Origin of the sequence: Allobosea sp. (assembly GCF_036675845.1) — a bacterium.
Lineage (GTDB): Bacteria > Pseudomonadota > Alphaproteobacteria > Rhizobiales > Beijerinckiaceae > Allobosea.
In genome coordinates this window covers 1-55,605 of record NZ_JAKFED010000138.1, presented here as the reverse complement: position 1 = coordinate 55,605, position 55,605 = coordinate 1, and the positions used below count along the sequence as shown (strand labels likewise).

The window sequence follows — 55,605 nt, the reverse complement described above, 5'->3', positions numbered from 1 at the left end:
GCCCGCCCTTCGAGCTTCGCCCGGTTCTCGCGGAACAGCTTGCGCAGCGCCGCCAGCACGGCGAGCACCGCCGGGCGCTGGCGGGCGATCTCATGCGAGACGAGGAAGATCTCGTCGGCCGTCGCCTCCGGCGGTTCCTCGAGGCGGACGAGGCTTTCGTCGGCATCGGCGATGAAGCAGGGCGCCATCGAGACCGCACCGGAAGAGCGGATGCTCTCATAGCGCGCGGCGGAATCGGCGACCCGCGCCGCGATCGGTCGCCCTGCCGCCCAGGCCAGGATGTGCTGCTCGATCCGCGAGGAGACATCGCGGCTGACCGAGATGATCGGCGCGCTCGCGGGGTCGACGCCGCAGCGGGCATAGAGCGCCTGTACCAGCCGGCCGACCTTCTGGCCGAAATAGCCGGTCCCCTCCGGCGGCTTGCGCATGCGGATGGCGATCTCCGCCTCGCCGCGCGCCAGGTCGAGCCGTTCGCGCGTGCTGAGGATGACGATCTCGACGCCGCCGGCCGCCGCCGACAGCCTGGTCGCGTGCATGGTGAGGAGCAGGCTGATCGAGGTCGTCGCGGTGATCCGCACCGGTGCGTCGTCGGATGGCAAGGCCGCTTTCGCCCGGCTGGCGAAGCGGGCTGCGGCGGCAGCGACTCCAGCGGCGTCCTGGGCGAGCGCGGCGCCGATCTCGGTCGGGATCAGGCGGTTGGCACCGCGCCGGAACAGCGGGATGCCGAGCCGGGCTTCGAAGCCCCGCAACCGCCTTGCGACGGTCGTCTCGCTCAGCCCCAGCGCGGTCGCCGCCACGGCCAGTGCCCCGGCGGTGGCGACGGCGTGGAAGATCTCGATGTCCTCCCAGCGCAGGGCTGCCAACTCGCCATCGCGTCGAGATGGAGGGGAAGCAGGCTGCCCCATGCGATCAGCGGCCAGCGGCAAGGCGGGGAGGCGGGGCGTTCCGGGGCGTCATGACAGGCACAAGGCGAAGGGTTTTGCATGCGAACAACATGTCCGCATGCAGGCTTCGCGGCAGCCCGGCAGGATTGGGGGGCAGCCCGGCACGGCCGGCGCTGCCGTGCCCAGGCCTCACAGGTCGATCAGCTCGCCGGCGAAGGCGGCGCGCTCCTGGATGAAGATGAAGCGCGCTTCGGGCTTGTTGCCCATCAGGCGCTCGACCGTGTCCGAGGTCTCCTGCTTGTTCTCGTGGTCGACCATGACCTTGAGCAGCAGGCGCTTGGCCGGGTCCATGGTGGTCTCCTTGAGCTCGGCCGGCATCATCTCGCCGAGACCCTTGAAGCGGCCGATCTCCGGCTTCTTGCCCTTGAACACCGTCTCCAGCAGTTCGGCCTTGTGCGCGTCATTGCGGGCATAGACCGACTTGGTGCCATGGCGCAGCCGGTAGAGCGGAGGCACCGAAAGATACAGATGCCCCTTCTCGATCAAATGCGGCATCTGGCGCCAGAAGAAGGTCACCAGCAGCGAGGCGATATGGGCGCCGTCGACATCGGCGTCGGTCATGATGATGACCTTCTCGTAGCGCAGGTCGTCTTCGCGGAACTGGGTGCCGATGCCGCAGCCGAGCGCCAGGATCAGGTCGGCGAGCTGCTGGTTGGCATTGAGCTTGTCGCGCGTCGCATTGGCGACGTTGAGGATCTTGCCGCGCAGCGGCAGGATGGCCTGGGTCTTGCGGTTGCGCGCCTGCTTGGCCGAGCCGCCGGCCGAATCGCCCTCGACGATGAAGATCTCGGAGCCGGCGGCGCCGGCATTGCTGCAATCGGCGAGCTTGCCGGGCAGGCGCAGCTTGCGCGTCGCGGTCTTGCGCGAGACCTCCTTCTCGAGCCGACGGCGCAGGCGCTCCTCGGCCCGGTCGACCGACCAGTCGAGCAGGCGCAGCGCCTGCTGCGGCGAGGCGGCGAGCCAGTGGTCGAAGGCGTCGCGGATCGCGTTCTCGACGATGCGCGACGCTTCGAGCGTCGCCAGCTTGTCCTTGGTCTGGCCCTGGAATTCCGGCTCGCGGATGAAGACCGAGAGCATGGCGGCGCAGGTCGCCATGACGTCGTCGGAGGTGACCTGGGCCATGCGCTTGCTCTGGCCGATGCGCTCGGCATGGTCGCGCAGTCCGCGCAGCAGCGCGATGCGCAGGCCCTGTTCGTGGGTGCCGCCCTCGGACGTCGGGATGGTGTTGCAGTATGAGGAGGCGAAGCCGTCCTCGCCGGTGGCGAGCCAGGCGACCGCCCATTCGAGCGAGCCATGGCCGCCCTGCTTGCTGATCTTGCCGCCGAAGATCGGCTCGGCGACCAGGTCCTTGCCCTCGATCTCGCCGGCGAGGTAGTCGCGCAGGCCGCCGGGGAAGCGGAACACCGCCTCCGGGGCGACGTCGCCCTCGGGCTTCAGCAGCGATGGCGGGCAGGTCCAGCGGATTTCGACGCCGCCGAAGAGATAGGCCTTCGAGCGCGCCATCCGGAACAGGCGGGCGGGCACGAATTGCGCGCCTTCGCCGAAGATCTGCGCGTCGGGATGGAAGCGCACGCGGGTGCCGCGCCGGTTGGCGACGCGCCCGACCGTCTCCAGCGGTCCCTGCGGCAGGCCGCGCGAGAAGATCTGGCGGTACAGCACCTGGCCGCGCGCGACCTCGACCTCGAGCCGGTCGGAGAGCGCGTTGACGACGGAGACGCCGACGCCGTGCAGGCCGCCCGAGGTCTCATAGGCCTTCGAATCGAACTTTCCGCCGGCATGCAGGATCGTCATGATCACTTCGAGGGCCGACTTGCCCGGGAATTTCGGGTGCGGATCGACCGGGATGCCGCGGCCATTATCGGTGACCGCCAGCGAGCCGTCCTCGAACAGCTCGACATCGATGAAGGTGGCGTGGCCTGCCACCGCCTCGTCCATGGCATTGTCGATCACCTCGGCGAAGAGATGGTGCAAAGCGCGTTCGTCGGTGCCGCCGATATACATGCCCGGCCGACGGCGCACCGGCTCCAGCCCTTCCAGGACCTCGATCGCCGAGGCGTCGTAACCGGCTTCCGACAAGGTGCCGGAGCGGACCGGGGCAGGGGCTCGCGCCGGCTTCGGCGGCGCGGCGGCGGGCACGCGCGTTTCCACGCCTGCGAGCTTGCCGTCATCGTCGCCGAAAAGATCGTCTGCCATCGCTTTTGCGCCCAGGTGATTCGCAACATGGAAACATAGCGCATCCACGGCCCGACAGGGCCGGCAGGGCGCCGCCCGCCCGCAATAGACCGATATCGCGCCGGCCGGAAGGCGGGATGCGTCCGAGGCCGCTCAATGTCACCGCGCCGTCATCCCCCGATGTCAAGAGCTGCGGGAACGTCGAGCGGACCTGCGCGGTTCAGCCGGCGTTAACCATGCTGGTCGGATGATCGCTTCATCCGGCGCGGGCTTGGCTTGGACGGCGGTTTGGCTATGCTGTTCCTCAAGGGGAGGGTGCCGTGGCGTCGCGTACGATCGTGCCGAAGATCAGGCTTGCCAGGCTCGAGCGGGCCGCTCGCCATGCCGGCGAAGCCTTCGCCCATGAGGAGCTCTCCGGCTTTCCCAGCGCCCGCGAAGCCGAATCGGCGCAATTGCGCCGGCTGTGGTGGGGTGCGGCGGCGATCGCCCTGGTCGGGCTGGTGATCCTCGCCTTGCGCTGAAGCGCGTCAGCCCTTCCTCAATCTTTCATCGCTAGAACGGCCTCTGCGGAGGTCGCCATGCGTGCAGTCATCGTCAGTGATTTCGGTTCCGTCAACGGCGGCGCCGCCAAGGTCGCGATCGAGAGCGCACGGGGGTTGGCCGAGGCCGGCGTCGAGATCGTCTTCGCCTGCGCCATCGCGCCGGTCTCCGACCGGCTCGATCATCCGCTGATCGAGGTGGCGCGTTATCCGGGCGAGGAGGTCTGGCAGGTCGGCAGCAAGCTCGCCGCCGCTCGCCAGGGCATCTGGAACGCCGGCGCGCACGAATTCCTCAGCGCCCTGCTGGCCCGCCAGCCGCGTGGAAAGACCCTGGTGCATCTCCATCAATGGACCAAGGCCTTCAGCCCCGCTGCGATCGCCGCGGCGGGCGCCAGCGGTCTGCCGGTCGCCATCACCATGCACGACTATTTCTCGTTCTGCCCGGTCGGCGGCTATTTCGACTTCAAGGCCGGCGCGCCCTGTCAGCAGAGGCCGATGTCGGTCGGCTGCGTCACCGCCAATTGCGACCGCTCATCCTATGTCCACAAGCTGGTGCGGATCGCCCGGCAATGGCGTTCCGACGAGGCGATGCGCAGCCTCCACGCGCCGCTCTTCCTGCATGTCAGCGATTTCGCCCGGCGCTTCGCCGAGCCCTTCCTGCCGAAGGCGGCGCGTCATGTCGTGGTCGAGAACATGATGGAGGCGGAGCGGCGCGAACCGGTGGATGTCGCGCGCAACCGGCATGCGCTGTTTCTCGGGCGCTTCACCCAGGAGAAGGCTGGCGATGTGCTGGCGCGTGCCGCGCGCGCTGCCGGGATGCCGGTGCGCTTCGTCGGCGAGGGGCCGCTCGCCGCCGAGATCGCCCGGGTCAACCCGCAGGCGGAGGTGCGCGGCTGGGTGCCGGCCGAGCGCGTCTTCGACGAGATCGCGCAGGCGCGCTGCCTGGTGCTGCCTTCGCTCTGGTACGAGCCGGGGCCGCTGGTGATCGCCGAGGCTCGTTCGCTTGGCGTGCCGGTCGTGCTGGCGCGCACCACCGGCCCCGCGAGCTGGATCGAGGATGGGACCGACGGCATCCTGGTCGAAGGCGGCGATGTCGAGGGACTGAGCGCCGCGCTGGCGCGGATGCAGGACGACGAGGTCGCGGCGCGCATGGGCGCGGCCGCCTATCGCCGCTACTGGGCCGACCCGCTGACCATCGAACGCCATGTCGGCCGGACGATCGCGGCCTATCGCGGGCTGCTGCAGGTTACTGGCGATCAGGCCGCCAGCGCCTGATCCGCAATGATCGCAGGCCATTGCGAGGATCTGCTCATCGCGATCAGGTTGTAGCCCTTGGTGCGATCGCGCTTGTGCGCGTCGAGCTCGCCGGCATCCACGATCGCGACGATGCGGTCGTCGAGCAGGAGATGGGCCGCCAGGTCACGTTCCTCGAGAATATGCCGGGTCAGGCCGTGGGTCGCGTCGGCGCCGTGGTCTTCGTAGATCACCAGGGCGTCGTCGCGCAGGGCCTGCTCCATGCCGGCGAGCGCCTCGCGCTCGACGCCTTCGACATCGAGCTTGACGACCAGCCGGCGGGCCGTCCAGCCCTGCTGCACGAGCAGGTCGTCGATCGCAATCGAGGTCACGCTCTCGCCGTCAGCAGCTTCGCCGGCGGCCGCGATGCCGCGCGCTTCATGCGCTTCGGCGTTCAGGCTGACCTCGACGCCCGAGCGGTCGAGGATGGCGCGGTGGAAGGCCGCGACCTTGCCGGCATGCGGCGCGACGTTCTCAGCCAGCAGGGTGAAGGTCGGCGCCGAGGCCTCGATGGCGAGAACCGGCTTGCCACCGCCGGTGCGCGAGGCGACGAAGACCGACCAGTAGCCGATATTGGCGCCGCAATCGACGAAGCCGTAATCGACGTCGACCAGCAATCGCAGGAAGCGCGCCATTTCCGGCTCGTGATCGTAGGAGCGCAGCAGCATCCGGTTCCAGTAAGGATCGCTGGCGGGAAAGCTGACCTGCGCGTCCGGGCCGAGCCCGATCCGGGCCGTCCGCCCGGTCCAGGCGGCGTTGCCGACCAGCCGGCAGGCCTTGTAGAGGCCACGCTGCATCAATGGCCGCGAGAGCGCGCCATAGGCATCGAGCGCGCCGATAAGCGCGCGCTGGCGCCAGTCGCCGGCAATGAGGCGCCCGGTGCTGCGGTCGATGGCGATGTCGGCAGTGCTGGGGGCAGCCATGGCGGCACTCCGCTGAGGACGGGAGCACGTCGCTAGCTGAAAGACTTTTCCGGCCGGTAAAGGCGCTCGCAGAAAGTCGCTCCGTTCGAGCCCGGCGCTGGCGCGCAAAAAAACCAGGGCGTCGCCGCCCCGGCTCATTGGTGGACCGCTGAATTCGCAGCCGCGAGAACGTCGTCCGACCGAGCCTTGAGGCTCAGTAGGAGTAGTACATCGCGAACTCGACCGGGTGCGGGGTCATCTCGTAACGCGCCACATCCTGCATCTTCAGCTCGATATAGCTCTCGATGAAGTCGTCGTTGAAGACGCCGCCGGCCTTGAGATAGGCGTTGTCCTTCTTCAGCGCGTCGAGCGCCTCGCGCAGCGAGCCGCAAACGGTCGGGATCTTCTTCAGCTCGCGCGGCGGCAGGTCGTAGAGATCCTTGTCCATCGCCGGGCCGGGATCGATCTTGTTCACGATGCCGTCGAGGCCGGCCATCAGCAGGGCGGCGAAGGCGAGATAGGGGTTCGCCATCGGATCGGGGAAGCGGACCTCGACGCGCTTGGCCTTGGGCGAGGTCGTCCACGGGATACGGCAGGAGGCCGAGCGATTGCGCGCCGAATAGGCGAGCAGCACCGGAGCCTCATAGCCCGGGACGAGGCGCTTGTAGGAGTTGGTCGAGGGATTGGTGAAGGCGTTCAGCGACTTGGCGTGCTTGATGATGCCGCCGATGTACCAGAGGCACTCCTGCGAAAGGTCGGCGTATTTGTTGCCGGCCATGGTCGGCTTGCCGCCCTTCCAGATCGACTGATGGACATGCATGCCCGAGCCGTTGTCGCCATAGACCGGCTTCGGCATGAAGGTCGCCGTCTTGCCATAGCTCTGGGCGACGTTGTGGATGCAGTACTTGTAGACCTGCATCTGGTCGGCCATGTGGGTCAGCGTGTCGAACTTCAGGCCGAGCTCATGCTGGGCCGAGGCGACCTCGTGATGGTGCTTCTCGACCTTGGCGCCCATGGCGGCCATCGCGGCCAGCATCTCGCCGCGCATGTCCTGCGCCGAATCCTGCGGCGGGACGGGGAAATAGCCGCCCTTGGTGGCGATGCGGTGGCCGAGATTGCCGCCTTCGTATTCGGTCATGCCGTTGATCGGCAGCTCGACATTGTCGAGCTTGAAGCCGGTGTTGTACGGGTCGGCGGCGATCTTGACGTCGTCGAAGACGAAGAACTCGGCCTCGGGGCCGACATAGACGGTGTCGCCGATGCCGGTCGACTTCAGATAGGCCTCGGCCTTCTTGGCCATGCCGCGCGGGTCGCGGCCATAGGGCTCGCCGGTGGCCGGCTCGAGCACGTCACAGGTGATGACCATCGTCGAGGCCGAGAAGAACGGGTCGATGCAGGCCGTGGTCGGGTCCGGCATCAGCAGCATGTCGGACTCGTTGATCGCCTTCCAGCCGGCGATCGAGGAGCCGTCGAACATCGTGCCCTCGGCGAAGATCTCCTCGTCGATCATTGTGATGTCGAAGGTCACGTGCTGCCACTTGCCGCGCGGATCGGTAAAGCGGAAGTCGACGTATTTGACGTCATTCTCCTTGATGGCCTTCAGGACATCCTTGGCGTTCTTCATTTTCGACATTCCTCTCGACTGCAGTTCTCTCAACCGGCGTCGTCCGCGGCTTCCGGGCCGCCGGTGCACGCCTTGCCGGGTTTCGGGAAAATCTCAGATCGCGTCCGCGCCGGACTCGCCGGTGCGGATACGGATCGCCCCCTCGACCGACGATACAAATATCTTGCCATCGCCGATGCGCCCGGTCTGGGCGGCCTTCTTGATGGCCTCGATCGCGCGTTCGACCATGTCGTCGGCGAGCACGATCTCGATCTTCACCTTGGGCAGGAAGTCGACGACGTATTCGGCGCCGCGATAGAGCTCCGTATGCCCCTTCTGGCGGCCGAAACCCTTGGCTTCGAGCACGGTGATGCCCTGGAGGCCGACTTCCTGCAGCGCCTCCTTCACCTCGTCGAGCTTGAAGGGTTTGATGATCGCCTCGATCTTCTTCATGCGCCGACCAGCCTCCGTGGCGTAGGATTACCGAATACGCAGTACCAAGCCCCGTTCTCACCATGATGGCGAGGCGGGATCAACCGCGCTGCGCGAACAAAGCCTCGGCTGCTCTGCTCATAGCATCGGCGCGGCCCGCTCGCCATGTTGGCGCGGGCGCAAAAGCGCCCGTTCAAGCGGCAGAAAACCGGCTAAAATTTGTGCATGTGCCGCGTGATTAGACAATAGGGCCTGTGGGCCGGCGCTTGTCTGCCGGCACGGCTTCCCGGATGATCCGGCGATGACCGAAAGCGCGCCAGATTCACTCGTCCTGCTCAGCGTGGCCGAGATGGCGGCGGCGGATGCGGCGGCGATCGCCAGTGGCACGGCGGGCTTCACCCTGATGGAGCGGGCGGGCCGGGCGGTGGCCGATGCGGTGACGCGGTGCGGGCGCCCCGGCGTGCGCGTGCTGGTGCTGTGCGGGCCCGGCAAGAATGGCGGCGACGGCTTCGTCGCGGCCGGCCTGCTCGCGGGGCGCGGCTTCCAGGTCTCGCTGGCGCTGGCGGGGGAGCGTGCCGAGCTCGCCGGCGATGCCGCCAAAGCGGCTGCCGGCTGGCAGGGGCCGGTCCTCCCCATCGAGAGCGTCCGGCCGCAGGATTACGCCGTCATCATCGATGCGCTGTTCGGGGCGGGGCTCAACCGGCCGCTCGAGGGCGCGGTCGCCGCGCTGGTCGAGCGCGTCAATGCGAGCGAGAGCCCGGTCGTGGCCGTCGACGTGCCCAGCGGCGTGGCCGGCGACAGTGGCTTGGCTGCGGGCCCGGCCATCCGCGCCGACGAGACCGTCACCTTCTTCCGGCTGAAGCCCGGCCATCTGCTGCATCCCGGCAAGGCGCTGTGCGGCGCCGTCACGCTCGCCGATATCGGGATCAGCCCGGAAATGGTGTTCGGCCCGGGCAAGCTCGTGGCGACGACCTTCCGCAACGAGCCGCCGCTCTGGCGCTCGCACCTCCCCGAACACACGGCGCAGACCCATAAATACCGCCGCGGCGCGGTGGTCGTCGCGGCCGGCGGACTATCAGGCGTCGGCGCGCCGCGGCTGGCAGCGCGGGCGGCGCTGCGGATCGGGGCAGGGCTCGCCACCGTGATCTGCCGGCCGGAAGCGCTGGCGGCCCATGCGGCGCGCGGGCCGGATGCGCTGATGCAGGTCGCGGCTGCGGATGCCGTGGCCTTCGAGGCGGTGCTCGCGACCAAGAAGGCGGCGGCTCTGCTGGCCGGGCCGGCGCTCGGCCTCGACGCGACGGCGCGGGCAATCGTGATGGCGGCCCTGCGCTCGGATGCTCCGCTGGTGCTCGATGCCGATGCGCTGACGCATCTGGCCGGACGCTCGGTGCTGCTGGCGGATTTCGTCGGCCGGCGCGGCGCGCCCACCGTGCTGACACCGCATGAAGGCGAATTCCAGCGCCTGTTCGGCGCAGAAGCCGGCTTCGCGCCCGGCCTGTCGCGGCTTGCCCGCGCGCGGGCTGCGGCTTCGTCGACCGGTGCGGTGGTCGTGCTGAAAGGGGCCGACAGCGTGATCGCGGCGCCGGACGGACGCGCCGCGATCAACGCGACGGGGTCGGCCGCGCTGGCGACGGCGGGCTCGGGCGATGTCCTGGGGGGCGTCGTCGCCGGGCTGCTGGCACAGGGCATGCCGGCTTTCGAGGCGGCCTGCGCCGCCGTCTGGCTGCATGGCAAGGCTGGCGAGGAACTGGGCTTCGGCCTGATCGCGGACGACCTGCCGGAGGCGTTGCCCGGCGCGCGGGCGCAGATCCCGGCTTGAGAGCAACGAGAACGGCCCGCCTCCTTGCGGAAGCGGGCCGATCAGATTGTCGTCGCCGGCCTCAGCGGGCGGCGTAGGTCACGGCGGGAGCGCTGGTGAGCTGCTCCTTGCTCATGTTGATCTTGCCGTGATCCGGATACATCTCCGGTGCCCGCGGGGTGGTCGCCGGCTGGCTCATCGCGCCACCCGCCGTCCCGCCGGACGGGGCCGGAGCGGCCGCGGCCATCGGCTGGTCACTCCAGGTCACCTGGTCGAAGGGAATCGCGACATCCTTCGAGCCGATGCCGAGGAAGCCGCCGACGCCGACGGTGACAAGCTCGACCTTGCCGGTCTTGTCGAAGACGACCTCGGTAACGTCACCGACCTTCTTGTTGTCGGGGCCGTAGATATCGACACCCATCAACTTCGAGGCACGCCATTTGCCCTGGCCAGCCAGGTTGTTTTCAGGCGCCTTGGCGTCCTGCGCCGCAGGGGCCGGCGCGGCCGGAGCCGTTGTGGCCGGCGCCGTGGTGGCGGGCGCGCTCGGTTGCGGGCTCGGCGGGGTACTCGGGGACGTGGTCTGGGCGACAGCAGCCGCGGCAAGCATGACGCCGCCAATCGCCGTCAGTGCAACGTGACGCTTGTACATCATCTTTCTCCTATCCGGTCTCCGCACGGGGCGGGATATCCGAACAACGCCCGTAACGGCATTTTGTTCACGCCGCGTCGCGCAACTGCCCCTGAGGAATGGCAGGTGGGGGCGTCCTTTCAGGATTCCGTAAGGCCTCGCGCGGTTTGCTGGCAGGATTGGATGCGGCGCGCCGCAATCGGTCCCGAGGACGGTCGGATGAGCACGAAGGCCATGGTCATCATCCTCGCCGCCCTGGGGGGCCTCGCGGCGGCGCCCGCCGGGGCATTCTGGCCGCGCTCGCAACTGATGGCCTGTTCAGAGGTCGCGAACGAAGCGGATTATCGACGCTGGCGCTGCTGGGAACTCGACGGGTTCGCGGAGGCACCCGTGTTCTTCGGCCGGAGGGCGATCGATCTCGATCCAGGCGCGGCATGGCGGCACGCGCCGCGCCGGCGGCCGCAAGGCGGCGTCGTCAGGCGACTGGGCTGAAGCCGACCCGCCTGCCGGACGCTCCAGCGAGGATGAGCCTTCTATCGGGCACGGCCGGGCGATTCAGCGCATCGCCCGGTCCGGAAAAGGGCGCCGTGGCGCGGGCCTTGCGTCAGCCCCAGACCCAGTGGCAGCGGCGCACCCGGCGTCCGCGCCGGTCGATATGCACGCGGCAGACACGGCGGCGGTGAACGCGGCGGCGATGGTGGCGGTGCCGCCGATGGCGGTGATGCCAGTGCGTCGGATGGAGGTGCCGTGCAGCCTCGATCGGCGTTCCGTCGGGTGCCGCCATGTCTCCAGCCTCGGCCGCGGCGCCCGGAAGCAGGGGGACAATTCCCTGGGCGGCCGGCGCAGCCGCGGCCTCGAGCGCGGCCAACGTTCCAGTGCCGCCGGCGGCGACCGCCAAGAGCCCCATGATGAAAGATCGACGTTGCATTGCCTGCTCCTCGGTTTGGCCGTCCCGTTTCCCGCACCGATCATGCATGCGACCGGGAGTCCGTCCAGCGCATTACCCGCCGGGTGCTTCCGCGTTCGCCGATCTTCCTTCCTTCGGAACAACTTGCGCCTGGTGCCGTTGGAATGGGCAACCGCCTCGCGGTCCCATTCAAAGGAGAATACTCGATGAAACGTGCGCTTCTCACGTCGGCCTTCTGCGCCCTCATCTCCGTCGGCGCCATGGCCCAGACGTCGACGACTTCGCCCAAGCCGGCGCCGACTGCCCCGGCCGACGCCAATGCGCCGTTGCCGGGTGCCAACAGCTTCACCGAAGGGCAGGCCAAGAGCCGTCTTGAAGCCAATGGCTACAGCAATGTCGGTGCGCTCAAGAAGGACGACAACGGCGTCTGGAAGGGCAGCGCGACCCATGCCGGAGCGCAGGTCAATGTCTCGGTCGATTATCGCGGCAACATCACCCGCAACTGAGCCGGCATCGCCGCGTCACGACAGCTAGAGAGAGGACGATCATGACCCAGACCATCACCCGTTCCTATGAAACCTATGCCACGGCCCGCAGCGTCGTCGAGCAATTGGAGGCTTCCGGCGTCGCTAGCGCCGATATCAGCCTCGTCGGGCGCGACGAGGCCGTTGTCGATCCCGATCGGGACAGCAATGCCGGCGAGGGGGCCGGCATCGGGGCGGCCCTCGGCGGCGCTGCCGGGCTGCTCGCCGGTCTCGGAATGATCGCCATTCCGGGAGTTGGCCCCGTCGTCGCCGCAGGCTGGCTGGCTTCCACCGCGGCAGGTGCCGTTGCGGGCGGAGCGGCCGGCGGTATCGTCGGCGCGATGACCAGCGCTGGTGTCGACGAGCGCGACGCCCACTATTACGCCGAAACGGTGCGCCGCGGCGGCTCCGTCGTCTCGGTTCGCGCCAGCGACAGCCAGGTGGCGGCGGTCGAGGCCATCATGGACGGCGCCGTGCCGATCGACATGAGCGATCGCCGCTCGGCCTATGAGCAGGAAGGATGGTCGCGCTTCGACGAGCAGGCGCCGCCCTATCGCCCCGGCGTGTGACCCACGCCGCCAGCGGGCGCCGCTAGTCAGGCCCGCCAAGCCGACGACCTCTGCATCGGCCGGGTTCCCTCAGGGGGCCCGGCCTTTTCACGACGATGCGGGAAGCGCTGGTCCGCAGCTTTGGCGAAGGTCATCCGGCAGGGCTGACTATGCGCGGAAGGCGAATCCATGCCCTTCGATGGGTCCACCGAATCCTGCGGCGGACATCGCCCCGTAGGCCCTGTGGCCCGATTCCGACGCGAAAGTCAGGCCAAAGACCTGGCCGTGGTGAGCGGGGAGGGGATCGAACCCTCGACCACATGATTAAAAGTCACGTGCTCTACCACTGAGCTACCCGCCCTCACTGGCGCGCTGAATAGGCAGGCCCGGCGCCCCGGTCAACATTGTTCGCAGCGCTTCGTCATGGCAGAAGCGCCGCGGAGGTTCCCGATGTCGCCGCCCGCCATGTCTCGCCAGCCACGCCCGATGCCGAACAGGACCGTCGACGCAGTCTTCGGCGCGCCGTCGCGGCGGCTTCGGTCCGGGCTCGCCTGAACCGATGGCGAGCGAGACGATCCGCCGCTGGCGCGGCTGGACGAAGGCGTTCGGACTGACGGCGCTCGGGCTGGTCGCGGTCCTGTTCGGCTTCATCGCCCTGCTCGACCCCTATGGCGCACGCGTGCAGGCGGGGCAGTCGGCCCGGCCGCTGATGGATCTCAACCAGCGCTTCATGTACCCGCAGCTGGTGCGCTCCGGCGCTTTCGATTCCGCGATCTTGGGCACCTCGACCCTGCGGCTGCTCGATCCCGCGATCCTGTCGCAGGGCCTGCAGGCGCGCTTCGTCAATCTCGGCATGAACGCCGCGACGCCATGGGAGCAGGTGCAGGTGGCCGCGCTGTTCGCGCGCAAGGTCGCAGCGCCGAAGCTGGTGATCTGGGGCATCGACCTGCTCTGGTGCGAGGCCGACGCGACGCAGGAAGAGCGCCGGCTGACGCCGCGGCCGTTCCCGCCCTGGCTCTACGACGATGTCGGCTGGAACGATTGGGCAAAGCAGCTCAATTTCACCACCCTCGAGATCGCCGTCCGTCTCGCCGCGCATCGGCTCGGCCTGGTGCCGCCGCGAATCCGCGGTGACGGCTACGAGGTCTTCACGCCGCCCGAGGCGAGCTATGATCTCGCCCGCGCTCGCTTCCACCTCTACCGGAACCATGCCGGCAAGGCGCCCGAGCTTGCGCCGCTGACGCCGCCGGAAATGGTCACGCCGGAGCAGCGGGTCGCCTGGCGCTTTCCGGCGCTGGCCTGGCTCGACCAGGCGCTGTCGGCCTTTCCGGCCGATACGCGGCGCATCCTCGTCCTGCCGCCGGTCCATGCCGGCGCGATGCCGCGCGAGGGCACCGCGGCCTGGCAGCGCGAGCTGGCCTGCAAGGCGCAGATCCGCGCGATCGCGGCGCGGCATGGCGCCGTCGTCGCCGACTATGCCCATGCCTCGCCCCTGACCCGCGACGATGCGAATTACTGGGATCCGGCGCATTACCGCCTGCCGACCGCCAGGCGGATCGAGGCCGACCTGATCGCGCTCGGCAAGGGCGGTGCCGCGCCTTCCGACGCCGCACCTGCCGACGCCGCGCTGCATGTGACGAGACCCGCTCGTTAACGCGGCATTCACCAAGCCGTTCTAGCGTCCCGGCATGGTCATTCGTCGTGGCGTCCGCTCCATCCTGATCACGCTCGCGCTCTACCTCGTGTCGAGCGGCGTCGTCGGCTATTTCCTTTTTCACGCCCATCACGGCGCCAGGGGCCTCGAGACGCTGGGCGGCCTGCGCGAAAAGCTCGGCGAGCTGGAAACCGAAATCGCCGAGCTGAGCGGCGAGAGGCAGGGCTGGGAAAAGCGGCTCAGCCTGATGCGCGATCAGGCCGTCGACCGTGATCTTCTCGAGGAGCGCGCCCGCGCCAGCCTCGGCCGCGTCCACCGCAACGATGTCGTGGTGATGGGGCGCTGAGCCGGCTCAACCCCCTCCATTAGTCGCAAAAAGATTGATTAACTGACATTCAGTTAATTCAAGATAGCTGAGTAACCTCAGTATCTTGGGTCATGTTGCAGTGCGAGATATCCATCTCGCCAAGGCTTTTGCGTTCCTCTACAACCGAAGCAGTTGAGCTTTGGAGGATCGCATATGGCCATCGCCGCGCGTAAGACGAAGGCAGGCGCTCCTGCCAAGGCAGCCGGAAAGAATCCGGCGAAGACCGCGGCAAAGGGTTCGGCCAGGGGCGACGGCAAGGCGATCTCCAACATTCCGGTCTTCGACAAGGCCGAGGAGTTGCACGCTTATCGCGAGATGCTGCTGATCCGGCGTTTCGAGGAGAAGGCCGGCCAGATGTACGGCATGGGGCTGATCGGCGGCTTCTGCCATCTCTATATCGGCCAGGAAGCCGTGGTGATCGGCATGCAGATGGCCTCGAAGGAGGGCGACCAGGTCATCACCGGCTATCGCGACCACGGCCACATGCTCGCCTGCGGCATGGAATCGCGCGGCGTGATGGCGGAACTGACCGGGCGGCGCGGCGGCTATTCGCGCGGCAAGGGCGGCTCGATGCACATGTTCAGCCGCGAGAAGAACTTCTATGGCGGCCACGGCATCGTCGGCGCCCAGGTCTCCCTCGGCGCCGGGCTTGGCTTCGCCAACTGGTATCGCCAGGACGGGCGGGTATCGATGGCCTATTTCGGCGACGGCGCCGCCAATCAGGGCCAGGTCTATGAGAGCTTCAACATGGCCGAGCTGTGGAAGCTGCCGGTCGTGTTCGTGATCGAGAACAACCGCTACGCCATGGGCACCTCGGTCAACCGGGCCTCGGCGCAGACCGATTTCTCGCGCCGCGGCGTCTCCTTCGGCATTCCCGGCGAGCAGGTCGACGGCATGGATGTGCGCGCCGTGCGCGCCGCCGGCCAGCGCGCCATCGACCACGCCCGCTCCGGCAAGGGCCCCTATATCCTCGAGATGCAGACCTATCGCTATCGCGGCCATTCGATGTCCGATCCGGCGAAGTACCGCTCGAAGGACGAGGTCCAGCGCATGCGCGAGGAACACGACCCGATCGAGCAGGTGCGCGGCCGCCTGACGCGCGAGCACAAGATCGGCGAGGACGAGCTCAAGGCGATCGACGCCAAGGTCCGCGAGATCGTCAACGACGCGGCCGAGTTCGCGACGCATGATCCCGAGCCGGACGTCTCCGAGCTCTGGACCGACATCACCTTGGAGGCGGCGCGGGCCTGAGCCGGCGCTGCGCTCTCACATCGACCTTCAGCCCTCGCGGCTTTCCAGAAATCCGCCAGAAATCCGGGTGCGTTCATGCCGATCGACATTCTCATGCCTGCGCTGTCGCCGACCATGGAGCAGGGCAAGCTCGCCAAATGGCTGAAAGCCGAGGGCGACAAGGTCAAGGCCGGCGACATCATCGCCGAGATCGAGACCGACAAGGCGACCATGGAGGTCGAGGCGGTCGACGAGGGCATCCTCGCCAAGATCCTGATCGCCGACGGCACCGAGAACGTCGCGGTCAACACGCCGATCGGCGTGATCGCCGCCGATGGCGAGGATGTGAAGGCCGCTGCGAGCGGCGCCGGCAAGGCGGAGAAGCCGGCCGCTGCCAAGGCCGAGCCGGAGAAGGCCGGCGAGCCGGAAAAGCCCGCCGAGGCGCCGGCTGCGAGTGCTGCAGCACCCGCCGCCCCCCCGAGCGTGCCGGCCCAGGCGAAATCCTATGACGCTTCGTCGGAATTCCCGGCCGGGGCCGAGGTCGTCTCGATGACGGTGCGCGAGGCGCTGCGCGACGCGATGGCCGAGGAGATGCGCCGCGACGCCGACGTCTTCGTCATGGGCGAGGAGGTCGCCGAATACCAGGGCGCCTACAAGGTGACGCAGGGCCTGCTGCAGGAGTTCGGGGCGCGGCGCGTCATCGACACCCCGATCACCGAGCACGGCTTTGCCGGCATCGGCGTCGGCGCGGCGCTGACCGGCCTGAAGCCGATCGTCGAGTTCATGACGTTCAACTTCGCCATGCAGGCGATCGACCAGATCATCAACTCGGCCGCCAAGACGCTCTACATGTCCGGCGGCCAGATGGGCTGCCCGATCGTCTTCCGCGGCCCCAATGGCGCCGCCGCCCGCGTCGGCGCGCAGCACAGCCACGACTACGCCGCCTGGTATTCGAACGTGCCGGGCCTCAAGGTGGTGATGCCCTACAGCGCCTCCGACGCGAAAGGCCTGCTGAAGAGCGCGATCCGCGACCCCAACCCGATCATCTTCCTCGAGAACGAGATCCTCTACGGCCGCTCCTTCGAGGTGCCCAAGGGCGACGACTTCCTGATCCCGATCGGCAAGGCCAAGGTGGTCCGGCCCGGCACCGACGTCACCATCGTCTCCTTCGGCATCGGCATGACCTATGCGCTCGGCGCCGCCGAGGCCCTGGCCAAGGAGGGCATCGAGGCCGAGGTCATCGACCTGCGCACGATCCGGCCGATGGACATCGAGACGGTCATCGCCTCGGTGCAGAAGACCAATCGCTGCGTCGCGGTCGAGGAGGGCTTCCCGCAATCGGGCGTCACCGCCGAGATCGGCATGAGGATCATGGAGGCCGCCTTCGACTGGCTCGACGCGCCGGTCGCGCGCGTCACCGGCAAGGATGTGCCGATGCCCTACGCCGCCAATCTCGAGAAGCTGGCGCTCCCGAATATCGGCGAGGTCGTCGCGGCGGCAAAAGCCGTCTGCTATCGGGGCTGAGGCATGGCTCTGACGCTCCACGCCATGGCCGGCTCGGCGAGCCTCGCGGCGGTCGGGGCGTGGGGTGCGACTGCCTATTTCCGGCCGAAGGTTCGGCTGGCACCGCTTCCGCTCTCGCCGCGCGCCCTCGTGATCGCGCGGCTGCATCTCCATCGCGTCGATGTCGTCGCCTTCGTCTTCGCCGCAGGCGGGATCTTCTCGCTCCTGCCCGAAACCATCCAGGCCTTCGCTCCCGAACTGATGCGCGGGACGAATCTGGCGGGCGGCGCCCTGGAGCATCTCGACTACGTCGCCTTCGTCCTCGTCTCCCTCAGCTTCGGCATGGGCCTCGCCCGCCGCCTGCTGCTCATCGCATTGGAAAAAGCGAGCCTCCAGCCATGCCCGTGAACATCCTGATGCCCGCGCTGTCTCCGACCATGGAGAAGGGCAACCTCGCCAAATGGCTCAAGAAGGAGGGAGATGCGATCAAATCCGGCGACATCATCGCCGAGATCGAGACCGACAAGGCGACGATGGAGGTCGAAGCCGTCGACGAGGGTATCCTGGCGAAGATCGTCGTGCCGGAGGGCACGGCCGATGTCGCCGTCAACGAGATCATCGGGGTGATCGCGGCCGAGGGCGAGGACGCCAAGGCGGTGTCCGCCCCGGCCAAGGCCGAAGCCCCGAAGGCCGAGGCGCCCAAGACGGAAGCTCCCAAGGAGGCAGCGCCGGCGCCAGCCGCAAAGGCCGAAGCCGCGCCCGCCTCGACGCCGCAGATGACCGCCGAGGCCGGCTTCAACAGCGGTGGCCAGCCGGCGCCGGCCGGCGACCGGCCGTTCGCCTCGCCGCTGGCGCGGCGCCTCGCCAAGGAGGCCGGGATCGACCTCGCGAAGGTGCAGGGCTCCGGTCCGCATGGCCGCATCGTCGAGAAGGATATCGAGGCTGCGAAGCAGGGCGGGGCAGCGAAGGCCGCGCCGGCTGCTCCAGGCGCTGCTGCGCCGAAGCCGGCCGCCGCGCCGCTTGCCGCCGGTCCCTCCGACGAGGCGGTCAAGAAGCTGTTCGCGCCGGGTTCCTATGAGGAGATCCCGCATGACGGCATGCGCAAGACGATCGCGCGCCGCCTGACCGAGGCGAAGCAGACGATCCCGCATTTCTACGTCACGCTCGATTGCGAACTCGATGCGCTCCTGAAGCTGCGCGCCGAGCTCAACGCGGCGGCGCCCGAGAAGGACGGCAAGCTGGCCTACAAGCTCTCGGTCAACGACATGGTGATCAAGGCGCTTGCGCTGGCGTTGCGCGCCGTTCCGGACGCCAATGTCAGCTGGACCGACGGCGCCATGCTCAAGCACAAGCATGCCGATGTCGGCGTCGCGGTCTCGATCCCGGGCGGGCTGATCACGCCGATCATTCGCGATGCCTGCCACAAGACGCTGAGCCAGATCTCCAACGAGATGAAGGACATGGCGGCAAGGGCAAAGACGCGCAAGCTGAAGCCCGAGGAGTACCAGGGCGGCACCTCGGCGGTCAGCAATCTCGGCATGTTCGGCGTCAAGGACTTCGCCGCGGTGATCAACCCGCCGCATGCGACGATCCTCGCCGTCGGCGCCGGCGAGCCGCGCGCCGTGGTCAAGGGCGGCCAGCTCGCGGTCGCGACCGTGATGTCGGTGACGCTCTCGACCGACCACCGCGCCGTCGACGGCGCACTCGGCGCCGAGCTGCTGCAGGCCTTCAAGGGCTATATCGAGAAGCCGATGGCGATGCTGGTGTGAGAGACGTGAGCGGCGCCCGGCAATCAATGTCGAACGGATTGTCGGCGCTGCTGTTACTGGTATTAGCGGTCGCCGTCTGGGTCTTGGCGATGGCGCTCGCCCTTGGACACGGTTCTACTGGGTTTTTCTGGGCTTTAGTAATAGGGATCACGCGTGGTTTCGCGTTCGTTTTGTGGCTGGCGATTTCGGATTCGTTCTCTAGATCTTGGAATTCCCCCTCTGTTGCGCCGCTGATCTATCTTATCCTTGCACTCGGCGGATATGCGGTGCTTTGGCTTCTTGGTATAAAGCTTGGCGAAAGTGTGCCTTATATCTTGGTCGGCTTGATGTATCTCGGTCGCAATATCGCAAAGGCTGTTAAATGAGAACGGCGTTTGATGCGTAGAGCTTTTAGATCAGTTCAACGGGCAGTATGGAGCGGCGCGCCAATGTCGACCTTCCAAGAGTTTGGCGGCAATATTGGCTATTCTCTTGCCTTGGGAACTATAGCCAATGAAGGCGTGTCACGCTCTGAGCGTGTGGGAGCATCACGATGACCCGCCCGGCCCGCATCCTCGCCTTCGGCGATTCCCTGACCTGGGGGCGCATCGCCAACCGGCCGGACCGGCATGGCGATGATGTGCGCTGGCCGCGCGTGCTGGAAAAGGCGCTCGGCGGCTATGCGACCGTGATCGAGGAAGGGCTGAACGGGCGGCGGATCGCGCTGGAGGACCCGCTGCGGCCCTATCGCTCGGGCATCGCGCTGCTGCCGCTGTTCATCGAGTGCCACGCGCCGCTCGACCTCGTCATCCTGATGCTCGGCACCAATGACTGCCAGCGCCAGCATTCGCTCAGCGCCTATGACGTCGCCCGCTCGATGCGGATGCTGGCGCAGGTGGCGCAGCGTCCACCGGTCGAGCCCGGCATGCCGGTGCCGGAGGTGCTGATCGTCGCTCCGCCGCTCGTGCGCCCGCCGGACGATGCCGATCACGAGGCGCATTTCTTCATGGAGGGCGCGCCCGAGAAGATGGCGCTGCTCGCGCAGTACTATCGGCGCATCGCCGACGAGATCGGCGTGGCCTTCTTCGATGCGGCGACGGTCGCGACGGTGACTGGCGAGGACGGCATCCATCTCGACGTTGAGAACACCCGCGCGATCGGCCTGGCGCTGGCCCCCGTCGTCGACGGCTTGCTCGGCCTGCCGCTCCCGGCACGCGGCCCGGCTCTGCGGATCTCCGGCCCATGAACCCGATTTCGACAGGGGCTTCTCCCGTTATCCTCAATGCCTCCCGATCAGCGGGAGTAAAAAGCCGAGGTGCCTTCCATGGCTGATTACGACATCATCATCATCGGCTCCGGCCCCGGCGGCTATGTCGCGGCGATCCGGGCGGCGCAGCTCGGCTTCAAGACCGCGATCGTCGAGCGCGAGCACCTCGCCGGCATCTGCTCGAACTGGGGCTGCATCCCGACCAAGGCGCTGCTGCGCTCGGCCGAGATCCTGCATTACGGCCAGCACGCCAAGGATTACGGGCTGGTGCTCGAAGGCACGTTCAAGGCCGATCTCGAGGCGGTGGTGAAGCGCGCGCGCGGCATCGCGGCAAGGATGAACAACGGCGTCCAGTTCCTGATGAAGAAGAACAAGGTCGACGTGATCTGGGGCGAGGCCAAGCTGACCAAGCCGGGCACCATCACTGTGGCGCCGACCAAGAAGCCGGCCATGCAGCCGCAGGTGCCGCCGCCGAAGAACGCCAAGGGCGAGGGCAGCTATACCGCCGACCACATCATCGTCGCGACTGGCGCGCGGCCGCGCGCGCTGCCCGGCATCGAGCCGGACGGCAAGCTGATCTGGACCTATTTCGAGGCGATGGTGCCGCCGAAGATGCCGAAATCGCTGCTGGTGATGGGCTCCGGCGCCATCGGCATCGAGTTCGCCTCGTTCTACCGGACGATGGGCGCCGAGGTGACCGTGGTCGAGGTGATGCCGCAGGTCGTGCCCATCGAGGATGCCGAGATCGGCGCCTTCGCGCGAAAGGCCTTCGAGAAGCAGGGCATGAAGATCCTGACCGGCGCCAAGGTGACCAAGGTCGAGAAGAGCGCCGATTCCGTCACCGCTCATGTCGAGGACGAGAAGGGCGGCAAGCAGACGATCACCGCCGAGCGGATGATCTCGGCGGTCGGCGTCGTCGGCAATGTCGAGAATCTCGGGCTGGAAGCGCTCGGCGTGAAAATCGAGCGCGGCACCGTCGTCATCGACGATTTCTGCCGGACCAATGTGAAGGGCGTCTACGCCATCGGCGACGTCGCCGGCGCGCCGATGCTGGCCCACAAGGCCGAGCACGAGGCGGTGATCTGCGTCGAGGCGATCAAGGGCCTGCACCCGCACCCGATGGACAAGGCGATGATCCCGGGCTGCACCTATTGCCAGCCGCAGATCGCCAGCGTCGGGCTGACCGAGGCCAAGGCGAAGGAGGCCGGCCATCAGCTCAAGGTCGGCCGTTTCAACTTCGTCGCCAACGGCAAGGCGGTGGCGCTGGGTGAAGATAGCGGCATGGTCAAGACCATCTTCGACGCCAAGACCGGCAAGCTGCTCGGCGCTCATATGGTCGGTCCGGAAGTCACCGAGCTGATCCAGGGCTTCGTCGTCGCGATGAACCTCGAGACCACCGAAGAAGAGCTGATGCACACCATCTTCCCGCATCCGACCCTGTCGGAGACGATGAAGGAGAGCGTGCTCGACGCCTATGGCAAGGTGCTCAACGCCTGAGCGGGCGACTTGCTCAGGATCGTCCAGGAATTTTGGCCCTGGAAACGGCGCAGCCTCATGGGCATATCGCTGCGATGACGACACGCCAGCGCAAGGCCCGCAGCTCCGGCCGGACCATCGAGGACGACAAGGTCGAGATCCTGCCGCCGGGGCGTGGCTTGCCGCTCGACTGGCGCCGGCTCGCGCCGACGATCCTGCTCGGCACCGCGACCGGCTTCGTCGCCAGCCTCGTCGTGGGTGGCGGCGGCATCCTGCGCCATGCCGTGGTCGGCCTGCTCGGCATGCTGGTCGGGCAGGGGATCGTGCGTGCCACCGGCTGGCGGATCCGCACCGGCCGGGCCTTTCTCGACGAAGCGGCGATGGCGGTGATCGGGGCCATCCTGGTCGTGCTGCTGGCGCGCTTCATCGCTTGACGGGAACCGCTCGCCGGCGCGAGCGTTGTGGCGGGGCGACCTGACGGCCGCGCCTGGTAGCTGGCTGGGGGATTTGCCATGAACAACGAGATCGTCGCCGCGCTCGGCACGCCGGGCTACGGCTTCTTCATGACGCTGCTGATCGGCATCATCGCCGGCTGGATTGCCGAGCGCGTCACCTCGTCCAACCATGGGCTGTTCACCAACATGATCGTCGGTGTCGCCGGCTCCTTCATCGGCAGCCGGCTGGCGGAGCTGCTGGAGATCCCGGTCTTCGGCTTTTGGCGCACGCTGACCGCGGCGATCGCCGGTGCCTGCATCCTGATCGTGATCTGGCGCGCCATGCGCAACTGAGCCGCGCGGCGCGGCGGGTTGCCCGCGAGGCTCTTCGGCATTAGCTAGACGGGCGAGGCCGCCTTCGTCCGCGGCCGCAGGAACTGGACCCGTCCATGGCCGTCGTTCTCGATCTTCTGAACCGCGATCCGCGCCCCAATCTCGGCAATCCGAAGGCCGAGGCGAAGCCGGGCGTCGAGCTGCGCCATCCCGAGAAGCAGAAGCGCGCCGAGAACCCGATCCTGCGTAAGCCGGACTGGATCCGGGTCAAGGCGCCGGGCTCGCCGAAATGGGCCGAGACCCAGAAGATCGTCAAGGAGAACAAGCTCGTCACCGTCTGCGAGGAGGCGGGCTGCCCCAACATTGGCGAGTGCTGGGAAAAGAAGCACGCCACCTTCATGATCATGGGCGACACCTGCACGCGGGCCTGCGCCTTCTGCAACGTCAAGACCGGCGTGCCCGAAGCGCTCGACCATGAGGAGCCGCGCAAGGTCGCCGAGGCCGTCGCCAAGCTCGGGCTCGAGCATGTCGTGATCACCTCGGTCGACCGCGACGACCTGAAGGATGGTGGCGCCGAGCACTTCGCCCGCGTGATCCGCGCCATCCGCGAGGCTTCGCCCGGCACCACGATCGAGATCCTGACGCCGGACTTCCTGCGCAAGCCGGGCGCGCTCGAAGTCGTGGTCGCGGCCAAGCCCGACGTCTTCAACCACAATCTCGAGACGGTGCCCGGCAAGTACCTGACGGTGCGGCCCGGCGCCCGCTATTTCCATTCGCTCCGGCTGCTGCAGCGGGTGAAGGAACTCGATCCGACGATCTTCACCAAATCCGGCATCATGGTCGGCCTCGGGGAGGAGCGGAACGAGGTGCTGCAGCTGATGGACGACCTGCGCTCGGCCGAGGTCGATTTCATCACCATCGGCCAGTACCTCGCGCCCTCGCGCAAGCATCATGCGGTGATCCGCTTCGTCACGCCCGACGAGTTCAAGAGCTTCGAGACCATCGCCTATGTGAAGGGCTTCCTGATGGTGTCCTCGACGCCGCTGACGCGCTCCTCGCATCATGCGGGTGAGGATTTCGCCCGGCTGCGGGCGGCGCGTGCCGCGAAGGCCGGTGCCTAGATCACGTTGTATTCGGGTGATTAAACCCGAATACAAAAAACGTGATCGATAACTTGGAGTTAGAGCATGGCTTTCGCGAAAAACCGGTGCCCACTTTTCCGCGCCATGCTCTGAGAGCCGACTTCCCATGCCGATGTTCAACAGCACCCGCCGGGTCAGGCACTCGGCCGACCAGATGTTCTCACTCGTCGCCGATGTCGAGAAATACCCGCTATTCCTGCCCCTCTGCGAGGGCCTTACCGTGCGCCGGCGGACGCCGCGCGAGGGCGGCGGCGAGGTGCTGCTCGCCGACATGACCGTCGGCTACAAGGCGATCCGCGAGACCTTCACCAGCCGGGTGACGCTCGATCCGGCCAATCTGAAGATCCTGGTCGAATATGTCGACGGGCCGTTCCGCTATCTCGAGAACCGCTGGAGCTTCAAGCCGAGCGAGACCGGCTCCGAGGTGGTGTTCTTCATTTCCTACGAATTCGCCAGCCGCATGCTCGGCCTGCTGATGGGCGCGATGTTCGACAAGGCCTTCCGCAAATTCGCCGAGGCCTTCGAGCGCCGGGCCGACGTGGTCTATGGCCCGGGTACCCGCGCCGCCGGGGTGCGGCTCACTTCAGGCTGAGCGAGGCTTCGCGCAACAGATCGAGTGCCTCGAGCACGCTGAGGCGGCGAATCTCGTCGCGGCTCAGGGCGCCGAAACGCTTCTCGCGGTGCAGGGTCTGCTCGCGTCCGGCGCAGGCGAAATGCACCAGCCCCACCGGCTTCGCCTCGCTGCCGCCATCGGGGCCGGCGACGCCGGTGATCGAGACGGCGAGCCGCGCCGACAGCCTCTCCCTGCCGCCTTCGGCCATCGCCCGGGCCACCGGCTCGCTGACGGCGCCGTGCTGGAGGATCAACTCGGCCGGTACGCCGGCGAGCGCCGTCTTGGCTTCATTGGAATAGGTCACGAGGCCGCCGGCGACCATGCTCGAAGAGCCCGAGATCGCCGTCAGCGCGCCGCAGACGAGCCCGCCGGTACAGGATTCCACCGTCGCGACGGTGATGCCGCGCTCGCGCGAGATGCTCAGAAGCTCGGCGGCCAGCGAACGGATGTCGAGGTCGAACATGGTCTCACTCCGGTTCCGGCAGGCGGATCGTCGCGGTGGCGAGGGCGGCCAGCCCCTCGCCACGTCCGGTGAAGCCCAGGCGCTCCGAGGTCGTCGCCTTAACCCCGACCTGGTCGAGCCGCAGGCCGGCAATCGCGGCGATGCGGGCGCGGATCGCGTCGCGATGCGGGCCGACCTTGGGCGCCTCGCAGATGATCGTCAGGTCGAGATGGTCGATCCGGCCGCCGCGCGCCGCCACTCGCTCGACTGCGAAGGCGAGGAAACGGTCGGAGGAGGCGCCGCGCCATTGCGGGTCGCTCGGCGGGAAATGGCTGCCGATGTCACCGTCGGCGAGGGCGCCGAGCAGCGCGTCGGTCAAGGCGTGCAGGCCGACATCGCCATCGGAATGCGCGGCGACGCCGCGGCCATGCGGGAGGCTGACGCCGCCGAGCCAGACATGGTCGCCCTCGGCGAAGGCATGGACGTCATAGCCCGTTCCAACCCGGGTCACGAGGTCACGACCCAGACGCCGTTCGGCGGCGGCGAAATCGTCGGGATGGGTCAGCTTCAGGTTCATCGGGTCTCCCGCGAAGGTCGCGACCTCATGACCGGCCCATTCCATGAGGGCCGAATCGTCGGTGAAGCCGCGGGCGCCCGCGGCAAAGGCGGCCTCATGCGCCGCGAGCAGGGTCTCGAAGGCAAAGGCCTGCGGCGTCTGCACCGAGACGAGCCGGTCGCGCGGCGGCGTTTCGACGATCCGGCCGTCCGAACCGAGGCGCTTCACCGTATCGGTCAGGGCCAAGGCGGGGACGGCGGCGCGCGTGTCGTGACAGGCGGCAAGCGCCCGGGCGATCAGGGCGGACGAGACGAGCGCGCGGGCGGCGTCATGGACCAGCACCGCGCCCGCAAAGCCGGCCTGCGACAGTGCCCTCAGGCCGGCCCTGACCGAATCCTGCCGGCTTTCGCCGCCATAGCTCGGCGGCAGCAGGCGCGCCTGGACGCTTTCGCCGAGCTCGCCGATCGCGTTGCGATAGCGAGCGTCGTCGTCGGAACCGATGACCACCAGCACGGGGCCGATGCCGGGCTCCGCCAGGAAGGGCGCGAGCGCGCGGCAGAGCACCGGCTGCCCGCCAAGGCGGCGGTATTGCTTGGGCGCCTCGGCACCGGCGCGCAGGCCACGTCCAGCGGCGACGATGAGGGCGGCGACTGCCATGGTCATGGAAGCGTAGGGGCTCCGGAAACGGATGGTGGTGGGTGATAGGCCGGGCGGCGGCGATAGCCAAGGGCGCTGCTGCTGTTGGCCTCGCGAAGCGGGATCGGGCTGCCGGTCGGCAGGCGGCTGCGCGACATCTTCGACCATGGTGCAACGCAGCATTGCTCAGAAACCTCTTGCGCAGCGCAATAGATGTCCAATAAATCATCATAATGGAATCTGCCTCAAATTCAGGCGAAGCGATTGCCGCGATTGGCGGCCTGCGCCCGGTTGCGCGCGCCTTCCTGGCGCCGATGTCGGGGGTGACCGATGTGGTGATGCGCCGGATCGCCGCGCGCTTCGGCGCCGGTCTGGTCGTCTCGGAAATGGTCGCGTCCGACGAGCTGGTCCGCGGCAGCGAGGAGGCGCGCCTGCGGGCCGAGGGCTCGGGTGTCTCGCCGCATGTGGTGCAACTCGCCGGCTGCGAGCCGCGCTGGCTCGGCGAGGCGGCCCGGGTCGCCGAGGCTTCGGGCGCCGACATTGTCGACATCAATATGGGGTGCCCGGCGAAGAAGGTCGTCGGAGGCTGGGCCGGCTCGGCCCTGATGCGCGATCTCGACCATGCCATCGGCCTGGTCGAGGCGGTGGTCGCTGCCGTGAAGGTGCCGGTCACGGTCAAGATGCGGCTCGGCTGGGACGATGGCTCGCGCAATGCGCCGGAGCTCGCCCGGCGCGCCGTCTCTGCCGGGGCCGCCGCCATCACCGTGCATGGGCGCACGCGCCAGCAGTTCTACAAGGGCGTCGCGGACTGGGCGGCCATCGCCCCCGTGCGGGCGGCCGGTGCCTTTCCGCTTGTCGCCAATGGCGACATCGCGACGGTGGCGCAGGCGCGGGCCTGCCTGGCGCAATCGGGCGCCGATTTCGTCATGGTCGGCCGTGCCGCGCTGGGGCGCCCCTGGCTGCCCGGACAGGTCGGCGCCGCGCTGGCGGGGCGCCAGCCGGCCGAGATCGCGCTCGAGACCAAGGCCGAGCTGGCACGCGAACATTACGAGGGGCTGCTGTCGCTGATGGGCCGCGAGGTCGGCGTTCGCCATGCCCGCAAGCACCTCGCCGCCTATGCCGACGAGGCGCTGGCCTGCGGGCTCGCGCCGGATGAAAGCGCGCGGCGCGACCTGCTGACCACCGACGATCCGGCCCGCGCGCTGGCCGCGCTCGCCCGGCTGTTCTCGACCGAGCGCCTTGGCGCCGCCGCCTGAAGCACGAGGAAAATCGCGTATGACCATGGCGATATTCGGCGAAGGCGGGGAGAGGCCGGGCGCGACCTTGTTCGACTCCCTCGAGATCCAGGCGCTGAACGTCCTGCCCATGCCGGTGGTCGTGGTCGGGGACGGGCATGCCGTGCTCTACGCCAACACGGCGGCCGAGGACTTCTTCCAGGCCAGTGCCGTCGTGCTGAAGCGCCAGCGGCTGGAGGATCTGATCGCCTTCGGTTCGCCGGTGCTGTCGCTGGTCGAAGAGGTCCAGCGCCGTGGCGCCAGCGTCAGCGAGTACCGGCTCGAGCTCGGTTCGCCGCGGCTCGGGCTCGACCGGATCGTCGACGTCTTCGCCTCGCCGCTGCCGGCGCAGCCCGAGGCGGTGGTGCTTTTGCTGCAAGAACGGACAATTGCCGAAAAAATGGACAGGCAGTTGACGCATCGCGGGGCAGCGCGCTCGATCACCGCGCTCGGCGCGATGCTGGCGCATGAGATCAAGAACCCGCTTTCGGGCATCCGCGGCGCGGCCCAGCTCCTCGAATCCTCGGTGCCGGACGACGACCGCCTGCTGACCCAGCTGATCTGCGACGAGGCCGACCGGATCGTGAAGCTGGTCGAGCGTGTCGAACTGTTCGGCGACGAGCGACCGAGCGAGCGCGGCCCGGTCAACGTCCATGACGTGCTCGACCATGTGAAAAGGCTGGCCCAGTCCGGGTTCGCCCGGCACATCCGCTTCAGCGAGGCCTATGACCCGTCGCTGCCGCCGGTCGCCGGCAATCGCGACCAGCTCGTCCAGGTGCTGCTCAACCTGGTCAAGAACGCGGCCGAGGCGATCGGCGCCGACGCCATCGATGGCGAGATCACGCTCACCACCGCCTATCGCCCCGGCATCCGCATGCAGGCGCCAGGGGCCCCCGGCCGGCTTGCCCTGCCGCTGGAAATCGGGATCCGCGACAATGGGCCCGGCGTGCCGGCGGACCTGCACGCCAATCTGTTCGATCCCTTCGTCACTACCAAGGCGCAGGGCAGTGGCCTTGGACTTGCACTCGTCGCCAAGGTGATCGGCGATCACGGCGGGATCGTCGAGTGCGAGTCCGTGCCGCGGCGCACGACATTCCGGATCCGACTGCCGCTGCACGAGGCGCGCGAGCGCAAGGCAGGGTGAACATCACCAGGAAGCAGAGCTGAATGCCGACGGGTAACATCCTCATCGCCGACGACGACGCGGCCATCCGCACAGTCCTCAACCAGGCGCTCGCCCGCGCCGGCTACGAGGTCCGGACCACCGGGCAGGCGGCGACGCTGTGGACCTGGGCGGCCCAGGGCCTCGGCGACCTGATCATCACCGACGTGGTGATGCCGGATGGCAACGCCTTCGACCTGCTGCCGCGGATCAAGCGCGTGCGGCCCGAGCTGCCGATCATCGTGATGAGCGCGCAGAACACCTTCATGACCGCGATCAAGGCCTCGGAGCGCGGTGCCTATGAATACCTGCCCAAGCCCTTCGACCTGAAGGAGCTGGTCGCGATCGTCGGCCGGGCCCTGTCGCGGCCGCGCGGGGAGGTCGGGCGCGGGCATCCGGCCGAGCCGGACGACATTCCGCTGATCGGGCGCTCGCCGGCGATGCAGGACGTCTATCGCGCCCTGGCGCGGCTGATGCCGATCGACCTGACCGTGATGATCAATGGCGAATCGGGCACCGGCAAGGAGCTGGTGGCGCGGGCGCTGCATGACTACGGCAAGCGCCGCAACGGCCCTTTCGTCGCGATCAACATGGCGGCGATCCCGAAGGACCTGATCGAATCGGAGCTGTTCGGCCATGAGAAGGGCGCCTTCACCGGCGCGCTGACGCGCTCGTCCGGCCGCTTCGAGCAGGCCGAGGGCGGCACGCTCTTCCTCGACGAGATCGGCGACATGCCGATGGAGGCGCAGACGCGCCTGCTGCGCGTGCTGCAGCAGGGCGAATACACCACGGTCGGCGGGCGGACGCCGATCAAGACCAATGTCCGCATCGTCGCGGCGACCAACAAGGACCTGCGCATCTCGATCGCGCATGGGCTGTTCCGCGAGGATCTGTTCTTCCGCCTGAACGTGGTGCCGATTCGCCTGCCGCCGCTGCGCGAGCGGGTCGAGGACGTGCCGGATCTCGCCCGCCATTTCTTCGGGCTGGTCGAGAAGGAAGGCCTGCCGCGCAAGCAGATCGACTCCGAGGCGATGGACGTGATGCGGCGCTATCGCTGGCCCGGCAATGTCCGTGAGTTGGAGAACCTGGTCCGGCGGCTGGCGGCGCTCTATCCACAGGAGACGATCACGGCCCCGATCGTCGAGGCGGAGCTGCAGCCGGCCACGGCGACGCCGAGCTATGGCGGTTCCAGCGGCGGGCAGGAGCGCGCGGAGACGCTTTCAGGCTCGGTCGAGCGCCATCTCACCCAGTATTTCTCCGGTTTCGGCGACCATGTCCCGCCACCGGGGCTGTATCATCGCATCCTGCGTGAGATCGAGCCGCCGCTGATCGCGGCGGCGCTGGCAGCGACACGCGGCAACCAGATTCGTGCCGCCGAACTGCTCGGCCTCAATCGCAACACTTTGCGCAAGAAAATCCGCGAGCTCGACATGCAGGTGGTGCGCTCGCCGCGCTGACGGGCAAGGTCGCGGGCAGCTGCGGACGCTGCCTTGCCCCTGTCATATTTTGACAACACCGTTGCGGCGGCGCATCACAGCGCCGGATCGCCCGGCCCGCCCGTCGGCGGGTGTGCGTCCAACGGAGCTTTGAGATCGTCTTGACTGCCTCGATCGGCGACCTGCGCATGACGCCGCGTACCGAAGAGACGCCACGGCGGGTTTCGGCCTGGCTCGGGGCGCTGGTGGTTAGCTTTGCGCTGATTTCCGGACTTGCCACCTTCCTCGTTCTTGCGGGCGCGACGCCGATTGCGCCGGTCCACGAGGTCGTCCTCGGCCTTTTCATCCTCAATGGCCTGCTGATCCTGCTGCTGCTGATCATCGTCGCCTTCGAGGCCGCGGTGCTGATCCGCGCGCGGCGCGCCGGTGTCGCCGCAGCCGGCCTGCATGTGCGCATCGTCCTGCTGTTCAGCATCGTCGCGGCCCTGCCGGCGGCGCTCGTCGCGGTGGTCGCGACCGTGACGCTGGAGCGTGGGCTGGAGCCCTGGTTCTCGGACCGGATGCGGGACGTGATCTTCAAGTCGGTCGAGGTCGCCGACGCCTATACTGCCGGCCAGTGCCGTTCGCTCGGTCGCGAGATTCGGCTGCTGGCCGACGACCTCGGGCGGGCCAAGCCGGCTTTCGACGTCGACCGGCCCTGGTTCGAGAACTTCCTGACGGCGCGGGCGACGGCGCTGGGCCTGCCGGTGGTCTGGATCATGAAGCCGCCGGATACCATACTGGTGCGCGCCAATATCGATGTGCTGCGCGGCGCGAGCAAACCCGATGCGGCAGCCTTCGAGGATGCCCAGACCTCGCCCGAGCCGATCTGCGTCGTGCCGGCGACGGGCCGCATCTTCGGTGCGCTGGTGAAGCTCCCTTCCTATGACGGCGCCTTCCTCTATGTGGCGCGCGAGGTCGATCCGCTGGCGGTCGAGTTCCCGGCGGTCGCGCGCGCCGCGGCGGTGGAATATCTCGGCATCGACGCACGCCGGAAGGGCGTCCAGATCGCCTTCGCCTCGATGTACGGGCTGATCGCGATCATCCTGCTGCTGTCGGCGAGCTGGCTGGGGCTGAATTTCGCCAACGGGCTGGTGGCGCCGATCCGTCGGATGATCCATGCCACCGACCAGGTTTCCAGCGGCAATTTCTATGTCCAGGTGCCGATCCGGCGGGCGGAAGGCGACCTCGCCCATCTCGGCGAGACCTTCAACAAGATGACGGCGGAGCTCCGGCGGCAGCGCGACGGGCTGGTGACGGCGAGCGAGGTGATCGACCGCCGCCGCCGCTTCACCGAGACGGTGCTCTCGGGCGTATCTTCCGGCGTGCTCAGCCTGGACGAGGACGGGCACGTCACCATCGGCAACCGCTCGGCGGATGCGCTGCTCGGCACCGGCGGGCGCCTGCTTGGCGAGCCGATCGCTGAAATCGCCCCGGAGATCGCCGAGTTCGTTTCGGAGGCGATGGCCAACCGCCAGCGCCTGAGTTCGGGGCAGGTCGCGATCACGCGCGGCGGGCGCGACCGCATGGTCAACATCCGCGCGGTGCGCGAAGGCGAGGGCGCCGGCGCCGGGCTGGTCGTCACGCTCGACGACATCACCGACCTGGTCACCGCCCAGCGCACGGCCGCCTGGGCCGATGTGGCGCGCCGCATCGCTCATGAGATCAAGAATCCGCTGACGCCGATCCAGCTTTCGGCGGAGCGCATCCGCCGGAAATTCGGCAAGGTCATCGTCGAGGACAAGGAGATCTTCGACCAGTGCACGGCGACGATCGTCCGCCAGGTCGACGATATCCGACGCATGGTCGACGAATTCTCGTCCTTTGCACGGATGCCGAAGCCTTCGCTGGCGCGCGAGGACATCGTCGAGACGGTGCGCCAGATCGTCTTCCTGATGCGCGTCGGCAACCCGGAGATCACCATCACCGACAGCCTGCCTGAGGAGCCGGTGCTCGCCCAGTTCGACCGCCGGCTGATGTCGCAGGCCCTGACCAACGTCATCAAGAACGCCACCGAGGCGATCGAGGCCGTCCCAGCGGACGAGCGCGGCAAGGGCCGAATCGACATCGTGCTGGAGCGCCACGGCGACGGCCGGATCGTCATCGACATCCTCGACAACGGCAAGGGCCTGCCTGCAGACCAGCGCCACAAGCTGCTGGAGCCCTATATGACGACCCGCGACGGCGGCACTGGTCTCGGGCTCGCGATCGTCGGCAAGATCCTCGAGGATCATGGCGGCGGCATCGAGCTGCTGGATCGGCCCGACGATGCGCGCGGGGCGCGGGTCAGGCTCTGGGTCGTCGAGACCGGGCCGCCGGAAAGTGGCGACGAGACATCAGAAGCACGCAATACGCCGGCGGAACGCGCCGGAGGACAGATGAACGGGACCAACGCATGAGCGCTGACATTCTCGTCGTCGACGACGAATCCGACATTCGCGAACTCGTCGCCGGCCTGCTGGAGGACGAAGGCTACCGGACACGCAAGGCCGGCTCCGCCGACGAGGCGCTGGCGGCAATCGCCGCGCGCCGGCCAAACCTCGTCTTCCTCGATATCTGGCTGCAGGGCAGCCGGCTCGACGGGCTGCAGGTGCTGGAGCTGATCAAGGAGAGCCATCCCGACCTCGCGGTGGTGATGATCTCCGGCCACGGCAACATCGAGACGGCGGTCTCGGCGATCAAGCACGGCGCCTACGACTTCATCGAGAAGCCGTTCAAGGCCGACAGGCTGGTGCTGGTCGCCGAGCGCGCGCTCGAGGCCTCGCGCCTGCGTCGCGAGGTGCGCGACCTCAAGGCCCGCTCCGTCCAGGCGAGCCGGATCGTCGGGCGCTCCAGCGCGGTCAACCAATTGCGGCAGACGCTCGAGCGCGTCGCGCCGACCAATGCGCGCGTGCTGATCACCGGTGAGCCCGGCTGCGGCAAGGAATTGACGGCGCGCACGTTGCACGAGGCGTCGACCCGCTCCAGCGGCCCCTTCGTCGTCATCAACGCGGCGACGATCACGCCCGACACGATGGAGGAGGAGCTTTTCGGAATCGAGGGCGGCGAGGGGCGCTCGCGCCGCGTCGGCGCACTCGAGGAGGCGCATGGCGGCTCGCTCTATATCGACGAGATCGGCGACATGCCGCGCGAGACCCAGAACCGGATCCTGCGCGTGCTGGTCGACCAGAATTTCCAGCGCGTCGGCGGTGCCACCCGCGTCCATGTCGACGTCCGGGTCATCTCCTCGAGCAGCCGGGATCTCGCCAAGCTGATCGCCGAGGGGCTGTTGCGCGAGGACCTCTATCACCGCCTCGGCGTGGTGCCGATCCGCGTGCCGGCGCTGTCGGAGCGGCGCGAGGACGTGCCCGAGCTGATCGAGTTCTTCATGGACCAGATCTCGGTCGCCAGCGGCCTGCCCAAGCGCCGCATCGGCGGCGACGCCATGGCGATCCTGCAATCGCATGAATGGCCGGGGAACGTGCGCGAGCTGCGTAACAATGTCGAGCGCCTGATGATCCTGACCAAGGGCGACCCCGGGGCGGAGATCACCGTCGAGATGCTGCCGGCCGAGGTCGGGGCGATGGTGCCGACGACGCCGTCGGGTTCGGGCGGCGAGAAGCTGATGAGCCTGCCCCTGCGCGACGCCCGCGAGATCTTCGAGCGCGAATACCTGATGGCACAGATCGCGCGCTTCTCCGGCAATATCTCGCGCACGGCGGAGTTCATCGGCATGGAACGTTCGGCTCTGCACCGTAAGCTGAAATCGCTGGGGGTGGGGTGATTCATCCCACCGCAATGCGTGTCGCGCAGGGGGCTCGGCTAAAATTGGTGCGTCGCAACTCTTGCGCGACATTGTCCCGTCACGATCTAATGAGGCGTCGGTGTTCCGAAAACTCGACGATCGTCGTCACAGTCTAACGGAACGATCTGGATCGCACGCGCAAGCCGATTGCGGTCCCAACAACAGAGGCACAACATGGCCGCAGAGCGGGCTCAGAATCTCCAGGACACGTTTCTCAACCACGTCCGCAAGCAGAAGATTCCCCTCACCATTTTTCTTGTGAACGGCGTCAAATTGCAGGGCGTCGTCACCTGGTTCGACAATTTCTGCGTGCTGCTGCGCCGCGACGGCCATTCGCAGCTCGTCTACAAGCACGCGATCTCGACGATCATGCCCGGTCATCCGGTGCAGCTGTTCGAGCCCGAGGAAGCGGAAAAGGCCTGAGCCGTGGCCGGCAAGGCCGGAGCTGACTCCGACGCGTCGGCCGCAAAGCCGATCGACGCGGCGGAGCACGCGGTCGCAGCCGATACGCGCGCCTTCGTGGTCGGTCCCTATCTGGCGCGCCAGGCGCCGGGCAGGGCCGCCGCAGCAGACGAGAACCAGCGCAGCCATGCCGCGCGGCTCGACGAGGCGATCGGCCTCGCCGGCGCCATCGACCTGCAGGTGGTCGAGGCGATCCAGGTCATGCTGAGCGCGCTTCGTCCCGCGACCTATCTCGGCAAGGGCAAGGTCGAGGAACTGGCCGAACGGGTGAAGCTCGAGGAGATCGGGCTCGTCGTGATGGACTGCGCGCTTTCGCCGGTGCAGCAGCGCAATCTCGAAAAGGTCTTCGGCTGCAAGGTCATCGACCGGACCGGCCTGATCCTAGAGATCTTCGGCCGGCGGGCGCGCACGCGCGAAGGCACGCTGCAGGTCGAGCTTGCGCATCTGAACTACCAGAAGAGCCGGCTGGTCCGGTCCTGGACCCATCTCGAGCGCCAGCGCGGCGGCTTCGGCTTCCTCGGCGGCCCCGGCGAGACCCAGATCGAGGCCGACCGGCGCGTCATCCAGGAGCGGATGACCAAGATCGAGCGCGATCTCGAGACGGTGAAGCGCACAAGGTCGCTGCACCGGGTCAGCCGCAAGCGCGTGCCTTATCCGGTGGTCGCCCTGGTCGGTTACACCAATGCCGGAAAATCGACCCTGTTCAACCGGTTGACCTCGGCCGAGGTGCTGGCGCAGGACATGCTGTTCGCGACGCTCGACCCGACGGCGCGGGCGCTGAAGCTGCCGCATGGCGCCAGAATCATGCTCTCCGATACGGTCGGCTTCATCTCCGACCTGCCGACCCAGCTCGTCGCCGCCTTCCGGGCGACGCTGGAGGATGCGATCGAGGCCGACGTGCTGCTGCATGTGCGCGATGTCTCGCATGAGGACACGCAGGCCCAGGCCGCCGACGTCCGGGGCATCCTGCGCGATCTTGGCATCGACCCGGAGGACGGCCAGCGCGTCGTCGAGGTCTGGAACAAGGCCGATCTGCTCGGTGGGGCGGAGCGCGAGCGCCAGGCGGGCCTGGCCGAACTCAAGCCGGAATCGACCCGCCCCGTCCTGGTCTCGGCCCTGACCGGCGAAGGCATCGGCCGGCTGACCGACGCCATCGAGAGCCGCATCGCCAGGAGCCGCCCGGTCTATCGGCTGGTGCTCGCGCCGGGCGACGGCAAGTCGCTGGCCTGGCTGCACGCCAATGGCGAGGTCCTGGCGCGCAGCGACGGCGAGGATGGTGCACTGAGCCTGCTGGTGCGGCTGCCGCCGGAGCGGGAAGGGGCCTTTTCGGCGCGCTTCCCCACCGCCGAGCGCGAACGCTAAAGGCGAGCGCTTTCGGAATCGCTTTGCGATCCGGCTGAAAGCTGAATCCGTCTCTCATCGGCAAGTCAGAGCAGGATCGTCCTGCGCCAGACCTCAGTTCAGCCCGGCCTTGTCGATTCGGTAGCGACCCTTGCGATCGCGGCGGAAGAATTCGCGCGCCTGCGGGTGGCGAACCGGCTGGCCGGACTCGTCGCTCACGAGATTTTGTTCCGAGACATAGGCGACGTACTCGGTCTCCTCGTTCTCGGCGAAGAGATGGTAGAATGGCTGGTCCTTGGACGGGCGCAGATGTTCCGGGATCGCGAGCCACCATTCCTCAGAATTGGAAAAGACCGGATCGACATCGAAGATCACACCCCGGAACGGATAGACGCGATGACGTACCACCTGTCCGATGCGGAATTTCGCGGTTCGTGCTTCCATTTTCCTTCGATCTGTTCCTGACATGACAGGGATCGACCTGCCATCATGCGTCGCCGTCCAGCGCCTGACCTAGGATTGCGTCGCCAATAGGTCAATGTCCGCCAAGGTCACGTCTTTGCGTCAGAAGCCGTAGCGCGCTGCCAGCCCAGGGTCGCGGCCGGCGACCTGCCTTGCCAGGTCGACGATCACCTTGGCCTGTTTCCAGGTCGCGTCGTCCTGCATCTTGCCGTCGATCATCACCGCGCCGGAGCCGTCCGGCATCGCCTCCAGGATGCGCCTGGCAAAGGCGACCTCGTCCGGATCCGGGCTGAAGACACGCTTGGCGATCTCGATCTGCGAGGGATGCAGCGTCCAGGCGCCGGCGCAGCCGAGCAGGAAGGCGTTGCGGAACTGCGCCTCGCAGGCGGCCGCGTCGGAAAAGTCGCCGAACGGGCCGTAGAACGGCTTCAGGCCCGCCGAGGCGCACGCATCGACCATCTTTGCCAGCGTGTAGTGCCAGAGGTCCTGCTGGGCGACGGCGCGCGGGGCGCCATCGACTGAGGGATCGGCGATGACCTTGTATTCGGGGTGGCCGCCGCCGACGCGGGTCGTCTTCATGGCGCGCGAGGCGGCGAGGTCGGCCGGGCCCAGGCTCATGCCGTGCATGCGCGGGGAGGCGGTGGCGATGGCATCGACATTCTTGACGCCTTCGGCCGTCTCGAGAATGGCGTGGATCAGCACCGGGCGACGCAAGGCGTGGCGCGCCTCGTACTGCGCCAGCAACTGGTCGACATAGTGGATGTCCCAGGGGCCCTCGACCTTGGGCACCATGACCACGTCGAGCTTGCCGCCGATCTCGCCCATGATCGCGGCGATGTCGTCGAGGAACCAGGGCGAGTTCAGGGCATTGACCCGCGTCCACAGGCCGGTCGCGCCGAAATCGGTCGCCTTCGCCATGGCAAGGAAGCCGTCCCGCGCCGCCTGCTTGGCCTCGACCGGAATCGCATCCTCGAGATTGCCGAGCACGATATCGACCTGGCCGGCGAGTTCGGGAACCTTGGCGCGGACCTTCTCCAGATGCGGCGGAACGAAATGGATCATCCGCTCCAGCCGCGGCGGCAGCTCGCGAAAAGGCTCCGGCGCGCCGATCGCCAAGGGGCGGAAGAACTGGCGCGGCGTCTTCGTGGTCATGCTCGGCTCCATGCTGCGGCGCAGCGAATGTGCCGGAGAGCGGGGGCGGCGTCCATCCGGTTCCGGTGGGTGGATGCGGTGTGGGCTAGTTTTCCTAGGAAGCGAAGTCGGTATAAATTCCTAGGAAAATGGTCTGGATTCTGGGCAAGGCCGGCCTGCGGGCCGAATGCCGGGCCGGAAGCGCTGTCAGTTCCGGGCGAAGGGCGTTTCGAGCACCACGCGCGGCGTGTTGCCGATGCGGCTGCGCGGACCGAGCATGCCGCGCAGGTTGAGCGCGTCGCTGGCGAAATCGGGGTCGTGCAGGCTGGCCTCGCGCACCCGGATCTTGCGCTGGAAACTGCGAAGCTCGGCCTCACGGTGCGAAAGCCCGACCCTGGCGTCGATCTGCCGGCGCTGGCTCGCGCTCAAATCGGAAGAGGCCCGGAAATCGCGAAAGTCGGATGCCGTATAGGGCCAGCTGGCCGAGCCGGCAAAGGTACGCACGCGCCCGTCGAGGACGACGCTGTCGCCGGGCCGCAGGGTGACGTCGCGCAGCAGGGAGACGCGCCGCTCGCCGATGTTGACGATCGCCGGGCGGCAGGCGGAGTCCGAGGACTTCTCGTAGGCATAGGCCATCGGCAGGGCGCCATAGGCCTTGCCGTCGCGGGAAACGGCCGCGTCGATCGTCGCGGCGCCGGGGGCGACCTTGAAGACCTTGACCGGAACGCCAGGATTGCTGGCCTGGCACAGCGCCTCATGCGCCTTCAGGTCGGCCTGGTTCCTGAGATAGCCGATCGGAGCGTGGAAGCCGTCGCACATCCGCACGCAGATGGTGCGCGCGACGTCGGCGGCGCCGGAGACGGTGTCGTAACGCATCGCCGGCGGCCGGGCGACCGCGCGCTTCGGAGCCGCCCGGTGCCGCTTGAACGGATTGAGCTCCACCGGCGGGTGCGCGAGCACGCCGTCCGGGCGCGCCCGAAACAGCGGCTGGGTCCAGAGACTGCGCGCCGGGGCATAGGCGACAGCGGAGGCGTAGGCGGCACGGGGAGCGGGTTCGCGCCGCGCCTGCCGGGTCGCCGCCTCCTGCCGGTGGAAGGCGCGGATGCCGGCATCGTCCTCGGCCTGGACCAGGGAGACCGTCAGCACGGCACCGCCGGCACCCAGCGCGAGACCGAGGCCGGCCATCGCCGCCAGGCGCAAGGGCTTGCGTCCGCGAGCGGCCATGGCGGCTGAATTGGCGCTGGGAGCGGCGGGGACAACCGCCTCGGGAGCAATCGAATCGACATTACGGACACGAAACACCGCGATCACTCCATCGCTCGCTGGTTCAGCTGTCCGCCGCACCGGAGCCATAATTTACTTTTTGTTAATATTCAATCGCCGGGCTGCCGCAACGGCAAAAGGGCGCGATGCTTAACGCCGCGCCCGCTCGAAAACTTGGGAAACCAGCTGATTCCTGGGCAATCTGATCGGCGCGCGTTCTCTATCAATCGCTTAGAGGCGGATTCAGCGATCAGGTCGATCCAACTGATCGGATCCGACTCTAGCGCAGAATCGTTTCGCGGATCGCTGCCGGCTCGCGCTGGCCGGCATCGAGCGTGCCGCGAAGTTCGGCGACGCTGGCCAGTTCGCGCGGCGCCTCGCGCACCTGCAGACTCTGCCGCAACAGCTTCTGCCGGGTTTCGGCCTGGGTGACGCCGACCGTCTCGTCGATCAGCCGCTTCGTGCCGGGCCCAAGCTTGCCGGCCTGGCGGAAATCCTGAAAGTCCTCGGCCCGATAGGGCCAGCCGGAGGAGCCGGCGAAGGTCGCGACCTTGCCGTCGAGAACGATGGAGTCGCCTGGCCGCAGGGTGATGTCGCGCAGCAGGGAGACGCGTCGTTCGCCGGGATTGGCGATGGCCGGCCGGCAGGTCGGGTCGGACGTCTTCTCATAGGCATAGGCGGCGGGCAGGGCGGCATAGCTTGCGCCATCGGCAGCGACGGCGCGCTCGATCGTCGTGGCTCCGGGAGGCAGCCGGAAGAGCCTGACCGGGACACCGGGGTTCTGCGCCTCGCACAACGCCTCATGCGCCTTGAGATCGCCTTGCGAGCGCAACTGGCCGACCGGAGCGTGGAATCCATCGCAGAGGCGCACGCAGATGGTGCGTCCACCGCCGCCGGCAATGGTGCCGTGATCGCGGGGGTCGCTTCGGGCTGGCCGCCCGGCTTTGCGGCGGGCTGACGAGTCGAGGCCAGCCGGCGGATGGGCGATCCGACCATCGGACCGCATGGCGAGCGGTGGGCGCGAGAACACGCCTCCCAGCGGGGCATAGGCCGAGGCCGAAGCGGGGCGGCCGGAGTGCCTGGCCGCTTCGTTGCGGTGGAAGGCGCGGATGCCGGCGTCGTCCTCGGCCAGGACGAGCGAGGACGCGGCCAGGACCGCCCCCGTTCCGAACACGGCGCCAAGGAGGCCGAGTGCCCCGTAACGCCGGGACTTCGCACGCAACGCGCGGCGGGGGGCGTCAAGGCCTACGGCGCCGCCCGGCTGCTGCGCCACGCCTTTCCGAACCCCCGGCATGCCTGCGTCTCCCCACGAAGCTCGTCTCGTGGTGATCGGTAGGCCTGGCGCTGTTCAGGGAGCTTGAAACGATCCTTGCAAATTTGAACTATCGGCCTGCAAGCGCCGAGGGTCCTTAACAAATCGCCGCTGCCGAAGATCACGGCGAAGCTCGTCGTCATGATCGGCCGGATGCGCACCAGCGCCACCTCGCGGCGGTGAATAGAGATGCAGGGCAGCTGCCTGCATGGCGGGCGCGCGCGGCGCGGCTCCGATCACAGTAGCGAGACGACGATCCCCACCCACATCAAGAAAAGACAGAGGAGGCCGGCAGCGAAGACGAGCGCGCGCTGCTGCAGGCGGTTCGAGCCGGTGTGGATGAGGGTATGGACCACGCGTGTCGCGACATAGGCCCAGGCCAGGATCGCCATGACATGGCCGGTGGCGCCGACATGGATCGCGATCAGGATCAGCGCGAAGAACAGCAGCGGCGTCTCGAACTGGTTGCTGAAGTTCGCGGCGGCGAGGCGGGCGGTGTCGGGATAGCGCTCGGTCGAGACCGCGACGTCCGCCATGCTGACCTCACCGCTGGCGAACGCCTTCTTGCGGCGAAGGAACATGATCGTCAGCACGACGAAGGTCCAGAGGATCTGGGCCAGTGCCGGATAGATCAGCTTGAGCGTCATTGGCCTACCTCGTGAACGACTTGCCGCAAGTTCGCATCAAAGCAGGTTTTTCACGAGCGGGTCGGATAATTCGGGCTCTCGCGCACGATGGTGACGTCGTGGACATGGCTCTCGCGCAGCCCGGCGCTGGTGATCCGGATGAAGCGCGCCTTGGCGCGGTAATCGTCGAGGTCGCGGCCGCCGACATAGCCCATCGCCGCCCGCAGGCCGCCGGCGAGCTGGTGCAGCACGTTCGAGACCGGCCCCTTATAGGCGACCTGGCCTTCGATGCCCTCCGGTACCAGCTTCAGCGCGTCCTTGATGTCCTGCTGGAAGTAGCGGTCGGCGGAGCCCCGCGCCATCGCGCCGACCGAGCCCATGCCGCGATAGGATTTGTAGGAGCGGCCCTGGTAGAGGAAGGTCTCGCCCGGGGTCTCGTCGGTGCCGGCGAGCAGCGAGCCGACCATGGCGCAGGCGGCGCCGGCGGCCAGCGCCTTGGCGAGGTCGCCGGAATACTTGATGCCACCATCGGCGATGACCGGGATGTCGGCCTTCCGGGCGGCGGAGGCGGCATCCATGATGGCGGTGAGCTGCGGCACGCCGACCCCCGCGACGATGCGGGTGGTGCAGATCGAGCCCGGGCCGATGCCGACCTTGATCGCGTCGGCGCCGGCATCGATCAGCGCCTGGGCGCCGCCGGCGGTGGCGACGTTGCCGGCAATGATCTGAACGGCGTTGGAGAGCTTCTTCACGCGCGTCACGGCTTCAAGCACCTTGGCGGAATGGCCATGGGCGGTGTCGACGACGATGATGTCGACGCCGGCATCGATCAGCATCTCCGAACGCTCGAAGCCGAGATCGCCGGTCGTGGTGGCCGCGGCGACCAGCAGCCGGCCATGCGAATCCTTGGCGGAGTTCGGATGGGCGACCCGCTTTTCCATGTCCTTGACGGTGATCAGGCCGATGCAGCGGAAGTGATCGTCGACGACGAGCAGCTTCTCGATGCGGAACTGGTGGAGCAGGCGGCGGGCCTCCTCCTGGGTGACGCCCTCGCGCACCGTGATCAGCCGATCCTTGGTCATGATCTCGGAAACCGGCTGCTCGGGATTGGCGGCGAAGCGCACGTCGCGATTGGTCAGGATGCCGACGAGCTTGCCCTTGTGGCCCTGCGGGCCGCGCTCGACCACCGGGATGCCCGAGATCGAGTTGTGCTTCATGATCGCCAAGGCATCGCCGAGCGTCTCGTCGGGAAAGATCGTGATCGGGTTGGCGATCATGCCCGACTCGAACTTCTTCACCAGCCGGACCTGGGCGGCCTGCTGGTCAGGGTCGAGATTGCGGTGAACGACGCCGAGCCCGCCGGCCTGCGCCATGGCGATCGCCATGCCGGCCTCGGTCACCGTATCCATGGCGGAGGCGATGATCGGCAGGTTGAGCGAGATGGTCTTGGTCAGCCTGGTCGAGATGTCGACATCGGCGGGCAGGACCTCCGAGGGGCCCGGCTCGAGCAGGACATCGTCGAAGGTCAGGCCGTCGCGAATGAGGCCGTCGGTGATCGTTGCCATCGTCAACTCCGGGGCCGGCCGGGGCCGGCTCTAGTTCATGGCCGGGCAGGGACGCCCGCAGCCGAGTTGACGAGGCCCGTTATCACGCGTGGGACGAAGCCGCTAGAGCAGGATGCGAAAAAGTGGAAACCGGTTTTTCGCATCCTGCTCTAACCCTTTGGTGAGAGACGGATTCAGATGTCAGATGGGATCATTCCATGATTCCATCTGACATCATCCGGCTCTAGGGGCAGGCCGGCGGAAAGTTGTCTGTGGCGGGCGCGACGAGCCGCCACGCCCGCCACCAGGCTAGTGCTGCTGGGCGGGGCGCGAGCGTCCCGCCTGGGGCGCCGGTGCCGCCGAAGGCGCGACGAAGAAGCAGCCCATCTCCATCATCATGGCGCCCTTCGCGTTCGCCATCTGCTGGCATTCCTTCTGGCGGCTGCAGTTATAGACCCGCAACGCATCGCCGGCGCCGGGCGAGACCATGCGTGTGGCGCAGCCTTGTTCCCAGCTGGATTGTGCGGATGCCGGGCCGGAGCCGAGGCTGAAAAAGGCGGAGCCCGCCATGATGGCGAAGGCGGCTGCGCGGGTCAGGTTGCCGGTCGGAGCCAGGCGGGCGGAATGCTGTGGATGGTCGGCCATGGGACACCTCTCGCCGGCGTGCCGGCAATCTTGATGCAGAATGCGATGATCTCCGCCCCGTTTTCGAGATAGTCACTCGCTGCCCGATCGCATCTGCGCGCGGCGCATGACGGCCGCGCAATCAATTGCGCGTGTCGAGGCTGGTGCCGGGTTTCCTTCGCCGCGGATGTCATCGGCGCGCATCGCCATGCAGCAGGCGCAACCCGCGCAATACGGCGAAAGTGGCTCTCGCGCTCTCGTCACGGAGCGGATCGCGGATTAAGGCTGACGCGCAGCTCGCCAGAAAGTCCGAAGCCCTTGCAGCGCGCCAAGCTCCTGCCCCTGATCGTCGCCTGCGCCTTGTTCATGGAGAACACCGATTCGACGGTGATCGCCACGTCGCTGCCGGTGATCGCAAAGTCGCTCGGCGAGGACCCGATCGCCCTGAAGCTGGCGGTGACCTCCTATCTCGTCAGCCTTGCCGTCTTCATCCCGATCTCGGGCTGGATGGCCGACCGTTTCGGCGCGCGCACGATCTTCCGCACGGCGCTCGGCGTGTTCATGCTGGGCTCGGTGCTGTGCGCGCTCTCGAATTCGCTCGGCGCCTTCGTCGGCGCGCGCTTCGTGCAGGGCATGGGCGGGGCGATGATGGTGCCGGTCGGGCGCCTCGTCATCCTGCGCAGCGTCGAGAAATCGCAGATCGTCAGCGCGCTCGCCTACCTCACCGTTCCGGCGCTGGTCGGGCCGGTCGTCGGGCCGGTGCTGGGCGGCTTCATCACCACCTATTTCGACTGGCGCTGGATCTTCTTCATCAACCTGCCGATCGGCCTGCTCGGGATCGCGCTCGCGACCATGTTCTTCGAGGACATCCGCGAGGAGGATGTGGCGCCGCTCGACATCAAGGGCTTCCTGCTGTCGTCGACCGGGTCCGCCGCGCTGATGCTCGGGCTGGTGTCGGGCGGGCGCCATCTCGTGCCCGAGAGCGTGTCCTATGCCTGCATCGCTTTCGGGGTGCTGGCGCTGCTCGCCTACTGGTTCCATGCCCGGCGCATTCCCTATCCGGTGCTCAATCTCAGCCTGCTGCGCATCCCGACCTATCATGTCGGTGTCCTCGGCGGCTCGATCTTCCGGATCGGCATCGGCGCGGTCCCGTTCCTGCTGCCGTTGATGCTGCAGCTCGGCTTCGGGCTCGACGCCTTGCAATCGGGGCTGATCACCTTCGCCTCGGCTGCGGGGGCGCTGATCATGAAGACGCTGGCCAAGACCATCCTGGCGCGCTTCGGCTTTCGTCGGGTGCTCGTCTTCAACGCGGTGATCGGCGCCGCCTTCCTGGCTGCGACCGGCCTGTTCACGCCGACGACGCCGCACTGGCTGATGCTCGGCGTGCTGCTGATCGGCGGCTGCTTCCGCTCGCTGCAATTCACCGGCATCAACGCGCTGAGCTATGCCGACATCTCGAACCGCGACATGTCGAGCGCCACCAGCCTGTCGAGCGTCGCCCAGCAATTGTCGCTCAGCCTCGGCGTCACCATCGGGGCCTTCGCCCTCGAGACGGCGAATGCCTTCAATGGCGGCCAGGCGCTGGGCGCCGCCGATTTCTGGCCGGCCTTCCTGCTGGTCGGGCTGATCGCGGCCTCGTCGGTCTTGTGGATGTTACGCCTTAAGCCGGATGCCGGGGCGGAAGTCTCCGGCCATGCGCCGGTCAGCGCCCGCAAGGCGACGGCGCAGGCGATCGAGGACCAGAAGCCGCTCGAATGATCCCAAGCCGGTTGACGTACGCGCCGTGCCGCGCGACCGGTGGCGCATGACTCCCCTTTCCCAGCGTGCCTTCCTCGGTGTCGAGCGCTCGGCGCTCGGCCGACCCTGGCGCGACCGGCTCGACATGGCGGGGCTGGCGCGGGCCGAGGCGCTGGCGCAGGTCGAGGGCGTTCCCGACGCCGTGGCGCGCATCCTCGCCGGCCGCGGCGTCGCCGCCAGCGATGCCTTGCGCCATCTCGAACCGAAGCTGCGCGACCTCATGCCCGACCCGGCAGTGCTGCTCGACATGGAACCAGCCGCCCGAAGGCTGGCAGACGCCGCCATGGCCGGCGAGAAGGTCGCGATCTTCGGCGACTATGATGTCGATGGCGCCTGCTCGGCGGCGCTGCTCGCCAATTTCCTCATCCAGGCCGGGGCCCGGCCGCGCGTGCACATCCCCGACCGGCTGATCGAGGGCTATGGCCCCAACAGCGAGGCGATCGCCATGCTGGCCGGGGAGGGGGCGACGCTGCTGGTCACGGTCGACTGCGGCACGACCAGCCATGAGCCGCTGCTGGAAGCCGGCCGGCTCGGGCTCGATGTCGTGGTGCTCGACCATCATCAGGCGCCGGAGCGGCTGCCGGTGGCGGCGGCGATCGTCAATCCGAATCGGCAGGACGATCTTTCCGGCCTCGGCCATCTCTGCGCCGCCGGCGTCGTCTTCCTGACCCTGGTCGCGACGGCGCGCGAGCTGCGCAAGCGCGGGCATTGGGCAGGCAGGGGCGGGGAGCCCGACCTGCTGGCGGCGCTCGATCTCGTCGGCCTCGCCACCGTCGCCGACGTGGTGCCGCTGGTCGGCCTCAACCGCGCCTTCGTCCGCCAGGGCATCGCCATGCTGCGGCTGCGCCAGCGGCCGGGGCTGGCGGCGCTGCTCGACGCCGCCGGGCTCGACGGGCCGGCGCAGCCCTGGCATCTCGGCTTCCTGCTCGGACCGCGCATCAATGCCGGCGGGCGCATCGGCGATGCCGGACTCGGCGCCCGTCTCCTGATGACCGGCGACGAGGTCGAGGCCCGCGGCATCGCAGCCGAGCTCAACCGCCTGAACCAGGAGCGTCAGGAGATCGAGCGCGCCGCGGTAGAGGAGGCGGTGGCGGCGGTCGAGCACCGGCTCGGCGACGCGGCGGCGCATCCCGTGCTGCTGGTCGGCTCGGCCGACTGGCATCCCGGTATCGTCGGCCTGGTCGCTGCCCGCCTCAAGGAGCGCTTCCGGCGGCCGGCCTTCGCGCTGGCGCGCCACCCCGATGGCGGCGCGACCGGCTCGGGCCGCTCGGTGGCGGGCGTCGATCTTGGCGCGGCGGTCCGCCTTGCCGTCGAGGCTGGCCTGGCGGTCAAGGGCGGCGGTCATGCCATGGCGGCGGGGATTACGCTGGCGCCCGGGCAGGAGGCGCCCTTCACGGCCTTCCTCAGCGAGAGACTGGCGGCCAATGTGGCGGTCTCGCGCGAGAGCGAGGCGCTGCTGGTCGACGCCGCGATCAGCGCGAGCGGCGCCAATCCGCGGCTTCTGGCCGAGATCGACCGCGCCGGCCCGTTCGGCTCAGGCTGTCCCGAGCCGGTCTTCGTCCTGCCGGCGCACCGGCTGGCCGATGTGGTCGAAATCGGCTCCGGGGGGCATCTGCGCGTCAAATTGCGCGCCGGCGATGGCTCCACTATCGGCGGCGTGGCTTTTCGCGCCGTGCAGGAGCCACTTGGCCAAGCGTTGCTGGCCGCGCGCGGCGAGAGCATCCATCTCGCGGCGACCTTGACGCTGAACCGCTGGGGCGGTTCGGAGAAGGCCGAGCTGCGCGTGCTCGATCTGGCAAAGCCGCTGTGAGCGGCGCGGGAGAAACGGGAAAACCAGGCTTGCCCAACCGGCTTCGGGACACTATAGCTCGCCCCGCTTCGCACGGCTTCGCTTCACGCGTCAGGAGCTTGCGACCTTCGTCTATCGGTTAGGACACCAGCCTTTCACGCTGGGGAGACGGGTTCGACTCCCGTAGGTCGCGCCACCCTTCATAGGGTGCCGTAATGTGTTGAAAATAAACGAAAATCAGAGAATGGGCCTGTGCCCCCGAGACCTGTAGCGGGAAAGCGCCTGCTATCCGGCATCCTCCCCTCGACCTGCGCCTCGTCCGACTCGCACCGCTTCACACCCATCATCGGCTCCGCGCTTCGACATGGAGCCCTATCAATCCTGCTCTTAGACCGAACTCAGCAGGATGCTGGTTTCGCTGTTGAGGACGCCGTCGATGGTGCGGACCTCGCGCAGGACGCGATCGAAATCGCTGAGGCTGTCGGCCCGGACCTCGGCGATCAGGTCCCAGCCGCCATTGGTGGTGTGCAGCGAATGCAGCTCGGGCAGGCCGCGCAATTGCCGGATCACCGCCGTCGTGGAGCGGCCCGTGACCTCGATCATCATGATCGCCCGGATCGCCTTGTCGTCATAGTCCTGCCGGAAGCGTATCGTGAAGCCGAGCACGGCGCCGGATTCGATCAGCCGGTCGAGCCGGCTCTGCACGGTGGCGCGCGAGATGCCGAGGATGCTGGCGAGCTTCGAGATCGGCGCGCGGCCGTCCTCGCGCAGGGTGGCGATCAGCCGGTGGTCGAGCTCATCGAAGACATGCATGGCAAAACGCTCATAGCGGGTTCTCAGATTGCTTCATATGCCCGCCAATAATGAACTTGTTCGCAATTCTTAGTGCAAATTGCCTTGCCGTAAAATGCTGGAGGGAAAAGGCGACGCAGGAGGGACCCGACATGATGCGGTATGTGGGCGTGGCCAATATGGTCCGGCTGGTCGGGGCTGTCGGGATCGAGCGCTATCTGATCGGCCTCGCCGGCTATATCGAGGAGGACTTCCGGCGCTGGGCCGAGTTCGAGAAGGCGCCGCGTGTCGCCAGCCATTCCCGCGACGGCGTGATCGAGCTGATGCCGACCAGCGACGGCAAGCTCTACGGCTTCAAATACGTCAACGGCCATCCGAAGAACACCCGCGCCGGCCTGCAGACGGTGACGGCCTTCGGCGTGCTCGCCGATGTCGGCACCGGCTATCCGAGCCTGCTTTCGGAAATGACCATCACCACCGCCCTGCGCACGGCGGCGACCTCGGCCGTCGCGGCCGGCTATCTCGCCCGGGACGATGCCGCGGTGATGGCGATCATCGGGCTCGGCTCGCAATCGGAGTTCCAGGCGCTCGCCTTCAAGGCACTGAACGGCATCAGCCGCCTGCGCGTCTTCGATATCGACCGGACCGCGACCGCCAAGTTCCTCGCAAATCTCGCCGGCCACGGTTTCGAGATCGAGGTGGCGACGAGCGCGCAGGAGGCGGTGCTCGGCGCCGACATCATCACCACCGTCACCGCCGACAAGCTCAGGGCGACGATCCTCTCCGACAACATGGTCGGCGCCGGAGTCCACATCAACGCGGTCGGCGGCGACTGCCCGGGCAAGACCGAGCTGCAGCGCGAGATCCTGCTGCGCGCCGACGTCTTCGTCGAACTGCCCGAGCAGACCCGGATCGAAGGCGAGATCCAGCAGATGCCGCCGGACTTCCCCGTCACGGAGCTCTGGCGGGTTATCACGGGCGAGGCCACCGGGCGCCGGGCGCGCGACCAGATCACCGTCTTCGATTCAGTCGGCTTCGCCACCGAAGATTTCTCGGCCCTGCGCTATCTGCGCGACCTGATCGAGGGCACCGATTACTATGACGAGATCGACCTACTGACCGAGCCCGAGGACCCGCGCAACCTGTTCGGCCTGCTCGCGGCGGCCTAACCGGGCAGGGGGCCGATATAGCGGGTGCGCGGCCGGATCAGGCGCTCGCTGCGTGACTGCTCGATGATATGCGCGATCCAGCCGACCATGCGGCCGATGGCGAACAGCACGAGCGGCGCCTCGGCCGGCAGGCGCGCGGCGCGGCTGGCCGCCACCAGTCCGAAATCGACATTGGGAGCGCGGCCGATCAGGCGGCGCGCGGCTGCGACGACTGCGTTGTGACGGCCTTCGCGGTCGCTGCCGGCGATGGCGAGCAGGATGCGGGCGCGCGGGTCGATCTCCGGATAGAGCGGATGGCCGAAGCCGGGGATCGCCTCGCCGCGCTTCAGCCGTGCCGCCATCACCGCCTCGGCGACTTCCGGCGAGGCGATCGAATCGAGCATATGCGCGACGCGCTCGGCCATGCCGCCATGCCGTGGCCCGTCGAGACAGGACAGCCCGGCGCTGACGGCCCGCCAAGGCGAGGCGCCGGTCGAGGTCGCTACACGTACGGCATAGGTCGAGGCGGCGAGCTCATGGTCGGCGGTGACGACGAGGGCGGCCCGTACCGTTTCGGCGGCTTCGGGCCGGCCCCAGCCCTTCGCCAGCGCGAGATGGACCGGCTCTCCGGCCGTCTCGACGCCGACCGCGCTGGCGACCGCCTGCCGCAGGATGCGGGCGCCGGTGCGGGCCAGCGCGTCGGGCGAACGGGCATGCGCGGCAAGGTCGCGGTCGGAGGCTGCGGCGAGGCCGATCAGGAGGCGTGCCATCGCCGGGCCGTCGAGGCTTTCAGGCAGGACCGGCTGGAACTCCTGCGCTTCGGCGAAAGGGTCCTCCGTGCCGCAATCCCAGAGCAGGGAGGCGACGCTTTCGAGTCGCGCGCTGCGTGCCAGCGCCTCGATCTCAACCCCGCGATAGTAGAGCCGGCCCTCATGGATGAGCGTCAGCGCCGATTCGATGGTGGCGAGTCCCGTATCCTGGCGGGAGGTCGTGCCGCCGTCGGCATGGCGCGCCTTGAGCGCGCGGATATCGGCGGCGGAATAGAGCTTGCGGCGCGAGCCGGGCTCGGGCTCCGAACGCAGCATGCCGCGGCTGACATAGGCGTAGAGCGTCGGCAGGCCGATGCCGAGTTCGGCGGCCGCCTCGCGGGCGCTGAGAACGAGTTTCATGTTGAGCAATACAATCAAGATTGATCCATGATGCAAGCCTGGCTCCTCTCGGCGAGAGCAATCAGGAGCCGATTCGAATGCGCCAGAGCCAGGCCGCCGAGTACGAAACCGACACTGCACAGCCCGCCCGGCTGCGGCAGGCCTTCGCGATGCAGATCGAGGCCTGCACGCGACTCGGCTCGCCGTTCACGGCGCGGCTGCTCGAGGCGATCGAGCCGCTGCTCGACGCGACCACGGCCACCGGCCGCAAGATCCTCGCCTGGCGGGGGCGGCTCGACGCGCTGGGCGATTCCGTGCCGCTGCGCCTGACGGGAGCGCTCCATGGAATGGTGCGGGAAGGGCGGCTCCCGGCACTGGCCGTACTCTATCCGCCAGCGGCCCTCCCGTCGGCCGAGGCGCTGCAGACGGTGCTTGGACGCGTCCTGCGCGGCGAGGACGAGGCCCTGCTCGGCTGGCTGCGCTTCACGCCGCAGACCAATGAGGTCGCCCGCGCCAGCCTGCTCTATGCCGGGCTCGTCGAGATCACCCGGCTGACCGGCTGTGCCGTCGGGCTCTACGAGGTCGGCAGCAGCGCCGGCCTCAACCTGATGCTCGACCGCTTCGCCTATGATCTCGGCGGCAGGCTGCTCGGCGAGCCCGGCTCGCGCGTCCAACTCCGGCCGCGCTGGGACGGGCCGGCTCCGGCGGGACGGGAGCCGCGCATCCTGTCGCGCCAGGGCTGCGACATCGCCCCGCTCGACATCCGCAACGAGGAGCAGCGCCGGCGCCTTTCCGCCTATGTCTGGGCCGACCAGGCAGAGCGTCTGCAAAGGCTCGAGGCGGCGATCGCAATCACTTTGCCGGCGCCGCCACGGCTCGAACGCGCCGATGCCGCCGACTGGATCGAGCGGCGGATCAGGCTCTCCGGCGAGCCCGGCGTGGCGCGGGTCGTGATGCACTCCATCGCCTACCAGTATTTCCCGCCCGAGACACAGCGGCGCATCCAACATCATCTGGAGTCCGTTGGTGCGGCCGCGACCGCGCAGGCCCCGCTCGCCTGGCTCGCCTTCGAGCAGCGCGGAGAGGCTGGCCCGGCCCTGACGCTCCGCCTCTGGCCGGGTGGCGGGGAGGCGGTTCTCGCCGAGGGCGACGCGCATGGCCGTCAGCTGCGCTGGCACGGCCATCAGGAATAGGCATAGGGCGCGGAATCGGCCGCCATGAGGCAACCGCACACATCTTCAGGTTCTCAATCGCAGCTCCGCGCTCTATAAGGCGGCGCCGCATGGTCCGAGCTTTTACGAGAAGGCGCCAGGTGGACGAACCCCACCGAGTGCTGCGCCCGCATGGCCGATCTCGCCTACCTGTTCAATCTGGTCGCGCCCTTCTTCGGGCTGATCGTGCTCGGCTTCGCCGTCGGCCGCTACAAGCAACTGCCGGAGGAAGGGCTCGCCTGGTTGCAGTTCTTCCTGATCTATGTCGCGCTGCCCTGCCTGTTCTACCGGCTGATCGCCGACAAGCCTCTGAGCGAACTGACCAATTGGGGCTTCGTCCTGGCGACGACGACGGCGACCTTCTGCGCCTTCGCGCTCTCCTTCGCGCTCGGCCTCAAATATACCCATGGCGACATGCCCCAGGCGGTGATGCAGGGCGTCGCCGGCTCCTACTCCAATATCGGCTATATGGGCCCGCCGCTGATCCTGGCGGCGCTCGGTCCGGTCGCCAGCGCACCGGTGGTCCTGATCTTCGTCTTCGACAACCTCCTGCTGTTCTCGCTGATCCCATTCCTGATGGCGGTCGCCGGCGTCGAGAAGCGCAGCCTCACCGCGACCGCGGGCGATGTCGCCTGGAAGGTCGCGACACATCCCTTCAACCTGGCGACGGTCGCGGGTGTGCTCGCAGCCTTCACCAAGCTCGAACTGCCGACCGCCATCGACAAGATGACGCTGTGGCTGTCGCAGGCGGCGGCGCCCTGCGCGCTCTTCCTGCTCGGCGTCACGGTCGCGCTGCGGCCGATGAAGCAGATGCCCGGCGAACTGCCCGCGCTGGTGATCATCAAGCTGGTGCTGCACCCGCTGCTGGTCTGGGTGCTGCTCTCGGCGATGGGCGATTTCTCCGACGCATGGATCTATGCGGCGGTGATCATGGCGGCGCTGCCGCCGGCCCTGAACATCTTCGTGATCTCGACGCAGTACCAGGTCGGCATCGAGCGCGCCTCGGCCTGCATCCTGGTCGGCACCATCGTCTCGACGGTGACGCTGACGGGCTTCCTGTGGCTGGTGAAGACGGGCAGGATGCCGGCAGATCTGTTTCCCTGAGAGCCTGCCCGGGCTCGCCAGAGCCGGGTCCGATCAGGTTGGAACAACCCGATCGGTGAATCCGTCTCCTACTCAAAGTTGCAAGCCCGCCGATGCAGCCGCTCTCCGACCTCCTCGTCCTCGATTTCTCGACCTTGCTGCCGGGCCCGCTCGCCAGCCTGTTCCTGGCCGAGGCGGGCGCCCGGATCGTCAGGATCGAACGGCCGGAGGGCGAGGACATGCGGCGCTTCCCGCCGCGGCTCGGCGAGACCTCGGCGCCTTTCGCGGTGCTGAACCGCGGCAAGACCAGCCTGGCAATCGACCTCAAGGCGCCCGACGCCATGCAGTGCCTCAGGCCCTGGATCGAGAAAGCCGACATCCTGATCGAGCAGTTCCGGCCCGGCGTGATGGAACGGCTGGGCTTCGGCCATGTTGCCCTGCGGGCAATCAATCCGCGGCTGATCTACTGCTCGATCAGCGGCTACGGCCAGGAGGGGCCGCGTGCCCTCGAGGCCGGGCACGACATCAACTACCAGGCGATCGGCGGCCTGCTCGGCCAGTCGCTCAAGCAGGGCGAGCCGGCGCCGCTACCGCCGCCGCTGGTCGCCGACATCGCCGGCGGCGCGATGCCGGCCGTGCTCAACATCCTGCTGGCGCTGCGCGAGCGCGACCGCGCCGGGCAGGGCTGCCATCTCGATATCGCCATGGCCGACGCGATGCCGACCTTCGCCTGGTATGGGCTGGCGCAGGGGCAGGCGAGCGGGCGCTATCCGCAAGGCGGGGAGGGGCTGCTGACGGGCGGCAGCCCGCGCTACGGGCTCTATGAGACCGCCGATGGCTGGTTCCTCGCCGTCGGCGCGCTCGAGGAGAAGTTCTGGACGACGTTTTGCGCGGTGATCGGCCTGGAGGAAGGCCTGCGCGACGACCGACACCAGCCGGAGGCGACGCGCGCCGGGGTCGCAGCACTGATCGCCGCGAAGCCCGCGGAGCATTGGCGCCGGACGCTGGAGCCGCGCGATTGCTGCTGCACCGTGGTGCGGACCCTGGACGAGGCGCTGGCCGATCCGCATCTGACTGCCCGCGGCCTGCTCGACCGCCAGGCGGAGGAGCCGGGCGGGCGCCGGATCGTCTCGACACCGCTGCCGCTCGCGCCGGTCTTCCGCGATGCGGCGCCGGCATTGCGCGCGGTGCCGCCGGTCGGCGACGAGACGCTTTGAGGAGAGGTCAGCCCGCCGCCGTGCCGCCGGCCAGCCCCTGGCGCATCACCAGCCGGCGCAGCGGGCCGAAATGCGAAAGCGCGAGCAGGCCGGCGCCGCGCAGCAGGTCGGCTGGCAGCAGGTCGGTCAGCAGGGTTCGGTTGAGGGCGTCTACGGCGCCGGTCCGCAGCCGGACATCAGCCTGGCGTGCCAGGTCGTAACGCGCCATCGGCCCCTCTGCGCCAACATCCTCGGCCTCGGCGAGGGCATCGCGCAGCGCCGCGACGTCGCGCAAGCCGAGATTGAGCCCTTGCGCCCCGATCGGCGGGAAGACATGGGCCGCCTCGCCGATCAGGGCGGTGCGGGCGGCGGCGAAGCGTGCCACGGAGAGCCCGCCCATCGGGACGCGCCCACGCTTTCCTTCGACGGTCATCGCGCCGAGGATGGAATGGGTCTGGCGCTCGACCGCGCGAGCGAAGCCGGCATCGTCGAGCGCGGCGAGGTCCTCCGCCTCGCGCGGCGCCAGCAGCCAGACGAGCGAGGAGCGCCGGCCGGGCAGCGGCACCAGCGTGCAGGGGCCGGCGCGGGTGTGGAATTCGGTCGAGGTGTCGTGATGCTCGCGGCGATGGCTCAGGATCGCGGTCAGCGCCACCTGCGGATAGGTCCAGTCGCGGGTGTCGATGCCGGCCGCGGCGCGGACGCGGGAATTGCGGCCATCGGCGCCGACCACCAGCGCGGCGCGAAGCGGCTCGAAACCGGCGCCGGACAGCCGGACCGCCTCTGCCTCCGCTTCAATCTCCTGCACCGGCGCCGCGATCATGCGGATGCGCGGCTCCTGCGCGGCCCGGTCGGCAAGCGCCTCGACCAGCGCCGCGTTCTCGACATTCCAGCCAAAGGCCGAAAGCCCGAGCTCGGCCGCCTTGAATTCGACGGGCGGCTGGCGGAACAGGCTGCCGGTATCGTCGACCAGCCGCATGATCTCGAGCGGGGCGGCGACGCGTTCCAGCGCCGCGGCCAGGCCGAGTTCGCCGAGGAGCCGCCAGGAGCCATCGAGCAGGGCGACGGTGCGCCCGTCGCGCGGTGCGGTCGCGGCGCCGAAAAGCGCCACATCGCGACCAGCGGCCGCCAGCGCTAGCGCTGCCGCGAGCCCGACGGCGCCGGCTCCGACGATGGCGATTTCGCAATCCTGCTTTCGTGGATCCGTCATGACCCTTTGGCTAGCCCATGTCGGTGCCGCTGGCGAGCGCGCGCTTGCCGCATCTCAGGCGTCGCGAAACGTCACGAGGGTCTCGTCGATCCCTTCGTGGCCGAGCACGTGGCGCACCGCAGCCGTTGCTCCCTCGATCTCGACCTTGGCGTCATGGCGCTTCGCCTTGTCGATCACGGTCCGCAACGCGACCGCGGCGCTCGAATCCGCGAAGGGGACGTCGCTGAGGTCGAGGACGATGCGCGGCGGGAACGGGCCAGTCCGATCCAGCACCGTCGCCACATTCATGCTGGCGCCGAAGAAGAGCGGGCCGGAGATGCGATAGCGGAAGGCGTCGCCATTGCTGCCGGGCGCGCTCTCGGTATCGGCTGCGTCCGGCAAATCGTCCTCGTCGACCAGGGCCGGATCCATGCCGGCCTCGACCGTGACGACATTGGCCATGCGGTGCATGAAGATCAGCGAGCCGAGCACGACGCCGACACCGATGCCGACCATCAGATCCTCGAAGACGACCAGCAGGAAGGTCGCCAGCAGCACCACCGAGTCGGCGCGTGAATGCCGCAGGATGGCGATGAAGGCCGCCTTCTCCGCCATGTTCCAGGCGACGACGGCGAGAACGCCGGCCAATGCCGCCAGCGGGATGTAGGAGGCGAGCGGCGCCGCGACCAGCATGAAGAGCAGCACGAACAGCGCGTGCAGGATGCCCGCCACCGGCGTCTGCCCGCCGGCGCGGATATTGGTCGCCGTGCGCGCGATCGTCCCGGTCACGCAGATGCCGCCGAACAGGGAGGCGCCGATATTAGCCGCACCCTGCGCCACCAGTTCGGTGTTGGAGCGATGCCGCCTGCCGGTCATGCCGTCGGCGACCACAGCCGAGAGCAGGGATTCGATGCCGCCGAGCACTGCGATCGACAGCGCGGCTGGCAGCACCGCGACCAGCTTGTCGAGGCTGAAGGCCGGCAGATGCGGGGCGGGCAGCGAGTTCGGGATGCCGCCGAAGCGGGTGCCGATGGTCTCGACCGGCAGGTTCAGCAGGAAGACCGCCGCCGCGGCGAGCGCGACCGCGATCAGCAGGCCCGGCCAGCCCGGCCGCCAGCGGCGCAGGCCGACAATGACGCCGATCGTCAGGGCGGAGAGCGCGAGGGCGGCGGGGTTGACTGTGGCGAGCGCCGACCAGAGCGCCTGCAGCTTCGGCAGCAGCGCGGCCGGCTCCTTGCCGGCCAGCGTCAGGCCGAGCAGGTCGCGGATCTGGCTGGCGAAGATGATGATGGCGATGCCGGCGGTGAAACCGACCAGCACCGGATGCGGAATGTACTTGATGTAGGTGCCGAGCCGGAGCAATCCGACTGCAATCAGGATGGCGCCGGCGAGCAGCGTCGCCAGCACCAGCCCGTCGAAGCCGTGCTGGTCGACGGTCGCGGCGATGAGGACGATGAAGGCACCGGCCGGCCCGCCGATCTGGTGGCGGCTGCCGCCGAGCGCCGAGACCAGGAAGCCGCCGACGATGGCGGTGAAAAGGCCGGCTGCCGGTGTCGCGCCGCTGGCGATCGCGATCGCCATGGACAAGGGCAGGGCGACGATCGCGACCGTGAGCCCGGCAAGGGCATCGGCCCGCAACCGGGCGGGGCCGTAGCCTTCGCGGAGCGTCGTAAAGAGCTTGGGCGCGAATCTCCCATGCGATGCTGTGTCGCCGCCAAGGCTTGCGCCCGGCTTGTTCATGTCTTGTTCCTGTCGTGCATTTTCGCCAGCCTGATCGTTCAGCGGCGCGCGACTCGCGCCCGGCGCCGATCCCCATGCGCAGTCCAGCCGTTGCGCCGGCCGGATGCAAGTCCCTATGGTCGCGCATCTGCCTCGAGGAGAGATTTGTCATGGTGAAGGCCATTCGCGTGCACAAGACCGGCGGTCCGGACGTGCTGCAACTGGAAGACGTCACGCTGCCGGCGCCCGGTCCGGGCGAAGTGCTGATCCGCAACCGGGCCATCGGCCTCAATTTCATCGACACCTATTTCCGCACGGGGCTCTACCCGGCGCCGCAACTGCCGTTCACGCCCGGCAACGAGTCGGCCGGTGACGTTCTCGCCGT

General features: G+C 68.2%; 52 protein-coding genes and 2 tRNA genes. 34 read left to right on the top strand and 20 right to left on the bottom strand.

Translation table 11 applies throughout. The annotated features are described in order from the left end of the window. A partial coding sequence (locus V6M56_RS14505) for a LysR family transcriptional regulator (protein WP_332684810.1) occupies positions 1 to 863 on the bottom strand: 863 nt, incomplete at its 3' end. Between the two features lie 210 nt (positions 864 to 1,073). Then, positions 1,074 to 3,137: a DNA topoisomerase IV subunit B gene (gene parE / locus V6M56_RS14500; RefSeq protein WP_332684809.1), complete on the bottom strand. Its 2,064-nt coding sequence runs from the start codon at positions 3,135 to 3,137 to the stop codon at positions 1,074 to 1,076. A gap of 299 nt (positions 3,138 to 3,436) precedes the next feature. On the opposite strand from parE, the gene V6M56_RS14495 reads away from it, so the two are divergent. Both V6M56_RS14495 and V6M56_RS14490 read left to right on the top strand, forming a co-directional pair. After that, the gene (locus V6M56_RS14495; RefSeq protein WP_332684808.1) at positions 3,437 to 3,637 is read left to right on the top strand and encodes a hypothetical protein; all 201 of its coding nucleotides are present in this window, start codon (positions 3,437 to 3,439) and stop codon (positions 3,635 to 3,637) included. Positions 3,638 to 3,694: 57 nt separating this feature from the next. Next, positions 3,695 to 4,930 (top strand): glycosyltransferase family 4 protein, encoded by a 1,236-nt coding sequence (locus tag V6M56_RS14490; protein ID WP_332684807.1) that lies wholly within the window; start codon positions 3,695 to 3,697, stop codon positions 4,928 to 4,930. Here the strand turns inward: V6M56_RS14490 and V6M56_RS14485 are convergent. From V6M56_RS14485 to V6M56_RS14475, 3 genes are all read right to left on the bottom strand, one after another. Continuing rightward, positions 4,912 to 5,871, bottom strand: a complete 960-nt coding sequence (locus V6M56_RS14485; RefSeq protein ID WP_332684806.1) for an FkbM family methyltransferase — start codon at positions 5,869 to 5,871, stop codon at positions 4,912 to 4,914. The two genes, V6M56_RS14490 and V6M56_RS14485, sit on opposite strands and share 19 nt — an antisense overlap. 193 nt (positions 5,872 to 6,064) lie before the next feature. Then, complete coding sequence (glnA, locus tag V6M56_RS14480) at positions 6,065 to 7,474, bottom strand: type I glutamate--ammonia ligase (protein WP_332684805.1); 1,410 nt, start codon at positions 7,472 to 7,474, stop codon at positions 6,065 to 6,067. 93 nt (positions 7,475 to 7,567) lie between these two features. Then, the gene (locus tag V6M56_RS14475) at positions 7,568 to 7,906 is read right to left on the bottom strand and encodes a P-II family nitrogen regulator (RefSeq protein ID WP_057192756.1); all 339 of its coding nucleotides are present in this window, start codon (positions 7,904 to 7,906) and stop codon (positions 7,568 to 7,570) included. A 280-nt stretch (positions 7,907 to 8,186) separates the two neighbouring features. On the opposite strand from V6M56_RS14475, the gene V6M56_RS14470 reads away from it, so the two are divergent. Then, a complete protein-coding gene (locus V6M56_RS14470; protein WP_332684800.1) occupies positions 8,187 to 9,704 on the top strand; it encodes an NAD(P)H-hydrate dehydratase in 1,518 nt (505 codons plus the stop codon). Positions 9,705 to 9,765: 61 nt separating this feature from the next. Here the strand turns inward: V6M56_RS14470 and V6M56_RS14465 are convergent, their stop codons facing one another. Then, on the bottom strand, positions 9,766 to 10,335 hold the full coding sequence (locus tag V6M56_RS14465) for a PRC-barrel domain-containing protein (RefSeq protein WP_332684799.1): 570 nt from the start codon (positions 10,333 to 10,335) through the stop codon (positions 9,766 to 9,768). 195 nt (positions 10,336 to 10,530) lie between these two features. Here V6M56_RS14465 and V6M56_RS14460 point away from each other — a divergent pair, with 195 nt between their 5' ends. From V6M56_RS14460 to V6M56_RS14450, 3 genes are all read left to right on the top strand, one after another. Further along, positions 10,531 to 10,803 carry a hypothetical protein gene (locus V6M56_RS14460; protein ID WP_332684797.1) on the top strand — a complete coding sequence of 91 codons (273 nt, stop codon included), beginning with the start codon at positions 10,531 to 10,533 and terminating at the stop codon, positions 10,801 to 10,803. A 621-nt stretch (positions 10,804 to 11,424) separates the two neighbouring features. Further along, positions 11,425 to 11,724, top strand: coding sequence for a PepSY domain-containing protein (locus V6M56_RS14455; RefSeq protein WP_332684796.1), 300 nt, complete (start codon positions 11,425 to 11,427; stop codon positions 11,722 to 11,724). Between the two features lie 41 nt (positions 11,725 to 11,765). Beyond that, positions 11,766 to 12,311 (top strand): general stress protein, encoded by a 546-nt coding sequence (locus V6M56_RS14450; RefSeq protein WP_332684795.1) that lies wholly within the window; start codon positions 11,766 to 11,768, stop codon positions 12,309 to 12,311. 265 nt (positions 12,312 to 12,576) lie between these two features. On the opposite strand, the gene V6M56_RS14445 is transcribed toward V6M56_RS14450, so the two are convergent. Next, positions 12,577 to 12,651, bottom strand: a tRNA-Lys gene (locus tag V6M56_RS14445). A 198-nt stretch (positions 12,652 to 12,849) separates the two neighbouring features. On the opposite strand from V6M56_RS14445, the gene V6M56_RS14440 reads away from it, so the two are divergent. The 13 genes from V6M56_RS14440 to V6M56_RS14380 all read left to right on the top strand — a co-directional run bounded on the left by V6M56_RS14440 (position 12,850) and on the right by V6M56_RS14380 (position 24,036). Beyond that, positions 12,850 to 13,944, top strand: a complete 1,095-nt coding sequence (locus V6M56_RS14440; RefSeq protein ID WP_332684794.1) for a hypothetical protein — start codon at positions 12,850 to 12,852, stop codon at positions 13,942 to 13,944. 34 nt (positions 13,945 to 13,978) lie between these two features. Next, positions 13,979 to 14,290 (top strand): FtsB family cell division protein, encoded by a 312-nt coding sequence (locus tag V6M56_RS14435; protein WP_332684793.1) that lies wholly within the window; start codon positions 13,979 to 13,981, stop codon positions 14,288 to 14,290. 174 nt (positions 14,291 to 14,464) lie between these two features. Continuing rightward, positions 14,465 to 15,562, top strand: coding sequence for a pyruvate dehydrogenase (acetyl-transferring) E1 component subunit alpha (pdhA, locus tag V6M56_RS14430; protein WP_332684792.1), 1,098 nt, complete (start codon positions 14,465 to 14,467; stop codon positions 15,560 to 15,562). A gap of 75 nt (positions 15,563 to 15,637) precedes the next feature. Beyond that, complete coding sequence (locus V6M56_RS14425; RefSeq protein WP_332684790.1) at positions 15,638 to 17,065, top strand: pyruvate dehydrogenase complex E1 component subunit beta; 1,428 nt, start codon at positions 15,638 to 15,640, stop codon at positions 17,063 to 17,065. A gap of 3 nt (positions 17,066 to 17,068) precedes the next feature. Beyond that, positions 17,069 to 17,452 (top strand): hypothetical protein, encoded by a 384-nt coding sequence (locus tag V6M56_RS14420; RefSeq protein ID WP_332684789.1) that lies wholly within the window; start codon positions 17,069 to 17,071, stop codon positions 17,450 to 17,452. Beyond that, positions 17,443 to 18,813 (top strand): pyruvate dehydrogenase complex dihydrolipoamide acetyltransferase, encoded by a 1,371-nt coding sequence (locus tag V6M56_RS14415; RefSeq protein WP_332684788.1) that lies wholly within the window; start codon positions 17,443 to 17,445, stop codon positions 18,811 to 18,813. The genes V6M56_RS14420 and V6M56_RS14415 overlap by 10 nt, the downstream gene beginning before the upstream one ends. A 5-nt stretch (positions 18,814 to 18,818) precedes the next feature. Next, positions 18,819 to 19,178: a hypothetical protein gene (locus V6M56_RS14410; RefSeq protein WP_332684787.1), complete on the top strand. Its 360-nt coding sequence runs from the start codon at positions 18,819 to 18,821 to the stop codon at positions 19,176 to 19,178. A gap of 167 nt (positions 19,179 to 19,345) precedes the next feature. Then, positions 19,346 to 20,038, top strand: coding sequence for an SGNH/GDSL hydrolase family protein (locus V6M56_RS14405; protein ID WP_332684786.1), 693 nt, complete (start codon positions 19,346 to 19,348; stop codon positions 20,036 to 20,038). 78 nt (positions 20,039 to 20,116) lie between these two features. Further along, on the top strand, positions 20,117 to 21,556 hold the full coding sequence (gene lpdA, locus V6M56_RS14400; RefSeq protein ID WP_332684785.1) for a dihydrolipoyl dehydrogenase: 1,440 nt from the start codon (positions 20,117 to 20,119) through the stop codon (positions 21,554 to 21,556). Between the two features lie 74 nt (positions 21,557 to 21,630). Further along, positions 21,631 to 21,969: a GlsB/YeaQ/YmgE family stress response membrane protein gene (locus V6M56_RS14395; protein ID WP_332684784.1), complete on the top strand. Its 339-nt coding sequence runs from the start codon at positions 21,631 to 21,633 to the stop codon at positions 21,967 to 21,969. A gap of 78 nt (positions 21,970 to 22,047) precedes the next feature. Beyond that, on the top strand, positions 22,048 to 22,323 hold the full coding sequence (locus tag V6M56_RS14390) for a GlsB/YeaQ/YmgE family stress response membrane protein (RefSeq protein WP_332684783.1): 276 nt from the start codon (positions 22,048 to 22,050) through the stop codon (positions 22,321 to 22,323). Between the two features lie 95 nt (positions 22,324 to 22,418). Then, positions 22,419 to 23,423, top strand: a complete 1,005-nt coding sequence (gene lipA / locus V6M56_RS14385; RefSeq protein ID WP_332684782.1) for a lipoyl synthase — start codon at positions 22,419 to 22,421, stop codon at positions 23,421 to 23,423. A 127-nt stretch (positions 23,424 to 23,550) separates the two neighbouring features. After that, on the top strand, positions 23,551 to 24,036 hold the full coding sequence (locus V6M56_RS14380) for a type II toxin-antitoxin system RatA family toxin (protein ID WP_332684781.1): 486 nt from the start codon (positions 23,551 to 23,553) through the stop codon (positions 24,034 to 24,036). Here V6M56_RS14380 and V6M56_RS14375 read toward each other — a convergent pair. Further along, positions 24,023 to 24,520, bottom strand: a complete 498-nt coding sequence (locus V6M56_RS14375; RefSeq protein WP_332684780.1) for a CinA family protein — start codon at positions 24,518 to 24,520, stop codon at positions 24,023 to 24,025. The two genes, V6M56_RS14380 and V6M56_RS14375, sit on opposite strands and share 14 nt — an antisense overlap. A gap of 4 nt (positions 24,521 to 24,524) precedes the next feature. Beyond that, positions 24,525 to 25,712 (bottom strand): bifunctional 2-C-methyl-D-erythritol 4-phosphate cytidylyltransferase/2-C-methyl-D-erythritol 2,4-cyclodiphosphate synthase, encoded by a 1,188-nt coding sequence (locus V6M56_RS14370; protein ID WP_332684816.1) that lies wholly within the window; start codon positions 25,710 to 25,712, stop codon positions 24,525 to 24,527. 212 nt (positions 25,713 to 25,924) lie between these two features. Between V6M56_RS14370 and dusB the strand changes: the two genes are divergently transcribed. The 7 genes from dusB (at position 25,925) to hflX (ending at position 35,210) form a co-directional block, all read left to right on the top strand. Continuing rightward, entirely contained in the window at positions 25,925 to 26,947 is a 1,023-nt protein-coding gene (dusB, locus tag V6M56_RS14365; protein ID WP_332684779.1) for a tRNA dihydrouridine synthase DusB, read from the top strand. Between the two features lie 109 nt (positions 26,948 to 27,056). Further along, positions 27,057 to 28,109, top strand: a complete 1,053-nt coding sequence (locus V6M56_RS14360; protein ID WP_332684815.1) for a two-component system sensor histidine kinase NtrB — start codon at positions 27,057 to 27,059, stop codon at positions 28,107 to 28,109. A gap of 23 nt (positions 28,110 to 28,132) precedes the next feature. Next, positions 28,133 to 29,584, top strand: coding sequence for a nitrogen regulation protein NR(I) (ntrC, locus tag V6M56_RS14355; protein ID WP_332684778.1), 1,452 nt, complete (start codon positions 28,133 to 28,135; stop codon positions 29,582 to 29,584). Between the two features lie 140 nt (positions 29,585 to 29,724). Continuing rightward, positions 29,725 to 32,001 (top strand): sensor histidine kinase NtrY-like, encoded by a 2,277-nt coding sequence (locus V6M56_RS14350; protein WP_332684777.1) that lies wholly within the window; start codon positions 29,725 to 29,727, stop codon positions 31,999 to 32,001. After that, positions 31,998 to 33,365: a nitrogen assimilation response regulator NtrX gene (ntrX, locus tag V6M56_RS14345; RefSeq protein ID WP_332684776.1), complete on the top strand. Its 1,368-nt coding sequence runs from the start codon at positions 31,998 to 32,000 to the stop codon at positions 33,363 to 33,365. Before V6M56_RS14350 ends, ntrX begins: the two co-directional genes overlap by 4 nt. Positions 33,366 to 33,560: 195 nt before the next feature. After that, positions 33,561 to 33,809: an RNA chaperone Hfq gene (hfq, locus tag V6M56_RS14340; RefSeq protein ID WP_332684775.1), complete on the top strand. Its 249-nt coding sequence runs from the start codon at positions 33,561 to 33,563 to the stop codon at positions 33,807 to 33,809. Between the two features lie 3 nt (positions 33,810 to 33,812). Beyond that, on the top strand, positions 33,813 to 35,210 hold the full coding sequence (gene hflX / locus V6M56_RS14335) for a GTPase HflX (protein ID WP_442881160.1): 1,398 nt from the start codon (positions 33,813 to 33,815) through the stop codon (positions 35,208 to 35,210). A gap of 93 nt (positions 35,211 to 35,303) precedes the next feature. On the opposite strand, the gene hspQ is transcribed toward hflX, so the two are convergent. The 7 genes from hspQ to V6M56_RS14300 form a co-directional block, all read right to left on the bottom strand. Continuing rightward, complete coding sequence (hspQ, locus tag V6M56_RS14330; protein ID WP_442881159.1) at positions 35,304 to 35,657, bottom strand: heat shock protein HspQ; 354 nt, start codon at positions 35,655 to 35,657, stop codon at positions 35,304 to 35,306. Between the two features lie 96 nt (positions 35,658 to 35,753). After that, complete coding sequence (locus tag V6M56_RS14325) at positions 35,754 to 36,803, bottom strand: HpcH/HpaI aldolase/citrate lyase family protein (protein ID WP_332684773.1); 1,050 nt, start codon at positions 36,801 to 36,803, stop codon at positions 35,754 to 35,756. Between the two features lie 186 nt (positions 36,804 to 36,989). After that, a complete protein-coding gene (locus V6M56_RS14320) occupies positions 36,990 to 38,006 on the bottom strand; it encodes a DUF2865 domain-containing protein (RefSeq protein ID WP_332684772.1) in 1,017 nt (338 codons plus the stop codon). A gap of 319 nt (positions 38,007 to 38,325) precedes the next feature. After that, a complete protein-coding gene (locus V6M56_RS14315; protein ID WP_332684770.1) occupies positions 38,326 to 39,219 on the bottom strand; it encodes a DUF2865 domain-containing protein in 894 nt (297 codons plus the stop codon). A gap of 374 nt (positions 39,220 to 39,593) precedes the next feature. Next, positions 39,594 to 40,004, bottom strand: coding sequence for an MAPEG family protein (locus tag V6M56_RS14310; protein WP_332684768.1), 411 nt, complete (start codon positions 40,002 to 40,004; stop codon positions 39,594 to 39,596). 50 nt (positions 40,005 to 40,054) lie between these two features. Beyond that, the gene (gene guaB / locus V6M56_RS14305; RefSeq protein ID WP_332684767.1) at positions 40,055 to 41,548 is read right to left on the bottom strand and encodes an IMP dehydrogenase; all 1,494 of its coding nucleotides are present in this window, start codon (positions 41,546 to 41,548) and stop codon (positions 40,055 to 40,057) included. Positions 41,549 to 41,836: 288 nt separating this feature from the next. Continuing rightward, entirely contained in the window at positions 41,837 to 42,172 is a 336-nt protein-coding gene (locus tag V6M56_RS14300; protein WP_332684766.1) for a hypothetical protein, read from the bottom strand. Between the two features lie 297 nt (positions 42,173 to 42,469). On the opposite strand from V6M56_RS14300, the gene V6M56_RS14295 reads away from it, so the two are divergent. The 3 genes from V6M56_RS14295 (at position 42,470) to V6M56_RS14285 (ending at position 45,933) form a co-directional block, all read left to right on the top strand. Then, on the top strand, positions 42,470 to 43,909 hold the full coding sequence (locus V6M56_RS14295) for an MFS transporter (RefSeq protein WP_332684765.1): 1,440 nt from the start codon (positions 42,470 to 42,472) through the stop codon (positions 43,907 to 43,909). A gap of 46 nt (positions 43,910 to 43,955) precedes the next feature. Next, entirely contained in the window at positions 43,956 to 45,758 is a 1,803-nt protein-coding gene (recJ, locus tag V6M56_RS14290; protein ID WP_332684764.1) for a single-stranded-DNA-specific exonuclease RecJ, read from the top strand. Between the two features lie 100 nt (positions 45,759 to 45,858). After that, a tRNA-Glu gene (locus V6M56_RS14285) sits at positions 45,859 to 45,933 on the top strand. A 191-nt stretch (positions 45,934 to 46,124) separates the two neighbouring features. Here V6M56_RS14285 and V6M56_RS14280 read toward each other — a convergent pair. Next, positions 46,125 to 46,550, bottom strand: coding sequence for an Lrp/AsnC family transcriptional regulator (locus tag V6M56_RS14280; protein WP_332684763.1), 426 nt, complete (start codon positions 46,548 to 46,550; stop codon positions 46,125 to 46,127). A 131-nt stretch (positions 46,551 to 46,681) separates the two neighbouring features. Between V6M56_RS14280 and V6M56_RS14275 the strand changes: the two genes are divergently transcribed. Beyond that, entirely contained in the window at positions 46,682 to 47,698 is a 1,017-nt protein-coding gene (locus tag V6M56_RS14275) for an ornithine cyclodeaminase (RefSeq protein ID WP_332684762.1), read from the top strand. Here the strand turns inward: V6M56_RS14275 and V6M56_RS14270 are convergent. After that, a complete protein-coding gene (locus V6M56_RS14270; RefSeq protein ID WP_332684761.1) occupies positions 47,695 to 48,846 on the bottom strand; it encodes a citrate synthase in 1,152 nt (383 codons plus the stop codon). The two genes, V6M56_RS14275 and V6M56_RS14270, sit on opposite strands and share 4 nt — an antisense overlap. Before the next feature lie 77 nt (positions 48,847 to 48,923). Here V6M56_RS14270 and V6M56_RS14265 point away from each other — a divergent pair, with 77 nt between their 5' ends. From V6M56_RS14265 to V6M56_RS14255, 3 genes are all read left to right on the top strand, one after another. Then, complete coding sequence (locus V6M56_RS14265; protein ID WP_332684760.1) at positions 48,924 to 50,018, top strand: DUF2332 domain-containing protein; 1,095 nt, start codon at positions 48,924 to 48,926, stop codon at positions 50,016 to 50,018. Positions 50,019 to 50,168: 150 nt separating this feature from the next. Beyond that, complete coding sequence (locus V6M56_RS14260) at positions 50,169 to 51,140, top strand: AEC family transporter (RefSeq protein WP_332684758.1); 972 nt, start codon at positions 50,169 to 50,171, stop codon at positions 51,138 to 51,140. Between the two features lie 92 nt (positions 51,141 to 51,232). Next, complete coding sequence (locus V6M56_RS14255; RefSeq protein WP_332684756.1) at positions 51,233 to 52,336, top strand: CaiB/BaiF CoA transferase family protein; 1,104 nt, start codon at positions 51,233 to 51,235, stop codon at positions 52,334 to 52,336. Between the two features lie 7 nt (positions 52,337 to 52,343). Here V6M56_RS14255 and V6M56_RS14250 read toward each other — a convergent pair whose 3' ends face one another. Both V6M56_RS14250 and V6M56_RS14245 read right to left on the bottom strand, forming a co-directional pair. Then, positions 52,344 to 53,522 (bottom strand): UbiH/UbiF family hydroxylase, encoded by a 1,179-nt coding sequence (locus tag V6M56_RS14250; protein WP_332684754.1) that lies wholly within the window; start codon positions 53,520 to 53,522, stop codon positions 52,344 to 52,346. A gap of 54 nt (positions 53,523 to 53,576) precedes the next feature. Continuing rightward, the gene (locus tag V6M56_RS14245; protein WP_332684752.1) at positions 53,577 to 55,241 is read right to left on the bottom strand and encodes a SulP family inorganic anion transporter; all 1,665 of its coding nucleotides are present in this window, start codon (positions 55,239 to 55,241) and stop codon (positions 53,577 to 53,579) included. Positions 55,242 to 55,390: 149 nt separating this feature from the next. Here V6M56_RS14245 and V6M56_RS14240 point away from each other — a divergent pair. Beyond that, positions 55,391 to 55,605 (top strand): alcohol dehydrogenase catalytic domain-containing protein (locus V6M56_RS14240; protein WP_332684750.1); only part of this gene is annotated, 215 nt, incomplete at its 3' end.

Excerpts from the sequence above, each read along its gene's own strand:
- parE (WP_332684809.1), bottom strand. The coding sequence starts at position 3,137 with ATGGCAGACGATCTTTTCGGCGACGATGACGGCAAGCTCGCAGGCGTG.
- V6M56_RS14490 (WP_332684807.1), top strand. The coding sequence starts at position 3,695 with ATGCGTGCAGTCATCGTCAGTGATTTCGGTTCCGTCAACGGCGGCGCC.
- V6M56_RS14485 (WP_332684806.1), bottom strand. The coding sequence starts at position 5,871 with ATGGCTGCCCCCAGCACTGCCGACATCGCCATCGACCGCAGCACCGGG.
- glnA (WP_332684805.1), bottom strand. The coding sequence starts at position 7,474 with ATGAAGAACGCCAAGGATGTCCTGAAGGCCATCAAGGAGAATGACGTC.
- V6M56_RS14475 (WP_057192756.1), bottom strand. The coding sequence starts at position 7,906 with ATGAAGAAGATCGAGGCGATCATCAAACCCTTCAAGCTCGACGAGGTG.
- V6M56_RS14470 (WP_332684800.1), top strand. The coding sequence starts at position 8,187 with ATGACCGAAAGCGCGCCAGATTCACTCGTCCTGCTCAGCGTGGCCGAG.
- V6M56_RS14465 (WP_332684799.1), bottom strand. The coding sequence starts at position 10,335 with ATGATGTACAAGCGTCACGTTGCACTGACGGCGATTGGCGGCGTCATG.
- V6M56_RS14460 (WP_332684797.1), top strand. The coding sequence starts at position 10,531 with ATGAGCACGAAGGCCATGGTCATCATCCTCGCCGCCCTGGGGGGCCTC.
- V6M56_RS14455 (WP_332684796.1), top strand. The coding sequence starts at position 11,425 with ATGAAACGTGCGCTTCTCACGTCGGCCTTCTGCGCCCTCATCTCCGTC.
- V6M56_RS14450 (WP_332684795.1), top strand. The coding sequence starts at position 11,766 with ATGACCCAGACCATCACCCGTTCCTATGAAACCTATGCCACGGCCCGC.
- V6M56_RS14440 (WP_332684794.1), top strand. The coding sequence starts at position 12,850 with ATGGCGAGCGAGACGATCCGCCGCTGGCGCGGCTGGACGAAGGCGTTC.
- V6M56_RS14435 (WP_332684793.1), top strand. The coding sequence starts at position 13,979 with ATGGTCATTCGTCGTGGCGTCCGCTCCATCCTGATCACGCTCGCGCTC.
- pdhA (WP_332684792.1), top strand. The coding sequence starts at position 14,465 with ATGGCCATCGCCGCGCGTAAGACGAAGGCAGGCGCTCCTGCCAAGGCA.
- V6M56_RS14425 (WP_332684790.1), top strand. The coding sequence starts at position 15,638 with ATGCCGATCGACATTCTCATGCCTGCGCTGTCGCCGACCATGGAGCAG.
- V6M56_RS14420 (WP_332684789.1), top strand. The coding sequence starts at position 17,069 with ATGGCTCTGACGCTCCACGCCATGGCCGGCTCGGCGAGCCTCGCGGCG.
- V6M56_RS14415 (WP_332684788.1), top strand. The coding sequence starts at position 17,443 with ATGCCCGTGAACATCCTGATGCCCGCGCTGTCTCCGACCATGGAGAAG.
- V6M56_RS14405 (WP_332684786.1), top strand. The coding sequence starts at position 19,346 with ATGACCCGCCCGGCCCGCATCCTCGCCTTCGGCGATTCCCTGACCTGG.
- lpdA (WP_332684785.1), top strand. The coding sequence starts at position 20,117 with ATGGCTGATTACGACATCATCATCATCGGCTCCGGCCCCGGCGGCTAT.
- V6M56_RS14395 (WP_332684784.1), top strand. The coding sequence starts at position 21,631 with ATGACGACACGCCAGCGCAAGGCCCGCAGCTCCGGCCGGACCATCGAG.
- V6M56_RS14390 (WP_332684783.1), top strand. The coding sequence starts at position 22,048 with ATGAACAACGAGATCGTCGCCGCGCTCGGCACGCCGGGCTACGGCTTC.
- lipA (WP_332684782.1), top strand. The coding sequence starts at position 22,419 with ATGGCCGTCGTTCTCGATCTTCTGAACCGCGATCCGCGCCCCAATCTC.
- V6M56_RS14380 (WP_332684781.1), top strand. The coding sequence starts at position 23,551 with ATGCCGATGTTCAACAGCACCCGCCGGGTCAGGCACTCGGCCGACCAG.
- V6M56_RS14375 (WP_332684780.1), bottom strand. The coding sequence starts at position 24,520 with ATGTTCGACCTCGACATCCGTTCGCTGGCCGCCGAGCTTCTGAGCATC.
- V6M56_RS14370 (WP_332684816.1), bottom strand. The coding sequence starts at position 25,712 with ATGGCAGTCGCCGCCCTCATCGTCGCCGCTGGACGTGGCCTGCGCGCC.
- dusB (WP_332684779.1), top strand. The coding sequence starts at position 25,925 with ATGGAATCTGCCTCAAATTCAGGCGAAGCGATTGCCGCGATTGGCGGC.
- V6M56_RS14360 (WP_332684815.1), top strand. The coding sequence starts at position 27,057 with ATGCCGGTGGTCGTGGTCGGGGACGGGCATGCCGTGCTCTACGCCAAC.
- ntrC (WP_332684778.1), top strand. The coding sequence starts at position 28,133 with ATGCCGACGGGTAACATCCTCATCGCCGACGACGACGCGGCCATCCGC.
- ntrX (WP_332684776.1), top strand. The coding sequence starts at position 31,998 with ATGAGCGCTGACATTCTCGTCGTCGACGACGAATCCGACATTCGCGAA.
- hfq (WP_332684775.1), top strand. The coding sequence starts at position 33,561 with ATGGCCGCAGAGCGGGCTCAGAATCTCCAGGACACGTTTCTCAACCAC.
- hspQ (WP_442881159.1), bottom strand. The coding sequence starts at position 35,657 with ATGTCAGGAACAGATCGAAGGAAAATGGAAGCACGAACCGCGAAATTC.
- V6M56_RS14325 (WP_332684773.1), bottom strand. The coding sequence starts at position 36,803 with ATGACCACGAAGACGCCGCGCCAGTTCTTCCGCCCCTTGGCGATCGGC.
- V6M56_RS14320 (WP_332684772.1), bottom strand. The coding sequence starts at position 38,006 with ATGGCCGCTCGCGGACGCAAGCCCTTGCGCCTGGCGGCGATGGCCGGC.
- V6M56_RS14310 (WP_332684768.1), bottom strand. The coding sequence starts at position 40,004 with ATGACGCTCAAGCTGATCTATCCGGCACTGGCCCAGATCCTCTGGACC.
- guaB (WP_332684767.1), bottom strand. The coding sequence starts at position 41,548 with ATGGCAACGATCACCGACGGCCTCATTCGCGACGGCCTGACCTTCGAC.
- V6M56_RS14300 (WP_332684766.1), bottom strand. The coding sequence starts at position 42,172 with ATGGCCGACCATCCACAGCATTCCGCCCGCCTGGCTCCGACCGGCAAC.
- recJ (WP_332684764.1), top strand. The coding sequence starts at position 43,956 with ATGACTCCCCTTTCCCAGCGTGCCTTCCTCGGTGTCGAGCGCTCGGCG.
- V6M56_RS14280 (WP_332684763.1), bottom strand. The coding sequence starts at position 46,550 with ATGCATGTCTTCGATGAGCTCGACCACCGGCTGATCGCCACCCTGCGC.
- V6M56_RS14275 (WP_332684762.1), top strand. The coding sequence starts at position 46,682 with ATGATGCGGTATGTGGGCGTGGCCAATATGGTCCGGCTGGTCGGGGCT.
- V6M56_RS14270 (WP_332684761.1), bottom strand. The coding sequence starts at position 48,846 with ATGAAACTCGTTCTCAGCGCCCGCGAGGCGGCCGCCGAACTCGGCATC.
- V6M56_RS14265 (WP_332684760.1), top strand. The coding sequence starts at position 48,924 with ATGCGCCAGAGCCAGGCCGCCGAGTACGAAACCGACACTGCACAGCCC.
- V6M56_RS14260 (WP_332684758.1), top strand. The coding sequence starts at position 50,169 with ATGGCCGATCTCGCCTACCTGTTCAATCTGGTCGCGCCCTTCTTCGGG.
- V6M56_RS14255 (WP_332684756.1), top strand. The coding sequence starts at position 51,233 with ATGCAGCCGCTCTCCGACCTCCTCGTCCTCGATTTCTCGACCTTGCTG.
- V6M56_RS14250 (WP_332684754.1), bottom strand. The coding sequence starts at position 53,522 with ATGACGGATCCACGAAAGCAGGATTGCGAAATCGCCATCGTCGGAGCC.
- V6M56_RS14245 (WP_332684752.1), bottom strand. The coding sequence starts at position 55,241 with ATGAACAAGCCGGGCGCAAGCCTTGGCGGCGACACAGCATCGCATGGG.